The sequence below is a fragment of the Desulfosporosinus hippei DSM 8344 genome, from assembly GCF_900100785.1.
GTDB lineage: Bacteria > Bacillota > Desulfitobacteriia > Desulfitobacteriales > Desulfitobacteriaceae > Desulfosporosinus > Desulfosporosinus hippei.
In genome coordinates this window covers 115,343-173,013 of sequence record NZ_FNCP01000002.1, presented here as the reverse complement: position 1 = coordinate 173,013, position 57,671 = coordinate 115,343, and the positions used below count along the sequence as shown (strand labels likewise).

57 protein-coding genes and 2 riboswitches are annotated in these 57,671 nt (G+C 41.8%); of the genes, 18 read left to right on the top strand and 39 right to left on the bottom strand.

The genetic code is table 11. The features are described 5' to 3' along the window. Positions 1 to 16: 16 nt before the first annotated feature. From BLS16_RS02725 to BLS16_RS02715, 3 genes are all read right to left on the bottom strand, one after another. A complete protein-coding gene (locus BLS16_RS02725) occupies positions 17 to 1,168 on the bottom strand; it encodes an NAD(P)/FAD-dependent oxidoreductase (protein ID WP_092329521.1) in 1,152 nt (383 codons plus the stop codon). A gap of 164 nt (positions 1,169 to 1,332) precedes the next feature. Continuing rightward, entirely contained in the window at positions 1,333 to 2,805 is a 1,473-nt protein-coding gene (locus BLS16_RS02720; protein ID WP_207649719.1) for an IS1182 family transposase, read from the bottom strand. Between the two features lie 121 nt (positions 2,806 to 2,926). Continuing rightward, positions 2,927 to 3,136, bottom strand: coding sequence for a hypothetical protein (locus tag BLS16_RS02715; RefSeq protein ID WP_092329518.1), 210 nt, complete (start codon positions 3,134 to 3,136; stop codon positions 2,927 to 2,929). A 395-nt stretch (positions 3,137 to 3,531) separates the two neighbouring features. On the opposite strand from BLS16_RS02715, the gene BLS16_RS02710 reads away from it, so the two are divergent. From BLS16_RS02710 to BLS16_RS02700, 3 genes are all read left to right on the top strand, one after another. After that, positions 3,532 to 4,251: a lysophospholipid acyltransferase family protein gene (locus BLS16_RS02710; protein ID WP_092329516.1), complete on the top strand. Its 720-nt coding sequence runs from the start codon at positions 3,532 to 3,534 to the stop codon at positions 4,249 to 4,251. A gap of 137 nt (positions 4,252 to 4,388) precedes the next feature. Then, positions 4,389 to 4,522: riboswitch (cyclic di-AMP (ydaO/yuaA leader) on the top strand. A gap of 3 nt (positions 4,523 to 4,525) precedes the next feature. Next, positions 4,526 to 5,959, top strand: a complete 1,434-nt coding sequence (locus tag BLS16_RS02705) for a C40 family peptidase (protein WP_092329513.1) — start codon at positions 4,526 to 4,528, stop codon at positions 5,957 to 5,959. Between the two features lie 109 nt (positions 5,960 to 6,068). Next, positions 6,069 to 6,746, top strand: a complete 678-nt coding sequence (locus tag BLS16_RS02700; RefSeq protein ID WP_092329510.1) for an ADP-ribosyltransferase — start codon at positions 6,069 to 6,071, stop codon at positions 6,744 to 6,746. Positions 6,747 to 6,878: 132 nt separating this feature from the next. On the opposite strand, the gene BLS16_RS02695 is transcribed toward BLS16_RS02700, so the two are convergent. From BLS16_RS02695 to BLS16_RS02675, 5 genes are all read right to left on the bottom strand, one after another. Next, entirely contained in the window at positions 6,879 to 8,663 is a 1,785-nt protein-coding gene (locus BLS16_RS02695; protein WP_092329508.1) for a methyl-accepting chemotaxis protein, read from the bottom strand. 506 nt (positions 8,664 to 9,169) lie between these two features. Beyond that, the gene (locus BLS16_RS02690; protein ID WP_092329505.1) at positions 9,170 to 10,384 is read right to left on the bottom strand and encodes an FAD-dependent oxidoreductase; all 1,215 of its coding nucleotides are present in this window, start codon (positions 10,382 to 10,384) and stop codon (positions 9,170 to 9,172) included. Between the two features lie 29 nt (positions 10,385 to 10,413). Beyond that, positions 10,414 to 10,740, bottom strand: a complete 327-nt coding sequence (locus tag BLS16_RS02685; protein ID WP_092329503.1) for a thioredoxin family protein — start codon at positions 10,738 to 10,740, stop codon at positions 10,414 to 10,416. A 206-nt stretch (positions 10,741 to 10,946) separates the two neighbouring features. Beyond that, positions 10,947 to 12,995 carry an alkaline phosphatase family protein gene (locus BLS16_RS02680; protein ID WP_092329500.1) on the bottom strand — a complete coding sequence of 683 codons (2,049 nt, stop codon included), beginning with the start codon at positions 12,993 to 12,995 and terminating at the stop codon, positions 10,947 to 10,949. A 414-nt stretch (positions 12,996 to 13,409) separates the two neighbouring features. Next, on the bottom strand, positions 13,410 to 14,975 hold the full coding sequence (locus BLS16_RS02675; protein ID WP_092329497.1) for a BCCT family transporter: 1,566 nt from the start codon (positions 14,973 to 14,975) through the stop codon (positions 13,410 to 13,412). A gap of 465 nt (positions 14,976 to 15,440) precedes the next feature. Between BLS16_RS02675 and BLS16_RS02670 the strand changes: the two genes are divergently transcribed. The 3 genes from BLS16_RS02670 to BLS16_RS02660 all read left to right on the top strand — a co-directional run bounded on the left by BLS16_RS02670 (position 15,441) and on the right by BLS16_RS02660 (position 17,931). Further along, positions 15,441 to 16,346, top strand: coding sequence for a LysR family transcriptional regulator (locus BLS16_RS02670; protein WP_092329495.1), 906 nt, complete (start codon positions 15,441 to 15,443; stop codon positions 16,344 to 16,346). Positions 16,347 to 16,655: 309 nt separating this feature from the next. After that, the gene (locus BLS16_RS02665; RefSeq protein ID WP_242876164.1) at positions 16,656 to 17,540 is read left to right on the top strand and encodes a DMT family transporter; all 885 of its coding nucleotides are present in this window, start codon (positions 16,656 to 16,658) and stop codon (positions 17,538 to 17,540) included. Positions 17,541 to 17,661: 121 nt separating this feature from the next. Next, positions 17,662 to 17,931 (top strand): hypothetical protein, encoded by a 270-nt coding sequence (locus BLS16_RS02660; RefSeq protein WP_092329492.1) that lies wholly within the window; start codon positions 17,662 to 17,664, stop codon positions 17,929 to 17,931. 178 nt (positions 17,932 to 18,109) lie between these two features. Here BLS16_RS02660 and BLS16_RS02655 read toward each other — a convergent pair whose 3' ends face one another. Together BLS16_RS02655 and BLS16_RS02650 are read right to left on the bottom strand one after the other, a co-directional pair. Next, positions 18,110 to 19,237: a two-component system sensor histidine kinase NtrB gene (locus tag BLS16_RS02655; RefSeq protein WP_092329491.1), complete on the bottom strand. Its 1,128-nt coding sequence runs from the start codon at positions 19,235 to 19,237 to the stop codon at positions 18,110 to 18,112. Positions 19,238 to 19,248: 11 nt separating this feature from the next. After that, on the bottom strand, positions 19,249 to 20,604 hold the full coding sequence (locus BLS16_RS02650) for a sigma-54-dependent transcriptional regulator (RefSeq protein ID WP_092329488.1): 1,356 nt from the start codon (positions 20,602 to 20,604) through the stop codon (positions 19,249 to 19,251). Between the two features lie 325 nt (positions 20,605 to 20,929). On the opposite strand from BLS16_RS02650, the gene BLS16_RS02645 reads away from it, so the two are divergent. The 8 genes from BLS16_RS02645 to BLS16_RS02610 all read left to right on the top strand — a co-directional run bounded on the left by BLS16_RS02645 (position 20,930) and on the right by BLS16_RS02610 (position 29,076). Continuing rightward, positions 20,930 to 21,580 carry a COG1361 family protein gene (locus BLS16_RS02645; RefSeq protein ID WP_092329486.1) on the top strand — a complete coding sequence of 217 codons (651 nt, stop codon included), beginning with the start codon at positions 20,930 to 20,932 and terminating at the stop codon, positions 21,578 to 21,580. Positions 21,581 to 21,584: 4 nt separating this feature from the next. After that, positions 21,585 to 22,952 (top strand): 4Fe-4S binding protein, encoded by a 1,368-nt coding sequence (locus tag BLS16_RS02640; protein ID WP_092329483.1) that lies wholly within the window; start codon positions 21,585 to 21,587, stop codon positions 22,950 to 22,952. A 13-nt stretch (positions 22,953 to 22,965) separates the two neighbouring features. Further along, positions 22,966 to 23,550 carry a DUF2318 domain-containing protein gene (locus BLS16_RS02635; RefSeq protein WP_092329481.1) on the top strand — a complete coding sequence of 195 codons (585 nt, stop codon included), beginning with the start codon at positions 22,966 to 22,968 and terminating at the stop codon, positions 23,548 to 23,550. A 290-nt stretch (positions 23,551 to 23,840) separates the two neighbouring features. Continuing rightward, on the top strand, positions 23,841 to 24,515 hold the full coding sequence (locus BLS16_RS02630; RefSeq protein ID WP_092329478.1) for an ABC transporter ATP-binding protein: 675 nt from the start codon (positions 23,841 to 23,843) through the stop codon (positions 24,513 to 24,515). A 20-nt stretch (positions 24,516 to 24,535) separates the two neighbouring features. Next, complete coding sequence (locus tag BLS16_RS02625) at positions 24,536 to 25,699, top strand: ABC transporter permease (RefSeq protein WP_092329476.1); 1,164 nt, start codon at positions 24,536 to 24,538, stop codon at positions 25,697 to 25,699. 96 nt (positions 25,700 to 25,795) lie between these two features. Continuing rightward, positions 25,796 to 26,932, top strand: coding sequence for an ABC transporter permease (locus tag BLS16_RS02620; RefSeq protein WP_092329473.1), 1,137 nt, complete (start codon positions 25,796 to 25,798; stop codon positions 26,930 to 26,932). Positions 26,933 to 26,990: 58 nt separating this feature from the next. Further along, on the top strand, positions 26,991 to 27,683 hold the full coding sequence (locus tag BLS16_RS02615; RefSeq protein WP_092329471.1) for a response regulator transcription factor: 693 nt from the start codon (positions 26,991 to 26,993) through the stop codon (positions 27,681 to 27,683). Between the two features lies 1 nt (position 27,684). Next, complete coding sequence (locus BLS16_RS02610; RefSeq protein WP_092329468.1) at positions 27,685 to 29,076, top strand: sensor histidine kinase; 1,392 nt, start codon at positions 27,685 to 27,687, stop codon at positions 29,074 to 29,076. A gap of 43 nt (positions 29,077 to 29,119) precedes the next feature. Here the strand turns inward: BLS16_RS02610 and BLS16_RS02605 are convergent, their stop codons facing one another. From BLS16_RS02605 to BLS16_RS02570, 8 genes are all read right to left on the bottom strand, one after another. Further along, on the bottom strand, positions 29,120 to 29,404 hold the full coding sequence (locus tag BLS16_RS02605) for an SHOCT domain-containing protein (RefSeq protein WP_014901588.1): 285 nt from the start codon (positions 29,402 to 29,404) through the stop codon (positions 29,120 to 29,122). Positions 29,405 to 29,479: 75 nt separating this feature from the next. Then, on the bottom strand, positions 29,480 to 29,704 hold the full coding sequence (locus BLS16_RS02600) for an SHOCT domain-containing protein (protein ID WP_092329465.1): 225 nt from the start codon (positions 29,702 to 29,704) through the stop codon (positions 29,480 to 29,482). A gap of 15 nt (positions 29,705 to 29,719) precedes the next feature. Continuing rightward, entirely contained in the window at positions 29,720 to 30,136 is a 417-nt protein-coding gene (locus BLS16_RS02595) for a hypothetical protein (RefSeq protein ID WP_092329463.1), read from the bottom strand. A gap of 238 nt (positions 30,137 to 30,374) precedes the next feature. Further along, complete coding sequence (locus tag BLS16_RS02590) at positions 30,375 to 30,680, bottom strand: 4Fe-4S dicluster domain-containing protein (protein WP_092329460.1); 306 nt, start codon at positions 30,678 to 30,680, stop codon at positions 30,375 to 30,377. A gap of 17 nt (positions 30,681 to 30,697) precedes the next feature. Then, complete coding sequence (locus BLS16_RS02585) at positions 30,698 to 32,458, bottom strand: adenylyl-sulfate reductase subunit alpha (protein WP_092329458.1); 1,761 nt, start codon at positions 32,456 to 32,458, stop codon at positions 30,698 to 30,700. 21 nt (positions 32,459 to 32,479) lie between these two features. After that, positions 32,480 to 33,973, bottom strand: a complete 1,494-nt coding sequence (locus tag BLS16_RS02580; protein WP_092329455.1) for an SLC13 family permease — start codon at positions 33,971 to 33,973, stop codon at positions 32,480 to 32,482. Positions 33,974 to 34,212: 239 nt separating this feature from the next. Next, complete coding sequence (locus BLS16_RS02575; RefSeq protein WP_345788507.1) at positions 34,213 to 34,869, bottom strand: Crp/Fnr family transcriptional regulator; 657 nt, start codon at positions 34,867 to 34,869, stop codon at positions 34,213 to 34,215. Between the two features lie 121 nt (positions 34,870 to 34,990). Continuing rightward, positions 34,991 to 35,569 (bottom strand): RsbRD N-terminal domain-containing protein, encoded by a 579-nt coding sequence (locus BLS16_RS02570; protein ID WP_092329450.1) that lies wholly within the window; start codon positions 35,567 to 35,569, stop codon positions 34,991 to 34,993. Positions 35,570 to 35,803: 234 nt separating this feature from the next. On the opposite strand from BLS16_RS02570, the gene BLS16_RS02565 reads away from it, so the two are divergent. After that, positions 35,804 to 36,283, top strand: a complete 480-nt coding sequence (locus tag BLS16_RS02565) for a hypothetical protein (RefSeq protein ID WP_092329447.1) — start codon at positions 35,804 to 35,806, stop codon at positions 36,281 to 36,283. A gap of 187 nt (positions 36,284 to 36,470) precedes the next feature. On the opposite strand, the gene BLS16_RS02560 is transcribed toward BLS16_RS02565, so the two are convergent. From BLS16_RS02560 to BLS16_RS02500, 13 genes are all read right to left on the bottom strand, one after another. After that, positions 36,471 to 37,121, bottom strand: coding sequence for an amino acid ABC transporter permease (locus BLS16_RS02560; protein ID WP_092329445.1), 651 nt, complete (start codon positions 37,119 to 37,121; stop codon positions 36,471 to 36,473). Next, entirely contained in the window at positions 37,118 to 37,789 is a 672-nt protein-coding gene (locus BLS16_RS02555) for an amino acid ABC transporter permease (RefSeq protein ID WP_092329442.1), read from the bottom strand. Before BLS16_RS02555 ends, BLS16_RS02560 begins: the two co-directional genes overlap by 4 nt. Then, the gene (locus BLS16_RS02550; RefSeq protein ID WP_092329439.1) at positions 37,789 to 38,598 is read right to left on the bottom strand and encodes a transporter substrate-binding domain-containing protein; all 810 of its coding nucleotides are present in this window, start codon (positions 38,596 to 38,598) and stop codon (positions 37,789 to 37,791) included. Before BLS16_RS02550 ends, BLS16_RS02555 begins: the two co-directional genes overlap by 1 nt. Positions 38,599 to 38,685: 87 nt before the next feature. Then, positions 38,686 to 39,411, bottom strand: a complete 726-nt coding sequence (locus BLS16_RS02545; RefSeq protein WP_092329437.1) for an amino acid ABC transporter ATP-binding protein — start codon at positions 39,409 to 39,411, stop codon at positions 38,686 to 38,688. Positions 39,412 to 39,846: 435 nt separating this feature from the next. Continuing rightward, positions 39,847 to 40,197: a type II toxin-antitoxin system PemK/MazF family toxin gene (locus tag BLS16_RS02540; RefSeq protein ID WP_092329434.1), complete on the bottom strand. Its 351-nt coding sequence runs from the start codon at positions 40,195 to 40,197 to the stop codon at positions 39,847 to 39,849. Further along, positions 40,194 to 40,472 carry a CopG family ribbon-helix-helix protein gene (locus BLS16_RS02535; protein ID WP_014183054.1) on the bottom strand — a complete coding sequence of 93 codons (279 nt, stop codon included), beginning with the start codon at positions 40,470 to 40,472 and terminating at the stop codon, positions 40,194 to 40,196. Before BLS16_RS02535 ends, BLS16_RS02540 begins: the two co-directional genes overlap by 4 nt. Before the next feature lie 250 nt (positions 40,473 to 40,722). After that, positions 40,723 to 41,475 carry a type 1 glutamine amidotransferase gene (locus BLS16_RS02530; RefSeq protein WP_092329432.1) on the bottom strand — a complete coding sequence of 251 codons (753 nt, stop codon included), beginning with the start codon at positions 41,473 to 41,475 and terminating at the stop codon, positions 40,723 to 40,725. Beyond that, positions 41,472 to 42,875 (bottom strand): Mur ligase family protein, encoded by a 1,404-nt coding sequence (locus BLS16_RS02525; protein WP_092329430.1) that lies wholly within the window; start codon positions 42,873 to 42,875, stop codon positions 41,472 to 41,474. The genes BLS16_RS02530 and BLS16_RS02525 overlap by 4 nt, the downstream gene beginning before the upstream one ends. 486 nt (positions 42,876 to 43,361) lie before the next feature. Continuing rightward, a complete protein-coding gene (locus BLS16_RS02520; RefSeq protein ID WP_092329428.1) occupies positions 43,362 to 43,619 on the bottom strand; it encodes a hypothetical protein in 258 nt (85 codons plus the stop codon). Positions 43,620 to 43,769: 150 nt separating this feature from the next. Further along, on the bottom strand, positions 43,770 to 44,882 hold the full coding sequence (alr, locus tag BLS16_RS02515) for an alanine racemase (RefSeq protein WP_176786045.1): 1,113 nt from the start codon (positions 44,880 to 44,882) through the stop codon (positions 43,770 to 43,772). A 5-nt stretch (positions 44,883 to 44,887) separates the two neighbouring features. Next, positions 44,888 to 46,474, bottom strand: a complete 1,587-nt coding sequence (locus tag BLS16_RS02510; RefSeq protein ID WP_092329422.1) for an NAD(P)H-hydrate dehydratase — start codon at positions 46,472 to 46,474, stop codon at positions 44,888 to 44,890. A gap of 24 nt (positions 46,475 to 46,498) precedes the next feature. After that, positions 46,499 to 46,855, bottom strand: a complete 357-nt coding sequence (gene acpS / locus BLS16_RS02505; RefSeq protein WP_092329420.1) for a holo-ACP synthase — start codon at positions 46,853 to 46,855, stop codon at positions 46,499 to 46,501. A gap of 21 nt (positions 46,856 to 46,876) precedes the next feature. Then, complete coding sequence (locus BLS16_RS02500) at positions 46,877 to 47,476, bottom strand: GntR family transcriptional regulator (RefSeq protein ID WP_092329417.1); 600 nt, start codon at positions 47,474 to 47,476, stop codon at positions 46,877 to 46,879. A 138-nt stretch (positions 47,477 to 47,614) separates the two neighbouring features. Beyond that, positions 47,615 to 47,745: riboswitch (cyclic di-AMP (ydaO/yuaA leader) on the top strand. 151 nt (positions 47,746 to 47,896) lie between these two features. On the opposite strand from BLS16_RS02500, the gene eam reads away from it, so the two are divergent. Together eam and BLS16_RS02490 are read left to right on the top strand one after the other, a co-directional pair. Then, positions 47,897 to 49,147 carry a glutamate 2,3-aminomutase gene (gene eam, locus BLS16_RS02495; RefSeq protein WP_092329414.1) on the top strand — a complete coding sequence of 417 codons (1,251 nt, stop codon included), beginning with the start codon at positions 47,897 to 47,899 and terminating at the stop codon, positions 49,145 to 49,147. 25 nt (positions 49,148 to 49,172) lie between these two features. Further along, positions 49,173 to 49,355, top strand: coding sequence for a hypothetical protein (locus tag BLS16_RS02490; RefSeq protein WP_092329412.1), 183 nt, complete (start codon positions 49,173 to 49,175; stop codon positions 49,353 to 49,355). A 36-nt stretch (positions 49,356 to 49,391) separates the two neighbouring features. Here the strand turns inward: BLS16_RS02490 and mnmL are convergent, their stop codons facing one another. Further along, a complete protein-coding gene (gene mnmL, locus BLS16_RS02485; RefSeq protein ID WP_092329913.1) occupies positions 49,392 to 50,333 on the bottom strand; it encodes a tRNA modification radical SAM protein MnmL/YtqA in 942 nt (313 codons plus the stop codon). A gap of 110 nt (positions 50,334 to 50,443) precedes the next feature. Further along, complete coding sequence (locus BLS16_RS02480) at positions 50,444 to 51,028, bottom strand: Uma2 family endonuclease (protein ID WP_092329409.1); 585 nt, start codon at positions 51,026 to 51,028, stop codon at positions 50,444 to 50,446. A gap of 226 nt (positions 51,029 to 51,254) precedes the next feature. On the opposite strand from BLS16_RS02480, the gene BLS16_RS02475 reads away from it, so the two are divergent. After that, complete coding sequence (locus tag BLS16_RS02475) at positions 51,255 to 52,250, top strand: D-cysteine desulfhydrase family protein (RefSeq protein WP_092329407.1); 996 nt, start codon at positions 51,255 to 51,257, stop codon at positions 52,248 to 52,250. On the opposite strand, the gene BLS16_RS02470 is transcribed toward BLS16_RS02475, so the two are convergent. The 6 genes from BLS16_RS02470 to BLS16_RS02445 form a co-directional block, all read right to left on the bottom strand. Further along, positions 52,241 to 52,621 carry a VOC family protein gene (locus tag BLS16_RS02470; protein ID WP_092329404.1) on the bottom strand — a complete coding sequence of 127 codons (381 nt, stop codon included), beginning with the start codon at positions 52,619 to 52,621 and terminating at the stop codon, positions 52,241 to 52,243. The two genes, BLS16_RS02475 and BLS16_RS02470, sit on opposite strands and share 10 nt — an antisense overlap. Positions 52,622 to 52,754: 133 nt before the next feature. Continuing rightward, positions 52,755 to 53,969 carry a DVU0298 family protein gene (locus BLS16_RS02465; RefSeq protein WP_092329402.1) on the bottom strand — a complete coding sequence of 405 codons (1,215 nt, stop codon included), beginning with the start codon at positions 53,967 to 53,969 and terminating at the stop codon, positions 52,755 to 52,757. Positions 53,970 to 54,180: 211 nt separating this feature from the next. Then, positions 54,181 to 54,396, bottom strand: coding sequence for a tautomerase family protein (locus BLS16_RS02460; RefSeq protein WP_014901563.1), 216 nt, complete (start codon positions 54,394 to 54,396; stop codon positions 54,181 to 54,183). Positions 54,397 to 54,673: 277 nt separating this feature from the next. Continuing rightward, positions 54,674 to 55,429, bottom strand: a complete 756-nt coding sequence (locus BLS16_RS02455) for an energy-coupling factor ABC transporter ATP-binding protein (RefSeq protein WP_092329399.1) — start codon at positions 55,427 to 55,429, stop codon at positions 54,674 to 54,676. Beyond that, positions 55,426 to 56,235, bottom strand: a complete 810-nt coding sequence (gene cbiQ / locus BLS16_RS02450; RefSeq protein ID WP_092329397.1) for a cobalt ECF transporter T component CbiQ — start codon at positions 56,233 to 56,235, stop codon at positions 55,426 to 55,428. Before cbiQ ends, BLS16_RS02455 begins: the two co-directional genes overlap by 4 nt. Positions 56,236 to 56,326: 91 nt before the next feature. Then, on the bottom strand, positions 56,327 to 57,379 hold the full coding sequence (locus tag BLS16_RS02445; RefSeq protein WP_092329394.1) for an energy-coupling factor ABC transporter permease: 1,053 nt from the start codon (positions 57,377 to 57,379) through the stop codon (positions 56,327 to 56,329). Positions 57,380 to 57,671: the final 292 nt, after the last annotated feature.

Below are 57,671 nucleotides of genomic sequence, written 5' to 3'. Positions count from 1 at the left end.
GTACCAGAAAATTTACTTATGGATTATCTTTAAGAAATCGGTCTGGATGGAGTAAACAAGCATCGATCTGGTCTGTACTACCCTTTAAAATCAGATCTGCTGCGATCCGCCCGATGGCTGGTGCATGCATAAAGCCATGTCCACTGAACCCATTAGCGAAAAATATCCCCTTTAATCCTGATGCTTCGCCAACAATCGGATGAAAATCAGGGGTTAGTTCACAAAGTCCCGTATAAGTTCGCAGCCACTTTATATCAATCGTAGAAGGTATTATTTCCAAGGTTGTCATAAAAAAGTCTTCTGCTACGGATTTGTCTACTGTTTCTTGCAATCCCGGCCAAGTGTACTTATCTGTTCCCCCTAATAACACTGTTTTCCCACTAGCTTCCTGATGCAGATAAAAGCCAGAGGATAAATCCATGATTGTAGGAGAAGCTTTGGGAACATCTTTAGGGTTTGTACAGACGTAAACTTGACGACGGTAAGGCTGGATTTTAAGAGTAAGGCCAGACATTTCAGCTAATTGTCCAGCATGAGGGCCAGCAGCATTCACGACGAGGGGACTTTGAAATACTCCCTGTCTAGTTTCAACACCTTTAATTGTATCGCCATCAATGATAATTCTCCTTACTTCATGTTCAAAATATACCTCGACACCTTTACGGCGCACCGCTGAGTACAGGGCTGCCAAAACAGCATAGGGGTCGGCATAGGCATCCCATGAACAAAAAGCCCCTCCTAAGAACCGGTCTCTGTGCAAATATGGGAACTCCCTTTGCAATTCTTCTTGATTCATTAGGTTCATGGGGATGTTATCAGCGTCGGCTTGAACTGAGATCGATTGAAGATCCCTCAATAAACCTTCGTTATCCGCTAATAATAAATGCCCCTTCTCCCAATACCAACTCGGAGTATCAAAAATAGCATCAAAATTCAGAAAGAAATCTCTGCTGAGCAGACTCAAGTTACGCTGAAGGGGGCTGTTTAATTGATAGCTGATACTTCCTGTACATTTTCCAGTGGAACCTATTCCCAATAATTTCTCCTTTTCCAAAAGAGTTATTGAAAGTTTCGGGTCTATTTCCAACAGGTTGTAAGCGATACTTAGTCCAATGATTCCTGCACCGATAATTATTATATCCGGCTTATTATTACTCCTAATGTACATTAATCTTTCCCTCCCTAAAGAGAAGTTTAGTACAGCAACATTCCTTTTAAGATTTCAACATGTTTCCAAATACTCCTTCAAAAATATTTTTTCTCAATCCACCTAGTGCACAATAAGAAGCACCCATAGAAATGGGTGCTTCAGACCGTAGACAAAAAGGTGCCTTATGCAAATTGCATGGCACCTTTTTGTCTCTTAATAATGAATTGAGAATCTGAGAGAGCTATGTTCTGAATAAGATGCGAAAAAAATGAGCGGAGCATACCCTTTCTCCGTTTCCACGTCGCCAGTTTCTTTAAATTCATGCATGCAAAAGTAAGCGTCACCTGCATCTTAAGTTTTTGCAGACCACGCAATTGAGTATAACGCATCGCATGCTTCTCTTTTGCATCAGCAAACACACGCTCAATGGTTTCGCTTCTTAATTTGTAAATATCTCTGTATTCAGGTGTATGGCGGTAATCTTCTGCAAGTTCCATATAAGGTTCCCAGACATGGCGGAGTACAACCTTTTGACAGGATTTACTCTCGGTACACTGAGAACGCATGGAGCATGTTTTACATAGTTTAGGATCACTTTTGTACTCCCGATATCCATCACGGTTGGTTGTAGAATACGTTAAAACCTGATTGTTGGGACAGAGAATGCAATCATGGTATTCATCGTAAACGTATTCATACTTTTTGAAGAAACCATCCTTTGTCATTGGACGTTTGTACGGAACCGCCGGTATCCTCTGGGTATCTATGATCTGCTTCATAATCCAAGGGGTTTTGTAGCCTGAATCAAGCGCAACCACATTAACTTCCGAAAACTTTGAAAGAACCTTTTTATATAAGCCGTCGAACATCACACTGTCATGAATATTTCCTGCTCCCAACTCAAAATCCAGAACGAAATTATGCCGATCACAGGCTGTATTGGCAACGTAGGCAAAGCATTTTTCATGCTCTCCTTTATGAAAGACTCCACTCTCAGGATCTGTCTTGCTTTGCTTAATTGTTTTCATCTCGGGAGCAGGGGGTGTAGGTTCATCATCGTCGTGATCTTTGCTCTTTAATGGTTTTTTACCATGTTCGGCTCTATCTTTTGCAATCTCTTCTTCTAACTGTTTTTGATAGTTCTTGGCCTGTTTCTCGATCACTGCCTCTGTAGCCTTACGTTTATTCGCACTTGCCTTAATATGAGTTCCATCGATGAATACAGCACTAGCATCTATAAATCCACAATTAACTGCTTCTTGCAAGATTTGTTCAAAGATCCTCTGGAAGACATCGGTATCCTTAAAACGCCGACTGTAGTTCTTTCCAAAGGTTGAAAAGTGGGGGATTGGTTCTCCGATATCGTACCCAATGAACCAACGGTAAGCCATATTGACTTCGATTTCTTTAATAGTTTGACGCATGCTCCGAATACCAAATAAACTTTGAATAAAGACTATTTTAAAGAGGGAGACTGGATCAATGCCAGGTTTCCCCCACTCGATTTCTGAGTACAGACCCCTAACTTCGTCATAGATGAAGCTAAAATCAATAGCTTTATCGATATCTCGTAAAATATGTTCTTGAGGAACTAAATCCTCTATACTTACGAATTTAATTTGTTTTTGCGGTTCCCGATCTTTTTTTACATACATTGATAAAAAACACCCCTATCCTCTAGTATTATTATACCATTTGGACAAGGGTGTTTCCTCTTTTGTCTACAAGCTGAAGCACCCATAGAAATGGGTGCTTCTTAAAAAATTCAAAGATTATTTAGATTCTCAAAAGATCATCTGGATCGTATGCGAATTCTTGCGGTATTTCATCTAATCGAGCAACAATGTATTCTCCAACTTCATCACGATCAACCCGAACCACAGTTCCTACATAATGATTACTAGTCTTAACACGATCTCCTACATGAAATAGTTGTCGCTGGCGAAGAGCTACAGTAGTTTTTGGTTTGCGATTACGTAATAGCATACAAATCCCCCTCTCATACCTTTTGCAAAATCCAGTAAATTATTACACTAGATTGCATATTGATTCTTTGACAGTTTATATATTTTAAATATACTTACTTTCAAGTAATTCTAATATAAATATCAGAAAATAACAAATTTAATTTAGTTAGGGGGGGCATAGGTATGCGTTATACGAAATATCAAACTTCACCAAAATTAGGAGTACTATATTTCGAGAAGATTCTAAGCCCCCAAATAGATCAGTGATCAAGAGAAACTTGACCGATACTTAAGACGATAAATTTGGAGAAAGAAATTAATCACTTTATGGTCTAGCATATATATTATGGGTGTATTTCCAGTCTGTAAGTGTTTTTGCTATAATGTTTTTAAAACAAAATAAGGAGAATCCCTATGTTTCGAACAGTCCTTTGGTTTGCATATTTTTGGGCGTATCTTTTATCCATACAACCAACGCTTTTAAAAGTTAATCGATTAGAAAGAATGGATAGAACCCTTGAACATGACAGACTTACAAATCAAACTGCAAAAAAATGGGCCCATTCACTTGTTAAGCTTGCAGGTGTTACTGTTGAGATCCAAGGCGAAGAGAACATCCCGGCTAATGGCTCGGTTCTCTTTGTAAGTAATCACCAAGGTAATTTCGATATTCCAATTCTCCTCGGTTATCTCGATAAACCAAAGGCATTTATAGCAAAAATTGAGCTCCTTAAATTGCCTTTGATTAGAAGCTGGATGACCCATTTAAAATGCGTTTTTATGGATCGTTCAGACATTCGGCAATCCCTTAGAGTAATTAATCAAGCTGCGGAACAACTCAAAGCAGGTTACTCGATGGTTATTTTCCCTGAAGGCACTCGAAGCAAAGGTGATATGATTGGAGAATTTAAGCCTGGCAGCTTAAAGTTAGCCTTAAAGGCTGGCGTCTCAATTGTTCCGATAGCGATTTGCGGCTCCTATAAGATAATGGAACAAAACGGCTTTAAGATTAAACCCGCCCATGTTAAAGTAACTATTTTTAAGCCAATCCTAACCACTGATCTCACCAAAGAAGAAGTTGCTGAATTACCAGGAAAAGTACGAGATATTATTACCCAAGGTCTGTCCCATTAATCCTTCTGAAACAAATTTATAAGCCTATTTTTGACGAGAAGGTATCCAAACTCACAATTTATTCATCAATTGCCATGTATTTCTTTATAAAAATAAAAGGAGATTTAAGTATAATGTCGAATATATAACGTTGATAAAAAGTATGAAGGCTTAATCTAGTCACCTAGAGCGGGGGATTTTTTTTTGGGGTGAAACGCATACCTTATGCGTAGGGCTTACACCTTATGCCCGAATCCGTCAGCTAACCTCGTAAGCCGAGAAAGGTGAAAACAACATGCATTTGCCTCCTAGTTTGAATGAGAAACGAAAGCTAATTCAACAATTTTGCGGCACTACTCTGCGAAAAGTCTCATGGAAATCTCCACGTGTTATCAGCGGTTTATCTATTGCGGTTATTCTAACCGGAGGACTTACCTATTATCTTTCAACCACAACTTCTGCAGCTGCTGTCATGGTTAACGGTCAGCAGATTGGTTTAGTAAGAAGTGTTGATTACGGTAAAGACCTTGTGGAGACCATTCTCAAACAACAGGGTGAGCCTTTCGGAGTAGTTGCTAAAACTCACGACCAAATAACCTATGAATCCCTCAGGGTAAAGCCCACGGTTTATCTGACATCCACTTTGAATGAAGAGACGTTAGAGGACAACTTAAGTATTTATGTTGATGGTTATAAGTTAGAAGCCGATGGCTCAGTGATCGCATTTTTGCCCACTAAAGAGGATTCCGACAAACTCCTTAAAGAATATGAAGACTATTATGTTAAACCCAGTGAGGAGAACAAGGTTACTTCTGTTAGTTTTGCCGAGAAGGTTAGTGTAGAAGAGTCAGAAGTTCTACCGGAACAGCTAACCTCCCCTGACCAAGCTTTTAAAGTATTGACTGATGGTAAAATATCTACTAAAGATTATACCGTCCAACCTAACGACTCTTGGTGGCTTATTGCCCGTAAAAATGATATGTTGACTGATGAAGTATTAGCAGGTAACCCGGGAGTAACCAAGGACTCTAAATTGCAACCCGGGCAAGTAATCAAGCTTGTTTCTTCAACACCCTTTCTTACCGTCGTAAGTCAAGGAACATATTCCGGTCCGGAAACAATTCCTTATGATGTTGTCACAAAGACCGACAGTAGTTTGAGGGTCGGACAAACTAAAGTACTTGAACAGGGTAGTAATGGTTCAAAAATCGTTACATATTCTTATGTACAGAAAAACGGCATTGACGTTACCAAGCAAGTATTAGAAGAAAAAGTAACTCAAAATCCGGTTAACCGTGTTGTTGCCCAAGGCCCCAGTAATCGGCCTGTCATGGTCGCTTCTGCAGTATCTCGAGGAAGTGGCGGTTCCTCGACAGTAGTAGACCGGGCAGTCAGCTTGCAGGGTACCCCTTATGTCTTTGGCGGAACCACCACAAAAGGCTTTGACTGTTCAGGTTTTACCAAATACGTGTATGCTAGTTCCGGGATTTCTCTCCCGCGAACATCTTATGCCCAATTCGCCTCAGGAACTCCGGTTAACAAGAGCAACCTCCAAGCAGGTGATTTAGTATTTTTCTCAACCTATGCTAAGGGTGCCTCACATGTTGGCATCTATATCGGGGGTGGACGTTTTGTCCATGCCAGTAATCCCAATAGCGATGTTAAAATATCAAGTCTTGGGGACAGCTTTTACTCCTCTCGTTATCTTGGGGCTAGAAGCTACGATTAAGTTGGAACGATAAAAGACTAAGAGCAACCACAAATGTTGTTGCTCTTAGTCTTTTTTTGGTGTAAACCTAGTAAATATCAAACATAACTACCTTTCTGCAAAGGAGGTTATGTCTATATTTATTAAGATTAAAGAAATATGGCAATCGTTCTTCGAAGAAGAACCTGAATCTCTTCGTAATGACCATGAATTTTACGATGCGTTACAGGAGATCTTAAATTACCTCAAACGCCTCAAAAATAATAGTTCCTATCAAGTATTTGAGTGTAGAGACGCTATTCGACAATGGAGTAATCATTACTACAGTACATGGGAAGAACAATTAACCTCCGAAGAGGTCCAGAACATTAAACTATATACCTCATGTTCTTTCAAATATAACGAGCATTTTCGACATTGTAAATATCCTAGGTATGAAAAAAAGACCCGCCATATAGATTCAGCCTTAGAAAAAGCATTCACTCCAGAAGACGTCATTGCTTTCCGCTGGATAGATTTAGAAGGACTTCAAGGGCTGGCTAGTTCATCAACCCTCTACGATGGAAAGAAATTACTTGAAAAAGGCTTTTCCAGTACTACTTTATTTTTCAACGGAAATACAGAATACTCTGCAGATGTACTATTTATTCTAAAGGTTCCAAAGGATTTTAATGGAGCGTGTTTAAAAAACATCAGCAACATTCAAACAGAAGATGAGCTTCTGTTAAAAAGAAATGCAATCTATACCGTTGAAAGGACTATTTATTCTACCACTACTCATGCTATCTTACTATGCAATGTCCAATGAACAGTCCTATCCATATACCTCTTTAGAAAATAAGGCTAGCAGCAAAAATGCTCCTAGCCGGTTTTCAAAATCTTATTTTTTAAAACTTATTTTTTCCTCTGGAATAACTCTTCTCTTGATTAACTGTTTGACTTATAATCGAAACTTTGCTAAAGTCAGCTCCACTTCTTGAGCCATTTTCGAGAGCACTTGGCTAGCAGCAGCAATCTCTTCAATGGAAGCAGATTGCTCTTCAGTTGCTGCCGAAACTGTTTGAGTCTGAACTGCTATTGATTTGCTGACTTGATTAATCTCGGTAACTGCCTCTGCAACTTGATTACTTCCCTCGGCAGTATGTTGGATTTTTAAAGTAATTTCTCGAACTTGGTTTAACACCGTTGTGACCAAATCATTGATGTCCTTAAAAGCATCATCCGCAGTGTTTACAACTTTAGTTCCAATTGAGACTTCCAGAGTTCCTTTATTCATAGCAGCAACTGCCTTTTGAGTATCTTCTTGGATTTCGAGAATAAGGGCAGAGATTTGTTTTGCGGCTTCACTTGATTGTTCTGCAAGCTTACGTACCTCGTCTGCAACCACCGCAAAGCCACGCCCCTGTTCTCCTGCACGAGCAGCTTCAATTGCAGCATTAAGAGCTAAGAGATTGGTTTGTTGAGCGATTCCAGAGATCGCATCGATAATTTGACTTATCTCTTTGGACCTTTCTCCTAAGTTGTTAATGACCTGTGCAGAGGTGTTCACGGTTCTTTCGATGTTACTCATTTGATCCATGGTTTTGTCAATAGCCTTCATACCATCTAGTGCAGATTGCGCAGCTCTTTCTGATGTATCGGCAACTACTTTAGAACTGTCGAGAATCTGATTAATACCAACCAGCATTTGGTTCACGATTTTAGTTGTGTTGTTAACAACGTTTAATTGGGTTTCAGTGCCAGAAGAGACTTCTGAAATAGCAGTGGCAATTTGATTGGAAGCTTGAGCTGACTGTTCTGCTCCAGAAGTTAGTTCCTGGGAAGTTGAAGCAACCAATCCAGAAGTTTGCGAGACTTTTTCCACTAACTCACGCAGATTATTAGTCATATCGTTAAAGGCTTTTCCTAGGAGCCCTATATCGTCATCTGATGTCACACTAATCTCACGAATATCTAAATTCCCTCCTGCTACTTGCAGAGCCGATTCTGCGATAGGTGCAATCTTCTGAGAAATCCTGCGATTGATCAGTAAGGCAAACCCAATTGAAATGGCAATAGCCCCTAGCATTCCTAATCCTGAGTAAGCAATATTTTGCCACATTTCTTCATCGGCTGTGGCTTGTCGATCAGCGATGACTTTATTAATATCGTCAATATAGTTACCCGTTCCGATAACCCATTTCCATGGTTTGAATTCTAGGGCATATCCTCGCTTGGGGTATTCTTGCTTATCGTTAGGATCGGCCTTTGGAAACCAATAATCCACATACCCTCCATTGTTCTGTCCAACTTTTAGGATCTCCTGCATAAATAGGAATCCTTTAGAATCGGCTGCATTATTGCGGTCTGTACCCGGCGCCTTAGGGTTTGTGCCATGAAAGACACATATTCCATCCGTAGTATCTCCCCAGTAATATCCGGTACCATCGTCACCATATCTCATTTTAGTCATTATTTCTTTTGCTTGTTCCTTGGCCTGAACCTCTGTCAGTACGCCTTGCTGTTGCAGTTGATAAATGCCATCTAAGGTGCTGATTGCTTGCTGAGTCACAAGGCGAAGGTTTTGGTCGTAATTGGCATTTAAGGTCGTTGAATATAAATCCATGTTTGTTTTGGCAGTACGAACGATATTCATGATATTAAAGGTTCCAATCCCGACTGCTACGGCAATTAAAAGAATTACTAAAGCTAAAATACTTTGATTCATCTTTTTCTTCTTGGCCATTACTCAATCAATCCTTTCACTGCTGTTATGTTTGGCTAACTTAATTATTTAGGAGACCGAAGCCACCAAAACACAGGAGCCCTACGATATTGTAGGTTAAAAGCCAATATGTAATGATTAGAAATGCAATCCGATTCGTGATAATTATCACAATTGTCTTGAGACTCTATCACCAATGCAATTGGTAAGATTGGTTCCACTAATAATTAATAGCTTTTAGAGTAATTTTCAAACGCTAAAATAAACAGGTATACTTAATAGTAGTTTTCAGATCTTCTAGTAATATCTTACCATAATCATTATCATTCACCAAATTAAAACAATTATTGAGTTGCATGTTGAGTTAATATCAAGTATATGATATCAACATTAAATTATCATTAAGTAATAGTAATCATTATGTTAACTCTTCTCGAATTTAACAAAAAACGACCAACAAGGAAGTTTGCCTTGCGGTCGTTTAATTTTTAAATTATATTTTATTTCATAACTACTTGAATTGAATCCTAAAATAATTGAGATTGTAGTTTCTCTTTATCCATGCAACAATCAAGTCGTTTGATTTCTACCCCTTTGTCCAATACGACTACAGTGGGTGCTTTTTCTATTCCATATTTGCCTGCCAGGCTTTTCTTAGTTGCTAAATCAACTTTCACCAATTTATATTCGTCACCATTTTCACCGATGAGTCCTTCTAATAAGGTGCTAAATTCCAAGCTTTCATTCACCAAGGCATTAAAGAATAATAACAGTGTCTTTTTGTCATTTTGGAGGATATTGGCATTAAAATGATGCAATTCTTCGATATATCTTTCGGCAGCCACAGCTGCAGTCGCACCATCACCTACAGCAGACGCAACTTGTCTCAGATATTTTACTCGATTGTCACCAATGGCATAGATCCCTTCTAGGTTGGTCTCCATACTCTCATTAACCGGAATATATCCTCTGTTGTCCATTTCGAGTCCGCTGTCCTTTAGAAAACGAGTTGACGGAATCATTCCAACAAAGAAAAATACCCCTTGACAGGTAAGTTCGGATGAAGTGCCAGTTTTAAGATTCTTTATTTTTACTCCTTCAACATTATCTTCTCCGAGAACTTCCTCGATGGTCGAATTCCAAATGAACTCCATTTTTTCGTTGTTAAATGCTCTCTCCGCACTTATTTTATTACAATCGAGGATTCCTTCATCATGTAGTACAATTACAGTTACTTTACGTGCATACTTGGTGATGAACATGCCTTCTTCAATAGCCTGGTCACCACTTCCAATAACAACAACATCCTCCCCTTCAAAAAACTCTGCGTCACAGGTTGCACAGTATGCAACTCCACTCCCCCGCAGGGATTTTTCACCAGGGATATTTAACATTCTCGGCTCACTGCCACACCCAACAATTACAGCTTTGGCAGAGAGCTCCTTACCTTTTTTAGTTTTAATGATTTTATCTTCTCCGGAAAAATCTACGCTAGTGACTTCTTCTTTTAAGAATTCAACATTAAAATGCTCTGCATGTTTCTTGAAATCCTTCATGAGATCCGGTCCACTAACCTGGATATATCCGGGATAATTAACTATTTCTCTAGTTGTATCTACTAAACCACCGATCGTCCCTTTATACATAACTAGGGTCTTCAGCTTAGCCCTACCGCCATAAATAGCAGCAGAAAGTCCAGCGGGGCCTCCCCCTATAATGATCAAATCATAGCTATTATCCACGACTTTAACATCCCCTTATAATTTGATAACTAGGCTCCAAGGACTTCTGCGATTTTCTCTTCAATAGCTTCCTCTTCAACCTTACCTGCAAGTTTACCTTGATACTCTCCGTCATTGAAAAAGAGGACTTGAGGAACCCCTTTCAATGAAAACCGTTGAAATAAATTTTTATCCTCTTCAACATCCACATAATAGAAGCCAAATTTTCCTTCATATTGAGGTTTCATTTCTTCCAACATTGGAGCAACTTGTTTGCATACATGACAATCTTTTCTTGAAAACATCACCAAGCAGGCCTCAGCATTGTCATAAATGATCTCTTCGAACTGATTTGAGTTTAATTGTTGCAAAGACATATTTCTCCACTCCTTATAACATCATTATAGTTAACCGCGCTAAATTGCATTGTCAGGTTCAAGCTCTTTTGGCTCTAATTCTAATATTTAATATATCCCATTTTTCAGGGTTATCTTCATGCATGTCTGTAGATCTATTTAAAAGGCAGCTATCAGAAAGGCAGCTATCAGCTGCTCTCTGATAGCTGCACACATTCAATAAATTATTAAACTTCTTCGGAGAAGATTTGATAGATCGGTGCTCCCTCACATTGGGCGGGGAAACGAAGACCGAGTAATACTGAAACTGAAGGAGCCACATCAACTTGTCGGATCGTACGCTCTGTTGTAAATCCAGACTTAATACCCGAACCTGCGGCTACGAAAATCGGGGAAACTGAGGTTTCGAAATATCCTTCTGAAGTTGAGATGCTATCTCCGTGCAGTCTATTGTATCCTTCTTCAACTGAGAAGAAAATATCGCCGCATTCAGGTCCGTTAGCACCGATAAGCACAGCATCTTTGTTTCTCAGGCAAATACCGATAACCCGTTTGCCGGTTCTATCATCTCTGTAATTGTATAGATCCGAAATAATTTGTTCTTCTAGATCATATTTATCTTTAGGATCCACAATGCCAAACTTGTCACGGCCTTTAAGGTTGATATAAATATAGTTACTGCGGATTTGAACAGCTCTTGTCTTTTCCCAATCAACTTCTCTGATGGAATTGCCGTTTTCGTCCTTTTTCATGACTGTATAGCCCAGTTCTTCCATGACTTTTGTATTAAGACCACCATATTCTCCGATAATCGGAGGTACGTTTTCCCCTACAATCAGACCATGGTCACTGAGAAGGAATACAGTCCAACCTTCATCTAACAAATGCATGAATTCGCCGAGATAATCATCTGTTTGCACATAGAACTTCTCAATGAACCCTTGATAGGTTTTTTCATCTGTGTGATCCCAAGGAGCAAGTGTCTTACCCAGGTGCCATAATTGATGACCTGCACAGTCAATATTGTGGAGATGAGAGAATACTACTTCATAGCCCTTCTCTTTGATGCAATAATTCATGCAGTCAGCTTGCCATTTATTGTATTTTACCCATGAAGGTTCGAAAATTTCGCCAACCAATTCAGCGTCTTCACCACCGATTAAGCTAACAGGTGGAACTACGCCAACATTTTCGATGACTTCATTAAAGAGTGTTTTAGGATGCCATAGTTGGTCATTGGCAATATCAAGTGCGTTGCTAATCCAAAGTCTAACTTTGTTACCGGCTGGATCAAGTTCTAAGATTTTCATAGAACGGCAAGCAGGCTTAGTGACTTCTTTCTTGGTAACGTCATCAATAATTCCTGTTTCCATTACATCTCGAACTAGAGTAACAATCGGCTCTTCGGCTTTCTTATTCTTATAAATGGCGACTCGATCATATTCGCCAGCTTCATTCTTCAGAATTAAGGCAGGTCGTCTCATAACTCCACCGGAAGTTAGGATAGTGAACTCTTTAGCACCTTCTGGAGCATTTGCCCAACCTGTAGCATCTTTGAGAGGAGAGTTAACGATATCATAAGCTACCTTACTACCAATAACGACTTCTGTATCTTCATCGTCCATGACATAGGTGCGAATTTCGCCACCTTGACGAGCAGTATCCCCCCACCAAAGCTCCATCATTTCATCGTCAACATCTGCATCTAAAGAATCTTCCAAATCGGTAATGATACAGCCAACTCCAGCTGGCTTATCTACTCTAGGTGCATAGCGTACATCTGTGATGTCAGGTGTAGCAACGATAACTTTTTCCCAGTCTAGTTGAGCGACACCCATATTGACAGATCCTGGTTGAGTTCCATCTACAACACTTAAATTTTCACTGTGAGAGGTCGGAGGCCAAGAACTCCCTGGCCAGTGCCAGACGAGGGTTTTCATTCCAGCTTCGGATGTAATATTCCAGATTTGTTCAGCAGTGCAATTACGGGAATCCATGTTGTATACAACAGCGTCAAGGCTTTCTGGCGATTGTCTCCAATAGCAAGTGATGCCATGAGTTCCCGGGTAAGCACCGGTAGCAAGGGTTGTCCAACAGGGTGGTGTGATTGTCGGAATTGCTCCGAGAAGCTTTAGATCTTCGCGAGCTGATCCACGTTCAATAAATTTTTTCAAATTAGGCATTTTTCCTTCAGCCAAGAACTTCTGAGTAATTCTAGGATCCATACCATCAACACCTAGAACCAATAATTTGGGGGTAAGTGCAGTTCTTTTCATAATACTTGTCACTCCTTATGAATTAATGCTAAGTTATTTGCAATTCTCCAACAAAGTGGGGAAAAGTTTGCTACTTAATGGCCAAAACACCCAGTTGCTAATACTTGTAACTTCATTCACTTTCAACACGAATTATATTCAATTCATGTTTATGTGTAAAATACCGACTAATTATGCCCCGTATAGTTAAGTTAACTAGGGCTTATTAGGATTTTTAATAGTTAATGTTGCGTGAGAAGTCTCTTTATCGTGATAACAACACTGCCTAAAGAAGGATGGTCGTGATCAGTTATCCTCTTTTGGATACTTTACATATTCAACCTCATTAGACATTTGACGGCAAAAGGCGGCTTCTGGCTGAAGCCGCCTTTTGCTATTTTCTGGGCTGGGCTTACCGCGACAGCCCTATTATGATTAGTCTTCTTCCGGATAATCGACAACTTGCACTTTATCTTCTGCGCCGAAATCCTCCTTGAGCCACTTGAGTAGGGACAGCGATAAGATGACGATAATTGCTATAATGGGTATACTTGTGGCAACGGATGAAAGCTGAACAACCGATAATCCGCCCACCATCATGATAGCCACCCCGATCACTGCAAGGAGTACACACCAGAAAAGTCTCGTCCAGAGGGGAGATTCCTGATCATTTCTAACCTCTTTGCAAGAAATCATGGAAATAATAAAGGCATTGGAATCAATGGTAGTAGCTTGGAAAATAAGCATTACAAATAGGAAATAAGGAATCACAATTTGGGTTAAGGGTAGGGTATGCAAGACTGCGGAAATCATTCCCGCGGGACCGGCGTCCTTCATAATCTGATCAAGGGCCATCCCTTGATTAATCTGAAGATCTACTGTATAGCCGCCGAACACTAAGAAGAACAGTGAACAGCCGATGGAGGTTACAACCATCATATTTATAACAACGTTTTTGATCGTTCTCCCCTTGGAAATCCTGGCAACAAATAAGCCGAAATACATAGCCCATGCTGCCCACCAGGCCCAGTAAAATACAGTCCAGTCTTGAGGAAAACCGGATTTGGTAATGGGATCTGTATATAAACTCATCCGTAAAAAGTTAGTAGCTAAAACCCCTAGGTTGTCAACATAAAGGGATAACATAAATAGGGTTGGGCCAACAAGCATGACAAAAGCTAATAATCCCATACATAACCAACTATTTAATTCCGATAACTTTTTGATTCCGCTATTTAAGCCGGATAAAGCACTATAGGTAAATGTTGCTGCAATCACCAGGGTGACCACAATTTTTACCGTCATAGTATCTTCAATACCCAGATAACCGGCGCTAACTGCCGACATCATAGGTACAACTGTTCCTAAGGTTGTTCCTAATCCGCCTACCAGACCGAGCACAACAAAGATATCGATAGCTTTGCCAACCCATCCATCTACCAGATCCCCCAATAATCCCCGGCAAGCATAGCTTGGGTAGAAGTAGGGTTTTTTTCTAACGTAAATCATGTAGGCAAAGGCGATGGCCCCTGGGACAAAGATAGCCCAAGCCGAAAGACCCCAGTGAAATATTCCATAAGCAAGAGCGAATTGCCCAGCTTGTGCTGAAAATGGTTCAGCCCAGTAAGGAGGAAACTTAAGATAATACAGAGGCTCAGCCATGGTCCAGTAAACTAAACCTGCTCCAACACCGCCTGTGAACATCATCGATATCCAGCTGAAGTCTGAGAATTCAGGTTTATCATCTTTTCCGCCTAATTTTACATTGCCATATCTGCCAAACGCCAACCAAAGTGAAAACACAACACAACCCAAAGCAAATAATAACCATAACCAGTCCATATTATAGGTTATAGCTTTTAATATGACTGCTACATAGGGTTGCAGCTCTGTACCAAAAATAAGCATTGGGGCATATAACAGAACACATAAAATAGCACTGCCCCAGAAAACAACAGGATTAATACGAGCATATAGACCTTTTGACTTCTCTTGTGACAAGTTATTCACCCTTTCTTGTGATTTAATCTGGGAACCGGGTTTTTAGATTGAAACGTTAATCAATTTTAATTTAGTCTGTTCGAGGGCTTGGGGTCATATTATGGCACCCCACTTATAAAAATTCATAAACGAAATAAGACCGTTAACTTTCCCCCTTCATAATTGTGTTTTAATTGTGGTTTAATTGTGATTTCCATCACTTATGTTGCAGATTATACGGTAAAATGCATTTCCATGTAAAATACTTAGTGATTATACCCCCTATAGTTAATATTGTGGCGAGCTATTAGGAATTTTAATAAGAAAAATACCCATATACATAGCTTCTACCAATAAAAGGTTATTTATTGCGCCTTTCTTTCTTTTGTTATATTGAATCACTCATAGTATAATGATATATAATGCTAAGTTTATAGCTTCAATTTTTTCAATATAGCAAATACACTTTCAAGGATGGTTAGAAATATGCGCTTAGAACAATTATCCTATTTAATTGCTGTCCATGAATCTAAATCGATTTCTCTTGCTGCCGAACGTTCCCACATTTCACAACCTGCGCTTAGCTCTGCCATCAGTAAACTGGAGGACGAACTAGGTGTTGTTCTGCTAAAAAGGACTAATGCAGGAGCCCAACTTACTGAAATGGGCGAACAAATTATTGTCATAGCTAAGGACGTTCTTAATAAAGTGGATGAAATCAAATCCATTGCTCATGGGGATTCAATTGAGTTACATGGTAATATTTCAATGGCGGTTGACCCAAGCATAAATATAACTGTAATGCCTGAAATATTGACAACCTTTAAACATGACCATCCTAAAGTGGATACTATTTTGAAAGTCGGAGAGTCGAATAATATACTACGGGATGTTCAATCAGGTAAAGCTGATTTTGGGATGATCTTAAAAACCGATGCTTTTTCCAAGTCAAAAGATATTAACTTCAAAGAATTGTTTTCAGATGAGTTAGTCATCATTTCCGGGAATAACTGTGAGATGACTATGGACTCCGCCACTATGACTCTTAAGAACGCCCTCACTTTGCCTATTCTTTTATACAACACTGAATACATCACTGATTGTGGCGTATCAAGTGTATTGCAAAGATATGGTGATATTAATGTCTCTTATCGAGTTGACAACCTAGAGATGATGGAAAAGATTCTATCTCAAGGTAAAACAATTGCCTTCGTCCCTCAGTTCATGGCTGACGAATACGTAAAATCCAATAAGATAAAAAAAATCACCCTCAGTGATGCCCATTTAGAGGTTACTATCCTTTTAATATGGCTGAATCGCCATCATCTCTCCTTAGTCGAAAAAGAATTTATTAAGGTCATCAAAACCGTCTGCTCCAAAAGGTATAAGTAAAACTTGCGAGCTGCAGCCTCAGGCCCTACTCTCTGACATTTATGTCCAGATAATGAAATAGCACATTTAAGTCGAGATAAATTTTCGTTATCTCGACTTTTCTATTTATTGTCATAAATGAAATAGGTTGTCATCTTTAATTGATTATAGGGGGCATATTCAGTATGTATTTTACTTATAGGCAAATCTAATCTTATAATACGATCATTCAGTAATTTAAACTTTAGTTCTATGTCAAGTCTTGTTAAATATTTCTCATAGTCGGCTACCCTTAGAAAAATATTATTTTAAGGAGTTATACAAAGCACTATGGATGCACAAACGCAATCATTATTACTAGAAAAAGACCTCGCCTTTGCAAAAAAAGGTATCAGAAGTGGCTTATTGGCAGGCGCTTGTTGGGGTTTAAACGGTGTTTTAATGGGTATGGTACTCGCTTTAGGGCCATTCACAAACAATATGAGTATCTTTGCTGCACCTTTAGTGGGAGCCTGTATCCACGATGGATTCGCCGCACTATGGCTATTTATTCATAATGTGATTAAAGGGAAATGGCGTGATTACGCACGAACCCTAAAAACCCGCCCAGCTAAGATGATCATGCTAGCCTCTATCCTAGGAGGGCCCATTGGGATGTCCGGCAATTTGCTGGGGATTTATTTTGCAGGTGCTTCCTACACGGCCGCCATCACTGCTGCTTACCCAGCCATAGGCGCAATTTTAGGAGCAATCTTTCTCAAAGAAAAACTTTCACCTCGTGTTTGGGGTGGGATAACCTTAGCTATTGTTGGCTCATTCGTAGTTGGAATGGTTCCACCGGAAGGATCAAACTATCCCTACTTTTATCTGGGCATAGGACTAGCTGCGGTTGCTGCCATCGGCTGGGCAGTTGAAGGTGTTATCTCAACTTATGGAATGGATTTAGTGGATCCAGAAATAGCAATAGGTATACGGGAAGCCACATCCTTTTTCGTCTATATCTTTGCCATTCTTCCTTTGATAGGAGGAGTAACCTACCAAATTCTTTTCAATAGTTTCACGACACCGGCTGGGTGGTATATTGCTGTTATTGCTATGATAGGCGCTACCTCCTTTTTGTCTTGGTATCGAGCAATGAATATGACAGGAGTAGGGCGCGCTATGGGCCTGAACGTTACTTTGCTTTATGGTCAGTCTTCTTTGGATGGCTGCTAAATGATTTGCAATTAACCCCTAACCTGATTATCGGAGTCATAATAATTTGCCTTGGCACTATCCTTACTATTGGCAATCCTAAAGATCTCGTCAATCTAAGAAATCGATAAGGAGGCTTACCATGGGACAGCTACCTGTGAAATTTAGAGTAGTAGATATGATCTTCCATAACGAAGGTCTCTCAAATCGGGAAATTACAAAAATGTTAAAAAAAGAGTACCCGCTTGATAGAAATGTTAATGATAAAAGTATCGACAATTATCTGCTTTCCCTAAAAGCCGTCGGCCTTATCGCCCTGACAAACGTCACCTCAGATGGCCATGGCCAGCTTAATCAATGTTATAAAATCACAGATTACGGTTCAAGCCGCATGAAATATATCAGCAATTAAACTCGTTCAGCAAAGCTTAACATCGAGACTTGGGTGGGGGGACTCTCTTCCCACCCAAGCTACATAAGGAACACCCACTTCTATAAGTGGGTGTCTTGCAATCGATAAACGGGCCTTTCCAGGAAACGATTCTTATAGTACAAAAAGCGCACTAAAAGGATCGTTTTTATCTATTTACTTAAACCAAAGGCAACAGTACCTCAACCCGCGCTCCCCGTTCATCATGATTTGAAATAGTCACTTTTCCTCCATGTTGATCCAGAATACGGTGTACAACAGATAACCCTAATCCCGTCCCCTTATCCTTAGTTGTAAAAAAGGGGTCATAGAGATAGGGCATGACCTCCTGGGTAATACCCGGTCCCTGATCACTGACCGCAAAACCTACATATCCTTCTTCCTCAACGACCTGCAAATGAATAACCCCTCCTATTCCCTGGGCTTCAATAGCATTCAGCAAGATGTTTAAAATCACTTGCTTGATCTGATCCGGATCCACCTCAACCTCCTTCTGATCCAGCAGCTCACTACGCACTCGTTCCAACTCAATGAAGTTTTGCTGTAAAGCAGGTTGGATCAAGCATATCCCTTCGTCTAAAAGTTCCTCTAACGCAATCTTCTCTCTTACCAGTTCTTTAGGGCGGGCAAAGGACAAGAACTCGCTTAATAAGCGATTTAGCCTTTCACATTCTTCTAAAAGTATTCGACAATACTCCGAAACCACTCCATCGCCACACTTTTCTTGGGCCAGCATTTGGATACTCACTTTCATTATCCCTAAAGGATTACGAATTTCATGAGCTAAGCCGGCACTCATATGTCCCAGTGCTGTTACTCGTTCAGTTTGCCGGATCTCACCTTCTAATCGTTCCCGTTCCTGCCCTTCTCGCTTTAACTTTTCCACCAATTCTTTTTGAACTATTAGGGCGAGTTTATATTTACGCTTTGCTATTCGTTCTTCTTCTGTCAAAAAGCCTGTTAACCAACCAATGACGTTAATTAAGCCGACTTCCACCCATTGGGTATATTTAGCCGCCGGTGTCAGACTACTCTGTATATGAGTCATCAGAGGTATGAAAAGCAAGGTTATAATGAAGCTGGAAATAATTCCTCCAGCCGGCCCAAAGCGCATTGCCGCGTAAATAACCGGAAGATAATAGGCAAATTGCAAGAGTATATGATAATCCACTTCATAATGATAGTTAGTATAATGAATAGTGGTTAAGATCACTATTACAAGCCCAATTATAATGAGATCAAAGAGAGCTCGAGAACGATTATGTTCCGGAGCTTCATGGTTTTGCATAGAATTCCCCCCTAAATCCCCCAATGAGGATCTATTCCGTATTTTTCTAAGCGGTATAGAAAAGCGTGCCTAGAAAGGCCCAACCGCTTGGCAGCCTGACTTTGGTTCCCCCCCGTTTGTTCCATCGCCTGCTGGAGAAAAGACTTTTCTAATTGTTCTAGCGAAACCCCCTGGGGAGGCAAAACAAAGAGATCAGGTTCCTTTACTTTCAGTGAGTTGTTAAAAATGGGCAACCCCTCATCTTCGATTACCGGCCCTTGAGAAATAATCACCATTCGTTCCACCACGTTTTCTAATTCGCGGACGTTACCCGGCCAGTCATACTCCATAAGCCGCTTAAGAGCTCCGGGGCTAAAAGCTTTTGCTTGCCCGTAAGTCCTTAGTTTCTTTAAAAAGTGGTTCACTAGCAAAGGAATGTCTTCCCGACGTTCTTTTAAGGGCGGAATAAAAATCGGAAAGACACTGAGTCGATAGTAGAGGTCTTCCCGAAAACGTCCTTCTTGAGACTCTTTCAGTAAATCACGATTTGTCGCAGCAATAATCCGCACGTCAACCTTGATTGTCTTCTCTCCACCGACCCTCTCGAAAGTACGTTCTTGCAAAACCCTTAAGAGTTTTGCTTGGACATTAAAGGACAGTTCCCCAATCTCATCGAGAAAAAGTGTCCCTCCATCGGCTAATTCAAAACGTCCGCTCTTGCGAGCGTGGGCTCCTGTAAAAGCTCCTTTTTCATGTCCAAACAGCTCACTTTCCAACAGAGTTTCAGTCAAAGCAGCGCAGTTTACTCGGATGAAAGGTCCATTAACGCGAGGACTTAAGGTATGTATAGCGTGGGCAACCAATTCCTTACCGGTTCCTGACTCCCCCTGAATTAGTACCGTAGCTGGTGTAAGGGCCACTCGCTCTACTAAGTGTTTGACCCCATTCATTGTTTCACTATTCCCCACAAGCTGCCATCCCCCGCTGCGAACTTCTCCTTTTAAATAATCCACCTGTTCACGTAAACTTTCTACTTCAAAAGCTTTAGCAACGGTTATGAGTAACTCATCAATATCAAAAGGTTTCAGCAAATAGTCATGAGCTCCGGCCTTCATAGCTCCAACCGCTGTTGCAGTACTTCCATGGGCAGTCATCATGATTATCATTAAGTCTGGGTAATGCTCTTTCAAGGTCTTTAGAACCGTTAACCCATCAACCTTTGGCATTTTCAAGTCTAACAGAACTAGATTTGGCCGCTCTGCTACGGCCCTATCTAAGGCAAGTTGACCGTCCTCGACAACTTCCACCTCATAGCCTTCCCTACTTAATGCCCTTTCCAACACCCAACGCATATTCGCTTCATCATCTGCGATTAGAATCCTTCGCATTATAATTCTCCTCATTTGTGGGATTTCCAACATCACAGTGTGGGAAATCCCACAGTTTTTTAATTAATCCTGTCTTCCACTACCAACTCTTGCTTAACTTCAGAACAGTAGCCATTAAAGAATCTATCTTATATTCAATATATGATCACAAGCCACAAGTATTTATTCTCAAAAAACAAGACCTTTTTACTCATTTGCCTTCGCTAAACGAGTTTTACGATTATATTTAGAATTTCCATTTCAAAAAAACAATGTCGAACCTGCCAACTTGGCACACCTTTTGCATATATTCTAAATCAAAATCTACTTTATAGGAGTGTGCTTCATGACTAAGAACTTTAAATCATCACTTATATTATTGGCTTTAGCTTCAAACTTACTATTTGCACTTCCAATGATGGCCGACACCAAATCAGCTCCAACTAGCACCATGACCGATCAAAATATGTCAGGCCATTCTTCTTCTGAAGCTGCACACGGTGAATCCCAAGCAACAGAAATCACAGTCGCTAAGGATGAAGAGTTCGAAGTGAGTGTACAAACTGACCCTGAGAAACCTACCCCGAACAAACCTGTCACCATTATGATTTCCGTAAAAAATCAATCTACCCAAGAACCTGTTCTGGATGCCTCCGTGAATGTAAGTATGATGCTCATGGACAGTGGTTCACACAGCAACATGTCTGGAATGAGTATGGACTCTGACACTACTATCAAAGGACAAGCAACCCTTGACAACATGGAACCCGGAATGTATGCGGTTACTCTCACACCAACAAAACAAGGGGAATGGAGCCAGGACATTCAGATCAGCTCTCCTACTCATGGGGAAACCACCCTTACGGTGCCACTTACTGTTTCCAAAACCGGTCCTAACTGGCTCCTCATCGGAAGTGTTGGAGGTATAGTAGTACTAGCAGGTATTATTGCCCAATTCCTCAAACGAAAGCAGTCTACTGTCAAGGAGGTTCAGTAATATAATGAGTCAAAAAACACAACCTAACTCCTCTCAAACTAAAAACTTTCTTAAGTTTAAACCGCTAAAAAGATTTTTGCAAAGTTCACTGTATCCCGGAATTTTTCAATGGCTGGCTGTGATTATTTTCGCAGTTATTATGGTAGAAACCCTAGCAGGGCCTACCAATGCCCACGATAACTTCGGCACTGCCGCAACTTGGGTTCTCTGGTGGCCTCTCCTGCCTCTCTTCTTCTTTCTATTTGGCCGCTTCTGGTGTGCCGTCTGCCCCTTTGCCTGGGTGAGTGATTTGACACAGCGGTTTTTGGGAGCTAATCGTAAAGTTCCAAACTTTTTAAGAAAATATGGTCTCTGGATCATTGATATCACCTTTATCTTCATCACTTGGTCTGACCACATTTGGGGAGTTGTTGAATCTCCAAGGGGCTCCGGAACTCTCCTTCTGCTCATCCTTGGCGGTGTTATGGTCACAGCTATGCTCTTCGAACGACGTACCTGGTGCCGATATCTATGCTTTCTAGGCAGCTTATCAGGAAACTACTCTCGTACCGGCATGCTGGAATTACGAGCTGACAAAGAAATCTGTAAAACTTGCACGACTAGAGATTGTTACAAAGGTAACTCTAAAGCAGCCGGCTGTCCTATGTTCGAATTTCCTATGGCTATGGAAAACAACGCTAATTGTAATCTTTGCGGCAACTGTATTAAAAGCTGCCCCCATGATTCAATTCGCTTAACCCCCCGCAAGCCAACCAGCGAGTTTTGGGGGATGACCCGAGCACGTTTCGAAGAATCTTTCTTAGCAATTGTTATCGTTGGAATTGTCTTTGTTCAAAATATTACCATGCTGGAGTTTTACCCGACCTACTTGAAGTGGGCAGAACTTTCTCTGGGAATTGCTAACAGGGATATCGCCTTTACAATTCTCTTTGTCATCGCAATGACGACTCCGGTACTATTATTATTTTTAGCAACTGCAATATCCCAGCGATTCACTGGCGAAACACTGCGGACTGCCTTCGCTCGCTTTGGCTACGCAGTCATTCCGCTTGATCTGGCCGCCCATATGGCCCACAATTTGTTCCACCTTCTGGCAGAAGGGAAATCCATTTACTACACCTTCATGGGCCTTTTCGGAAAACACATTGAGGGACCAACTTCCTTTGTTTCCGACCCAACGATCCAAATCATGCAATACACCCTGGTTATTTCTGGAACATTTGGATCTCTATATACTGCCTATAGGATTGCCAAAAAGAACTATGGAACTAAGAAAGCTCTATCTGTCGCGATGCCCTATTTAGTTGTCATCTTGATCTTCGGTGTGCTGAACTTTCTAACCTTCGTGGTTAGAATGGATATGAGAATGTAAAGGAGGACTAGAGATGAATAACAACCTTACCGAAAAAAAACAAAAATTCACCCAGCCTCAGAAGAATAATACCTTGCTTTACACTATTGTAGGTATCTTAACTGTTGTTATTATGATAGGAACCTATTTCTTTGTGGCGAACAGCAACAAACCTAATCCTTCAGTTACTGCAGCTGCAGATATTGGACAAACAATAAGTTATAGCCCTAGCGAAAAACTTGAGCAGACGAAAGCAGAAAGCAAAATCGAAAACGGAAAGGCCATTGTTACCACCCTCAGTGCAGTGAAGGAGAAGAAATTTATTTGGACAGAATATAAAGAAGACGGAAAACGGATTCCCTTAACAGCTTTTGTCCAACCCGACGGAAAAGTGATGGTAGCAGTCAGCTTTTGCGAACCCTGTAGAGGCGAAACTTTCCACATCATAGGAAATCAAATAGTTTGCAATGTCTGTGGGACTACCTGGGATCTTCAGACACTTAAGGGGTTAAGCGGTGGTTGTCAAGACTATCCCCCCGAAGCACTCACTTACTCTTTAAATGGCGACAATCTTGAAATCCCTCAAGCAGTACTTGATGCTTGGGAACCCAGGGTTTAAGAAGTCTTTCTTAACGCACTCGTTTTACGGGTGCGTTCACTCTAACCAGAGACGCTAGTTAACTTAACTTTATCCAATGACTACCAGCCGTAAGACTCCCATCTTCTATCTTCTATAAGCACGAAAGCATCCAGTGACGAAACCCGGGTGAGGGTTTCGCGGTGAGGATGAGATAACGGCTGCTACGTCCCTGGATAAGTTCTTCTAAGCTTCAGATGGAGTAGTATTCCTTTTAGGCAAACTCTATCTGAAGCTTAGAATCACTTGATGCAACTTAGGAGGAAACCTAAATGTCTTTAATTAAAGTGTGCGAGGTTAGCAAATCCTATGGGGGTGGAGACAAAATCGTCGAAGCCTTAAGCAATATCAATCTGGAGATTAACCAAGGGGAATTTTTAGCTTTGATGGGCCCTTCAGGTTCCGGCAAAAGTACTTTATTAAGTATTATTGGAGGGTTGACCCCCCCAACCTCCGGCACACTCAAGATCGATGATATTGATGTCTATGCTTTAGACTTGGAACGATTAGCAGATTTCCGTCATGAATACGTCGGATTTGTTTTTCAGCAATATCAATTAATTCCTTACCTGACTGCCTTAGAGAATGTAATGCTCCCGCTGGCCATAACCTCCCGCCCCGGAAAAGAACAACGTGAGATGGCCTTAACTGTTTTAGACAAAGTTGGTCTCCGCTCTAAATCTCATCGTCTCCCCAATCAATTATCCGGCGGGGAACAAAACCGAGTGGCTATTGCTCGAGCCATTGTCAACCGTCCGGCAATTATTTTTGCGGATGAACCCACAGGAAGTTTGGACTCAAAAACAGCAAAAGAACTCTTAGAATTGTTCCAAGCCCTTAACAAGGATGGTTTAACCATTATTATGGTAACCCATAATGAGGAAAATCTGACCTGGGTCACCCGCGCTATTTATATCCGTGATGGAGTTTTGGCTCAAATCCCTTAAAGCATTATGGAGGACTTGAAATGCGTCTTACTAACATAGCGTTACAAAATATTCGCCGCCGTAAAACACGCTCAGCACTATTAATACTCAGCGTCATTATCGGAGTGGCTTCGATAATCTTTCTCTATACAACGACCCAAGCTATGAAAGAAGATATCGCCAACAAGCTTGACCAGTTTGGTTCTAATATCCTCATTCTCCCTGAAACAGGTCAATCATTAACCTTTGGCGGCATTACTGTGGAAGCCCCCTCACAAATCAAAGAGTTGGATATGTCCTACATCTCCCTTATGCAAACCATCAAAAATAAAGAGACCCTGGCAACCATTGCTCCAAAACTTTTGGTAACTACTAACCTCAAGGGGCGAGATATTTTGTTGTTAGGCGTAGATTTCCCTCAGGAATTGCGGCTGAAGAAATGGTGGAAAGTAGATGGTCTGGAGAAAAAGCAAATTCCAAATTCCGGTGAGGTGTTATTGGGGAGGGATCTGGCCCTTTCTCTCGGGCTTTCCTCGAATCAAACTATAACAATCCTGGGGCAGGCCTTTAAAATAGCCGGTGTTATCCAGCCCACAGGTTCTATCGAGAATGATCAAGCAGTATTTATGGATTTAGCAGTACTGCAAAAATTAGCTGAACGCCCTAATTTGATTAGTCTCATTGAAGCAGCTGCCTTATGTTATACCTGTCCGATCGAAGAGGTTACTCAACAATTAAGTGATAAACTGCCTGGCACTAAGGTCACTGCTTTAATGTCCAGCTTAGAATCTCGAGAAGATACCTTTAACAAGTTTAACGTCTTTGCCCAGAGTGTCGCTGTGATTATTGTCCTAGCCAGCAGTTTAGTAATTACAATGACCATGAAAGCTTCTGTCGAAGAACGAACCAGAGAAATCGGCATCTTTCGAGCAATTGGCTTTAGGAAACGTCATATTATAAAAATCATCCTCACCGAGGCAGGCTCTTTGAGCTTTCTGGGTGGATTAATAGGTTATAGTCTTGGTATGAGCATGGCCGTAAATTTTGGTGCAGAGCTCATGAAATCTCAAGTCCCTATTTCCTGGCAACCAGATTTACTGCTCTATACCCTTTGCTCTTCACTTCTAATTGGTCTGCTCGCCGGCCTGCACCCCGCTTGGAGAGCTGCCAAGCTTGACCCAACTGAATCATTGCGCTATCTGTAAAGAGTGTAAAGGGGACGGTCCTTTTAACACACTTCAGCATATTTCTCATTCAAACTTCACTCTTAATTCGATAAACTTTCAATTTCGGAGGAAACCATGACTTTAACAGATATTGCGATCCAAAATTTACGCCGTCGGAAGGGAAAAACTCTTTTCTTACTGCTTACGTTTATTTTAGTAGTGGCTATTTCTGTTACATTGAATTCATTAGCTAAGAACATGCAAGCGGATTTACAAAAAAGCTTGACTCAATATGGTGCCAACGTCGTTATAACTCCCAAGTCTGAACAATTTACCCTTAGCTACGGAGGGCTCTCGGTTCCCGGAGTTAATTACGAAGTTAAGCATTTAAGCGCCGAAACCTTAACCCTATTAAAAAGTTATCCTGACCTAATGTTAAATAGCATTGCCCCCAAAATTATTGGCTCGGCCTCCAGCACTAAGAATCGCTATCTAATTATTGGTGTTGATTTTCCCAGTGAAGTAAAAATGAAACCCTGGTGGCATATTGATGGCCGATTTCCCAGTGAGCAGGAAGTTCTTATTGGCTATGGTCTGGCTAAACAAGAACACTTAGCAATCGGGGATACTCTGGAACTCAACCGTCAGATCTATTCCATTGTGGGGATCATGCAGTCAACAGGCGGCTCAGAAGACAATGGAGTATTCACCGATTTCAGTACCGCTCGATGGATTACCGGAATCGATTCTTGGTCTATGATCGAACTCAATACTGCTCAACCGGCTAATACTGCTGCTCTCCTAAGTAAAGTTCTCCCGGAGGCTAAGGTTTCAGAAATCTCTCAGTTAGTCCAGGGAACCCAAGAAAATATTGATCGGTTTACAAGCTTTTCCTTGCTTAGTTCTCTCATATTAGGGCTTATCGCTATTTTGATTATATTCGCTACTACTACTGGTAATATCAACGATCGTATTACTGAAATTGGTATCTTTCGAGCTATCGGTTTCCGGCGTCAACACATCTTGGCCATTTTTATTCGTGAAATACTTTTGATAAGTCTTGCCGGAGGAATTATTGGATATCTTCTCGGAATCTTGACCTCTGCTCTGATTGCCCCCATGGTTTTACAAAAATCTATGAGTTTTGCCTTCCATCCTTTCATTGCTTTGACCGCAATCGGCGCTTCTGTCATAATAGGAATAGTTTCAATTCTTTTCCCAGCTTGGCTGGCCATTAATATCGACCCTGTAGAAGCGTTATCTTCGATTTAAAAGTTCATCTTAGCGATAAATCTGTCTAACCCAATTTCGCAAAAGGAGTCAGTCAGCAATGAGGATTTTACTAGTTGATGATGAGAAAAAAATAACAACTGTGCTCAAAGCCTACCTCCAACAAGAAGGGTACCAAGTCAGCACTGCTATTAATGGCCTTGTCGCACTGACGATGTTTAAAGAAAATCCTTTTGACTTGCTCCTTCTGGATTTAATGCTGCCCGGCATGTCCGGAACAGAAATTTGCCGGGAAATTCGAAAAATATCTTCCGTACCAATCATTATGCTCACAGCAAAAGTTGAAGAAGAAGACCGTATCCAAGGACTAAGTATGGGGGCAGATGATTATATTACGAAACCTTTCAGCCCTCGGGAAGTGGTGGCCCGTGTACGAGCTGTATTACGCCGTTCCAGTAATGAAACTGCTCCTCTGGCAGACATAATTTCTTATGACAATGGTCTAACCATTAATAACCTACAGTATGAGGTCAGGTTGGATGATCAAGAAATCTCTTTAACTCCTACTGAATTTAAAATTCTGGGTGCCTTAGCCAAGCATCCCGGCCGGGTATTATCTCGAGGTCAGTTGGTCGAAATTGTTCAAGGGCATGACTTTGGGGGGGATGACCGGGTCATCGATGCCCATATTAAGAAAATTCGTCAAAAGATCGAAACCACTCCGAGTAACCCCCAAATAGTTCTCACTGTATATGGCATCGGCTATAAATTCAATCCGAATGCGAGGGAATAGAATGCGTACCAAATTGTTTCTTTCCACTCTCATCGTTGCGCTTATTACCTTAGCATTCAGCATTATTTCAGTAAATTACGTCTTTAAACAACAGTTTAGCGATTACTTAACACAGTTAAATGAAGCCGCTTTAGAACAATTGCCCACTCGCCTAAGCGAACTGTATCAAGCTAAAGGCTTATGGGACTCAACGGCTCTGTCTGAATTAAGTCATTCTCTCCCGACAGGTGCCGTTGTTACTCTGACTGATCCCAATGGCAAATTAATTGCCACCTTAAACAACCCCATGGAAACTATGATGCACGGCCAAAGGGGAATGGGCATGGAAATGCATATGTCCACCTCTTCCACTATGCGGTGGAAAACAATGACCCTAACAGTGTCAGGACCTTTGGGGACATTAGCCACTGCTGAGGTACGCTACCCAGCAACAGCCCAAATTCTTAATTCTCAAGATGTCCAATTCCAATCCGCAGTCTTTCGTTCATTGCTTTTCGCTGGAGGATTAGCTCTGCTCTTTGGCATTCTCCTTAGTTACTTTACAAGTCGTCAACTCGTCGCTCCCCTCAAACGGTTAATTAAAGCCGCAGACCGCATTGGCCATGGTTACCTAAGTGAACGGGTTTCAGTCAGCTCCCGGGACGAGGTAGGACAACTGGCTAAAGCATTTAATTCAATGGCCGATAATTTAGATCGTCAAGAGACCCTGCGCAAGCAATTTACAGCAGATATTGCTCATGAATTGCGAACTCCTTTAACCTCAATTAAAAGTTATATTGAAGCCTTTCAAGATGGAGTCCTGCTCGCTGATCAGGAAAACTTATGTTCTATTCATGAGGAAATTAACCGGCTTGTTGACTTGTCAAGTGATCTTAAAGATTTAAATGTTGCTGAGATAGGTGGAATACATCTCAATCTGAAATCTGTAGATCTAAATCACCTTATTCAGAAAATAATTTATGGCCTTTATCCCCTTATCCGGGAAAAGAAATTAGCTCTCAATTGGCAGCCTCCAAATGAAAGCTTAGGGATATTAGGTGATGAGCGCCTTCTTACCAGGCTCTTCTACAATATAATTCACAATGCCTACAGATATTCAGACCCGGGTGGACAAATAGACCTTACTCTTACTCAGACTTTAGACTCTGTAGAAATCAAAATCAGCAATACAGGTATGGGCATTTCGGAAGAGGATCTTCCCTTAATCTTCGAACGCTTTTATCGTGGGGATAAATCCAGAACCCGCGAAACAGGAGGGACGGGTATCGGGCTAGCGTTGGTTCGGCAGATCACTCAGCTTCATCATGGAACGATAGCTGTTCAGAGTAAAATCGGCTGTTCAACGGAATTCATTATTAAACTTCCAAAAAAACTAACAGTGGCTGAGGAGTAATTCCCAGCCACTGTTTGTCTTTGAACTCATTTCCTCTTCAAATTCATTTAGCCTCTAAATCACGTTTTCTACTTTGAAACTCTTCAGAATCAATCTCCCCACGGGCATACCGTTCACGAAGGATGTCTATCGCAGTAGGCTTCCCAATTGCAAGGTTATACCCCTGTAAGGCATTGCGACGACGAAATAGATAGATTCCTAGGATAATTATCCCAACCCAAAAGATAAAGTGCAATCCCATACCGGCCATACCCATCATTCCATAGCCCCCGCTTCCGTAACCACCATGTCCCCAGCCACCCATCATATTACCCCAACCGCCCATCATACTAATTCCTCCTTCAGACTTTTTTTAGAAAATTACTTTTAGATATTCCCTTTGTGGATAGAGTACAAACATTATTTAACCCTTTTTTATGGATATGGGCTGCTTTTGTATATAGAGCTCTTGTTTCCTTGCAAGGTAATCCTCTCGTTGGATTTCACCCCGGGCATATCGTTCATTTAATATTTCCAGCGAAGTATTCAAACCAAATTGATGGTCAATGCAGCTTGAACCTCGGGAATTCGCTGAACTGTTCCAACAATACAAAATAACAACTAACAGAATGAAACCGAGCATCATCATTTAAGTTCGCCCCCTTTAATTATGTGCACTCCCATTCATCATCGAACCATAAGAGCCTCCCATTGCCCTTTGGCTATTCATCATGCTTGCTCCATAATTGTTCATAATCTCATTCATTCTATCTAAATTCTCCCCCATATGAGCTCTAGCTGTTGGATCTGAATTCATAAGCTCTTCCATTTTCTCAATATCTCCAGTTTGCATTGCACTCTGCATGCCCTCTGAATTATGAAGATTTTGCATTTCCGGGGAATTCATCAGCGTTTGGTGTTGTTCAGATGAAAAAGTTTTCTGCATATATCCATGCATTTTTCCAAACCATGAGTTTTCCGGTTGGTTAGCTGTTTCAGCTAAGGCCGGCAAGGTCAAGAGCCCTAGGGCTAAGGCTGTTGTTCCTAGTATTGCTGTAATTCTTGTACTGATTCTTTTCATGGAAAATTCCTCCTCAATCAATTCTGATTTGTGTTTGCTCCGTTCTTCTATGTCCTTAGTCTAACTCTCTGATACGATTTACTCATGAAAAAGTTGTGAATTTCTCATGAATAAGGGAACCCGATTAATAATTTAAATATCCCAAAAAAATAATCCTTGGAGATGCCAGTTTTTTGGCCTCCAAGGATTATTAAGTCATGCTAGATATTTGTTATATTTGACGTCGTTCTGTTATGGGTTATTTATTGTGGGTTTTTACCAAAAATTTATCTACCTTGCCATTAATATCGATGCAAGTCCACTCAATTTCCTTTTCCCTAACCTTAGGAATAAGCCTAGCTGGATAGTACCCTAATTGATAGGGGATCCGCGTTTCAAGCGCTTCGAATCGGCAGGCTTTTATACAGGCCATGCAATCCCAGCAATCCCTTTTTGCCCGACAAAAAGCCTTCTTGTCCTCATTTAGTTCCATTAAATCCCCCGGACAGATCTCTTCACATTTTCCGCATCCTTGACATTTATCTTGATAAACTACTGGCGGCATCTCTTCACCCTCCTATCTTAAGCTTTTAAACGATCACCCGAGATAATTTGTTCATAGGGGCGAGTAAACATTTCCACTTCTTTGGTTTCAGGATTATAACGAGAGTTTACAAAGCAATCATATTTTTGGTCATTCTTTTCCGGAAAATCTGCTCGGGACTGCCACCCTGGCCATCTGGTCTCTTCACGGAACATTAGGTGGTGTACCAAAACCTGAGCTACGTCTAATCTGTCAATAACTTCATGAGCATCCATCAACTCATGAAGATCTGAGGCAATCAGATATTTGACCTGATCCTTCAAAATCTTGAGATTGCGCAGAGCATATTCCAAACCTTCCTTATTCATTCTAAAAAATTGATGCACGCCTCCAGCATATTCATCCATCAGGCGCTGTAGTCTCTCTTCCATTTCTCGAGGCTTAACTCCATCCCCCACGGAAATATGCCGTAAACCGGGAGCAAAAATTCGCTCCTTCTCTATGAGAATTTGTTCCTCATTTATGATCCCCTGTTCGATACCGGCTACATATTCAACGGCAGCTCGGGCGGATAAGATTCCCTCAGCAGCACAACCACCCACAAATTTGTTGGGTGTTCCACCTGCCACATCACCACAAGCATACAATCCGGGCAAAGTTGTTGCTCTTTTTACATCGACCCAGTATCCGCTGGCTGTGTGTCCACCCACAATATAGGGGTCAGACCCATAAATTTCGATGGGTTCCTTATTTAAATCTTGAGCTCGGCTGGCCAGGAATAAGACATAACTGGGACGCTCGTTTAGATAATCGTATTTCATATCATGGATTTGCTCGGGAGTCATGTGGGTAGTATCTACATAGCAGGGACCACGACCTTCGCGCCACTCATCCATCGGCAGGTTAGCCCGAATATAACGGGGAGCTGCATCCCCGCCCAGATGGGCATACCGGGTTTTCAGTATTTGCTCTCCCTTGCAATTAATCATTGGGGTTTTATATCCCACTGAGATAGTATCGATAGGGCCATTAAAATCTTTAGTACGAGTGGCGCACCAGCGCATCTCAAAAGTGGTCATTTCGGCACCCTGACGAATACCGATGGCAAAACCAGTACCTACATTAAATGGAGCATACCAGAGCTGATGGTGACTGTCGTTGCCGTCGTTTTGATAAGGCTTATACAAACCTGCCGCACCACCTGTTGCTATAATGGTTGCCTTGGCTCGTATGATATACACTTTACCGTCCCTTACCCCAAAACCAATAGCACCGATTACTTTATTACCCTCCATTAGGTAATTGGTTGCTACCACTCTGTTAATAATTTCGCAACCCGTTTCACGGGTTTTTTCGGCTAAAATAACTTTCATCTCAGAACCACTGATCGTGATATCCCATTTACCTCTAGTTTTGTATTCATCCCCGTCTGCTTCATACTTAATGGGCATACCCCACTCTTCCCATTCTTCGATGGGCTTGTTTAAAACCTCTGCCATGGAAATCGTCAAATCTTCCCGGAGCAGGCCGCCCGCCTGAGAACGACTCCAGCGCACGAAATCTTCGATGGTACGATCCTTTTTAATGTAGGTATTAATCGCATCCATACCACCAGCTAGGCAACCACTGCGATCAATGTGGGCTTTCTCCATTAAAGTTACTTGCAAATCAGGGTTGAGGCGCTTAGCCTCAATAGCAGCGAAACAACCGGCATTTCCCGCTCCGATAATCAGAATATCGGTATCAATGCGAACCTCTTCAATTTTCTCAAGGGAACTGGGCATTTTTGCTCTTGACATCATATTTTCCTCCTTTAAAAGTTATGGAGTGGGCACCCAGATAGGGTAACCAGTGAAGGCATACCAGGGCACCATGATAAAGACCATATAGAGAATTACCATTAATGTTAAGGGTGCACCAACTTTAACGAATTCACCAAAGGTAAATTCCTCAGTTCCATAGGCGATGAGACAGGCTGTTACCGAGATAGGCAATACAAACGCGTAACTATCTACATTCAATACCATCATAGTAAAGGCTACCGTATTCAGCTCAAGCATAGGAGCCATTGCTGCAACAATGGGCGCCAGCAGAGTTACAGCTGCAACATTGCTTACAATACCCAAGCGGCTGATTTGTACTACAACACAGATAAAAATGCTAACCCCAATCCAACCCCAAGCTGGTGCTAAACCAACCAAGTGAGAAGCAATCCATTTGTCTACACCTGTTTTTTCAAAAGCGGATACCAAGGACAGGGAACCGCAGAGCAACAACCAAGTACCAAAGATCGTGTTAGATTGCACCTTTTTCCAGGAAAAGTCAGCAAGCCCCGGAATGAATAGTACCATCACGGCTATCAGAGCAACCAAGGCCATTTGGTAACCGTGTATTTGTTCAGTTGCCCATAAAGAGATTGCAATTCCAAAGGTGACCAAAACAATCCACTCTGTACTAGTCATTTTACCCATGGCTTCTTTTTGACGGCTGATTTCTGTGATACCCCCGGGAACTTCAATATTTTTAGTTTTCATAATCCAATTGACCCAGTAATACATGATTACCAAAATGCCAAGTAATGGCCAATTCATCCAACCCCAGGTTCCCCAATTGATCACGTCTTTTTCCATTGCCTGATTGATAGTTTGAGCTACAATAACATTGGACATATGGCTATGCATCAGAATAGTTCCGCTTGCCAATGAGGCGAAGCCGATACCCACCATTGTAAAGACCTTACGTGCTCTGGCACCTTCGCCATTTTTATCAAACAGACTGTTTAAACCTTGAATAATCGGCAGGAAGAGTGCTCCCCTGGCATTCGTGGCCGGAACCAGTACAGCAGTTACTAAGTGAGCTCCAATTATACCTTTTAGAACACTCCCAACTGTGGGTTTAACCCTGGAAACTATACTGAGAGCAATCCTCTTGTCTAAGCCAGTGGTCTGCATAACAGCAGCTAAAATAAAACAACCAAGAATCAAGAACGTAACATTACTGGTAAAGCCACTAAAGGCATCTGGGAGTTTCTTAGCTGCACCAGTTAGCGATAATAAGACCGGAATCATCAGTCCTGAAACTGCTAAAGGCAATCCATCACTCAACCAGATGACTGTGGCCCAGCCCATCACAGCCAAGGCTGCCCGGCCGCCTACTGTAAGACTCTCAGAAGTTGGAATGAATAGTAGAATTGCGGCAAAAACTAACCAAGAAATAATGAAACCCAGTAAGGCATTCTTACTTTTGCCCGTTTTATTCGAAATCACCTTAGTACCTGAATTCTGTGTTTTGGGCTGTAAAACATGATCCGACATTGGTACCCCCCATTTCTTCATATGTTAAATAGACAATCGCTCTTTGAACAGTTAAGTCACCCCTCCGTCCTATTCTTGTGTATGTGAAGATTTTAACAACACAAATTGATTGTTAAAACCAGACTTAAGACATTTTTGTGTCATTTTAACGACAAAGAAATCCAGCCGACAAAATAAAGGTCGTTCGAGCGACCTTTATTTTGTCGGCTGGATTACATTCTTTCTAATGGGCTATTTTACTATTCTTGAATCCAGGTTTTTAGCTTATTGGGATTTACACCAACAATCTCTCTACCTTCATATTGGATGCTTCCATCTTCCTTAAACAAGTTGAGCAGGGAGGAAATTGTTTGTCGTGCTGAACCTATCACACAGGCCAGTTCTTCCTGAGTAACCCTCAAGTGCACACGTATAATACCGTCTGCACCTTTATCCCCGGAACGTTCAGCCATAGCTAACAAAAAGATCGCCAGCCTCCCTTGGATGGGGTTCATGATAAAATCATAAATAGTATTTTGAGCTTCCCTCAACCTATCACTCATCAATCTGACTATTTTCTCGGAAAATATTGGCATCTCGGCCATCATCTTTTTAAAACCATCTTTCCATATAATCTGAATAGCGACATTGTCCATGGCTTCAGCACTATATTCTCTCTCACTGATATTGCTAAGTACTTCAGCCAGACCAATGAAGTCCCCGGGATAACGAAGTGCCACAGACACCTGACGACCGTCCGAGGTGGTGCGATATATCTTCACTAAACCAGATTTAATATAATAAACTTCGTTGGCTTTTTGGCTGGTGGAAAAAATTATCTGCCCTTTGGGATATTTGATTTCTGAAGCTATTTGATTTAAATACTCCAGTTCTTCTTCGTCTATCTCAAACATCATCTTCCCCCTCTTACGTTGACAATTAATATTGAAAAAGCCGGAATATTTCCGACTTTAAATCTCTTACCCATTATATCATTTTTAACCGCCAGCTAATAAAGTTCTTTCTCATTTGTGGCTATTACTCTTTTGTCTTGTCGGAAACATTATTAGGGTTGATAGGGGGACTATCTCCGAATTCTTCCATGGGGAGCTCAGACATTAAATTTGCCTTCTTAAGCAGAGTAAATGTCATCCTTTTTAGTTCATCGGTCCTAAGTTCGTAAAGCTGTTCCCTGCATCTTACATAGATATTGAAAGCATTAAGAGCAAGCCTATCAATTTCTGTTTCAAACTTCATGAGCTCACCATATATTTGATGCTTTTTTATATCCTGTTCTAGTTCTTTACGAACCACTCCTTTAAGAGAAAAAACAAAGCTCAAGGCTTTGGCCGGGGTGAAATCTTGGATAGCCCTAACTCTTATTATATCATCAATGAAGGGCAGCTCCTCCTCGAGTCCCTCTCCGGCAATTAATGCTTCCAGAATTTTGTCCATTCCCTCAGTAAACGTATGTCCAACCGGATTTCTAAACCTATCTTTCTGATCCTTCAAAAAGCCCGAGGTATCTGTGGGATATGTCGCCATGATTGCATCAAACCACTGCTGCAAGATAGCTGGTTTCTTTTCTTCAATGAGGTCTTTTATCATCATATCCATTTATTTACGCTCCTTATTTGAAAACATGCAGCTTTATTCCCGTGCCCCTTTATACCTTTTTGATTCCCCGATCTAATTAAGGCCTTAGGATATTATTTGTGGATTTAGTATAATTATGTAATCATATTTGCAAACCGAGATTTGCTAGAAATATAAGAACCCTTGAAGTATAAAAAAAAACAAGCAGCAAAGAATAATCAAAACAAAATAGACCAATAATCTGGAGGACGATATATGAGAAGACAAACTAAAAGATGGGTTGTGTTTACTACTGCTTGGTATGTATTAATGTTTCTGTTGATTCATCCCAAAAGAATAAAAAAGGCTGTTGCTTTTGGATTATCCTTAGGTTTAGTCCCTGCAATCTTTTTAAATTGGATTACGGTTAAAACTTATAGACTATGGAGATTACCCGGGGACATTCTATTAAATGGGGTTCCTATTCTGGCTTGTGTTTCTTGGATTCCTCCTGCTGCGATTTTCGCTAATTATTTCCCGTACAGAAAAAACCTTACTTGGAAAACTAGTTATATACTATTGTTTTCTTTAGGAACTACAATAGTACAATTAGTGCAACAAACAATAGGTATGTGGGAAAATAAAAAGTGGAAAACTCCGTATACTCTTCCTCTTGCTATCTTAACACATACTTCAATGGCTTTTCTTCTACCACTCTTTAAATTGAACAAAATCAGGATAAACGATCAATATTAACGAATAATGTTATGCTCTTAAACAACGACAAGACTTTCAGTCTTGTACTAGTTTGTAGGGCCCCTCTTATTAAGGGGCCTCATTCGCATTCAACGCTATATTGAGCACATAAAAATATTAGCAATAAGTACTCTCATACGGGTAATAAAAAGGCGACCCCATTAATAGGGTCGCGACTAGTTACAAATTAATAGCTTTGATGAATCATTTTTAATTGTTGCCGACGAGCAATAATTGAAAGTGAATAATTCAAAACGAAGTACGTTGAAGCAATCATTCCAAATACTGTAAAGACTTGACCTGTTGTTCCATATTGGCCCAAAATAATCATGCCCTTGCCAGTAAGGTCTTCTACACCTACAACCCATACGAAAGATGTATCCTTAATAACAGTTATAAACTGAGATACTAAAGGCGGTATCATCTTGTGCATGGCTTGCGGTAGTATAATATACATCAAGGTTTGGCGATAGGAAAAGCCCTGAGATTTGGCAGCTTCCCACTGCCCTTTATCAATGGAGGCTAACCCTCCTCGAACTATCTCTGCAATGATCGCCGATGTGAAGACCGCAATTGCCACAATTCCCGAATTAATCGGCTTCATCGTAGTCATAAAGCGAAAAACTAAAATAAATAGCAGCATGGGAATGTTTCGAACACATTCAATATACAAGGCAGCGATTCTGCCCAGAATAGGCTGTTTAGAATAACGAGCAATTCCCAGCAGGGTTCCAAAGACAAAACTGATCAGTATTGCCATGACAGCAATATACAAGGTCGTCATAAGTCCTTGACCGAGAAAGCGAATTAGTTCTGGTTTAAATACTTCTTGAATCATGCAGATACCCCCGTTTTACCTTCGAAGCGGCGTGTCAGCGTTGCTAAAGGTAAACAAAGCAGGAGATAGAGCAGCCCTACTACAACATACGCGGGCCCGTAATAGAGATTATCACTTGACCATGAGTCCGCACGATACATCAGATCTCCACCGGCTACCATAGCCATTACCGATGTGTTTTTAATCAAGTTAACCGCTTGATTAGTGAGGGGTGGTATAACTACTCGAGAAGCTTGCGGCAAGATAACATGCCGCATTGCTCCCCAAAAACTAAACCCCTGAGATAAGGCAGCTTCCATCTGCCCCTTGTGAATCGAGTTGATTCCAGCCCTGACCACTTCGGCAATATAGGCCCCATGATAAACCCCGACACCTAGAACCCCCACAGTAAACACAGGCAGCATAACGCCCATATGCGGCAGCCCATGATAAAGGAAGAAAACCTGGATAACCAGAGGCGTGTTTTGAATAAATTCCACATAGACGCGACTTACTAGCTTTGCTAGTGTCCACTGAGAAGTACCTAACACCCCAAACACTATCCCCAGTATCAATGCTAATGCAAGGGAAAGGATGGCTACCATGATTGTAGTTTTAAACCCCTCAGCAAGTACCGTCCAATCACGGAAAAGCGCTTCCCATTTAAACCAAGCAAAAGGACCAACCACTATTTAAGCCCCCACTTTTGAATCATTTTATCGAGTTCACCGGATGCTTTCAGCTCAGCAATGGTATCATTAACCGTTTTTGCTAAGCCGTCATTTCCTTTCTTGGAAGCAACACCATAGTCTTGAGGACTAAAACTATCGTCCAAGATAACCGTTGAGTCATCTAAATATCCAAATAAGATAGAACCATCTACTGAGAAACAATCAACCCGGCCGGAATCCAAGGCAGTCTTAATTTCCGGATAGGTGCTGAACTCTAAGAAGGTGATTTTTGCTCCAAGTTTGTCTGCTGCCTCTTGGATAGCTTTCTTACTGGTTGCACTTTGGGCTACACCAATCTTTTTGCCATTTAAATCTTTGAGACTTTTAATCCCGGAATCCTTTTTAACCATTAATTTTACACCATCTGTAAAATACGAATCAGAGAAGTTATAGCTCTTTTTGCGCTCTTCGGTAACTGTAAATGTGGCAATAACCAGATCCACATCTCCGCTATCTACTAATGGCCCACGTGTCTTTGCTGTTACTGCAGTGGTTTCGATTTTCTCAGTTCCCAATATTTTTTTAGAGATAGCTTTGGCTAAATCAATCTCATAGCCATCAACTACGTCAGACTTAGGATCCTTATAGCCAAATTTAGGAACATCAACTTTTACCCCTACTTTAAGAACGCCCCTGTCTTTAATAGCCTGAACATCTGCCGGCAGTCCGCTGCCGCTTTTCTCAGGAGCCGCTGGAGTTGATCCACATCCTGTTACCAAACCGGCAACTAATAATAGACTCGTCAAAACCATACCAAATTTTTTCATGTTTTATCCCCCTCTTTAACTTTCTTCGGCTCAAGATACGCGTATCTTGGCACTAACTTCAGTACACCTATAGCACCGAATTTCAAACTAGCGCAAAATTCGGCTTAGGAACGATTTAGTTCGTTCGTGGGTAGGGTTTTCAAAAAAGCATTTAGGAGTATTTTCTTCTACAATCTGTCCGTCATCCATGAAAATAACGCGATCAGCCACGGTTTTAGCAAAACCCATTTCATGGGTAACTACGACCATAGTAATTCCCTCGTGGGCTAAATCAACCATAACGTCAAGAACTTCCTGGATCATCTCAGGATCTAAGGCTGATGTTGGCTCATCAAAGAGCATGATTTTTGGACGCATTGCCAAAGCTCTGGCAATCGCCACACGTTGCTGCTGTCCCCCAGAAAGTTGGGAGGGATAGACATTAGCCTTTTCTTTTAGCCCTACGCGTTCAAGATAGGCTAAACCAGCCTCCGCAGCCTCAGCCTGGGACACTTTTTTGATAAGTATTGGGGCAAGAGTTAAATTTTCTAATACCGTTTTGTGCGGATAGAGATTAAATTGTTGAAAGACCATCGCAACCGATTGACGAACCTTAGCCACTAATGCCTTGTGAGCAGTAATTTCAACACCATCCACCGTAACCTTACCAGAACTCGGCTTCTCTAAAAGGTTCATACATCGAATTAGTGTACTCTTGCCTGATCCGCTGGGGCCAATGACCACCAATTTTTCTCCCGATTTCACTGTTAAATCGATATTTTTTAAGACGTGCAAATGACCAAAATGTTTGTTTACCCCTTCTAATTGAATCAAGCGGTTTCTCCTTCCAATTATTCTATTTTTTACCATTTTAAGAACTCAAAATTTATTATTCCATATCCATTATTCGTCGAAATACACAAAAATTCCTCTTTTATGTAATAAAGAATAATGTATACACATTGCTAGGTTGACAAAAAGTTACACTTGCTCTAAACTAAAGGCGAGCTGACATTGAGTTCGCGCAAATGAGCGCGACTAAATCGGAATACCATCTGCTATGGAACTTCATATTACAAAGATATTTATCTTTGCTGACATGTCGTGCAGGTGAGCCCGTACAGAGAAGGGACAACAATAGTTGTCTCTTTTTTGTTGTCAGATAAGTATATCAGTGGACACAACTTTATGTATAAAAAATATATTATAGCAAACAAGAACAGCGTCGGTATTTTTCTTCTCCGATACGCTGCCTCTTCGCAAATTATATCAAATATCCGCTAGCCCCAGACTAATTTCGATGGCCTGATCTACCCTTAACATAACCTCTTCATCCAATACGGCCACTTTCTCCTTAAGCCGACTTTTATCAACGGTTCGAATTTGTTCTGTAAGAATGACTGAATCCCGCTCTAATCCACTTCGTTTAGCTCTTACTTCCACATGAGTAGGTAATTTGGCCTTGGCAATTTGTGAAGTGATCGCTGCGATAATTGTTGTGGGGCTAAATTGATTTCCTATGTCGTTTTGGATCACGAGGACGGGACGAGTTCCTCCCTGTTCTGAGCCAACAACGGGGTTAAGCTCAGCGTAATAGATTTCCCCGCGTTTTATCATCATCTCTGATATGCCACCATCGTTTCTTCATAATACTCTAAAACCTCTTGCTCTGTTGAAAACAATTCCCTAGCTATGGATAAATTCAGTTGCGCCATCTCTTGGTAGCCCTTACGCATTTGCTCATGGATACCCTTTTTCCGGCGCTCGTGAAGGATGCTATTCAATGCTTCTCGAATAAATTCGCTGCGATTACGCTTTTCAACTGTGACGATCCCATCAACCTCCGCAAGCAAACTTTCCGGCAAACTTATCATAATTCGCTTACTTTCTGCCACATTAGCACCCCCAAGTCATTTAGCTAAAGCTATACTCTATTATAGACAGTAACCTAAAAAAGTGTCAACGAATTCGAATGGCAAATAAACCAAAACCCTGGTAAAACAAGGTCTTTTCGCCATGTAAATTATGGTAAGGGGCCAGCATCTTAAAAGAACTTAAATAGCGGAATTGTTTAATAATGATAGTATATCAGTATATCACTCATGATATACTGATTTTTGCTCATAAACAAACAGAGCTTTGAAACTAGGCTTGCTTCAACAATCTTTTGACCATAACCTTATGGGCCAGTTCTTCCAAGCGATCATCCAGATTCATTAAAAGAGTATCTATTCCTCGTCTTTTAAGGGCTAATTCCAACAATAAATCAGCCAGATGAGGGTTCTTGGGCAGCAGCGGCCCATGCAGATAAGTACCAAAGACATTCAGGTACCGAACCCCTTCCCCACTGTCCTCTCCATTGTTTCCATTCCCAAAGATGACTTTCCCTAAAGGGCTGACTTCTTCGCCTAAATGAGTTTTGCCAGAGTGATTCTCAAACCCCACTAATGTTTTGAGCCTTTGCGAATCTACCCCTAAAATTGTCGGATTAAGTTCTACAACCACATTCCCAATCAAACGCTTTGTGCCGGCAATTGTCCAGACATCGAGAATTCCCAGCCCATCAATTCTTTCTCCGTTAGCCATTTGATAGTATTTCCCCAGCATTTGATAACCGCCACAAATGGCAAGCACTACCAGACCATTCTCGATAGCTTTTCTGAGTTCATCTTCCCGCCGCATCAGATCCTGAACCAATAAACCTTGTTCCCGGTCGGAACCGCCGCCAATGAATAGAATATCCATACTCATGAAATCTAAGTCTTCGCCTAAGGAGGCTTGTTGAATATCCGGCTCAATCCCCCGCCAACGACAGCGGGAAGCCAGAGTCAAAATGTTTCCCCGATCACCGTAAAGATCCAGCAAATCCGGATAAAGATGGCAAATTTTTAAGTTCATGCTCTGGCCTCCTTTCCACCCTTAGCTTCCGATTTAGTTAATCCGGCGCTATTTTGGAGATTTTCTAAGATGCCTCGGAAGGGAAAGAGTAGTGTATAGGTCGGTAAGACAAACCAGGCCTCGTCCTCGGCCCGAGTTTTTTTCAAGTGATCCAAGGCTCCCTCTAAACTGTGTTCCAAAATGAGCTTTTCAACAGATACACCGGCATATTTAAGCCGTAAGGCAATGTCTTCTGCTCGCAGACCTGTACAAACAACCTTTTTAATTCTTCTGTCCTGCTCGCCTAATCGTTCAAAATTCACATCCCAAAGCCAGGAAATATCTCTGCCATCTGCTGCCAGATCATTAATTCCAATCAATATCCCCAGAGATTTATTAACCCCGATCATTGTCTGAATTACTTGATCAAAACCGGTCGGATTTTTAACGAGAGTTAAGGTGGCCTCCCCTTCTGACAAATAAAACCGTTCCATACGTCCCGCTTGAGGGATGAAGACTCGCAATCCTCTTGCGATTGTTTCATCTTCGCAGCCTAACTCACGAGCTGCTGTAAATGCCGCTAGGGCATTGTATAAATTATAGTATCCTTGCAAAGCGATTTGATAGGTAACTTCATTAACTTGAAATAGCAAAGCTCCTTCATTTTGATGAATATCTTGGGCAAGTATCTTCGGCTCTGGACGATGAAACCCGCAGCCCGAACATTTAAAAACCCCTAATTGCCCATAGTGAAACAGAGAATATTCCAAGGCTGTCCCACAACTAGGGCAAAATCTGGCTTCCCGGGTCTCTTGACTCTCTTCACGACTATCCGGAGTACGTTCCACCCCATAATAGATAGCTTTAGTAAGATTCGTTCCAAACTGAGCGACTAAGGGATCGTCTGCATTTAAGATTAGAATGGTTTCCTTCGGCAATGATTCTTTAACCATGCGAACTGTTGTATCTAATTCTCCATAGCGATCAAGTTGATCGCGGAAAAAGTTTGTTACAATCGCCAAATTAGGAGTCACCTGCTTACAAAACTTTGGCACAGTTGCTTCATCAACTTCTAACAATGCCAACCTGGCTCTCGCCGTGCCTCTCCAACTTGTATTTTGGATCAATGCCCCTGTAATACCGGTAACTAAGTTTGCTCCTGCTTGATTAAAGGCGAAGTCTTTTCCGGCCTCTCCCAAAATACTTGCCAAAAGATTGGCAGTTGTTGTCTTTCCATTGGTTCCGGTAACCATTATAATCCCATCTGTATAGGATTCACTTAAATGTTTCATGATCTGGGGATCAAACCAATTTGAAATCTTTCCAGGGAGGGTTGTCCCCTTTTTCCCCGTTGCTAACAAACCCGTTGTAATTATTTTACCCGCCCATAGGGCAAGCCAAAAACGCCATGTTCGCTTCATGTCTACTCCTTCAAACCTTATCTCATCTATTTTAGCACTTATATGTATTATCAACCAAAATCCGTTCAAAACAAACCTATCTTTATACCCCTTCTGAAGAGTTAGATTCTTAGGGCTTTATTATTTTCATACACCTATCTTACCACGAGTAACTAAGATTTTTATACTATCAATCTCGCAGTTATTGGTTATCAATTAACAGTTATCCTCAAATTTATTTAATCCTTTGACAAAATAAAAAAAACAGTTCATAAAGTGTTAACCCAGCACGAAACATATTACTCTATTTCTTTCTATGTCTTACCGTCCTAATTGAAGCTTTCGAGTAAAATTTGACAACCCCCTTCAGGAAAGCTGAAGGGGGCCTTAAATTCTTAGCACTATCATATATAACATCAAACTACCATTGTTGTATAAAGCGGTGAACATAATCCATTAGAAAGAAAATATATCGGTCTTAGGAGTACCACTTTAAAAGATCATATCTTAAAAAGCTTTAAATCCGTTGATACTTTTATTAACAACTAAATCAAGGATGGGCCCTACAGCAAAGCTTAAGAAAAGACGGAACCCTTCTGCTAAGACTAAAGCTACACCTATTCTAAGGAGAAGGCGACCCCAACGGGATGTGGAACGACGCAATATACCCTCATAATCCAAGGCCCCGGCAGCGCCCCAACCGAGCACCAGGCAAATTATAAAAAAGGCATAACTTAATCCCGTCGTTAAATCAAATATGGCCATGGCACTCCCCCCTTGCCACAATTTATGAGACAGCAAAGGGTTTTATTCTTTAAGCAGCATAATCTTTTACAGAAAACCTGAATGGTTCATGACCGTAAAGGTAGTCACCAAAACTCTTTAGATTACAGAATGTTGGAGAATACACCGTCCCTAGGCCTCTTTATAAAGGCGCGGAACTCTTTTGGAAACTCCACAAACCACTTCATAGCTAATAGTGCTCATCCAATCTGCCATTTCAGTCGCTGTTAAGTGTTCATTACCATCTTTACCAAGAATGGTCACCACATCTCCCACCTGAACATTTGGGATTTTTGTCACATCCAGCATAGTTTGATCCATACAGATCCGCCCTATTATCGTCGACCGTCTTCCCCGAATCAGCATTTCACCCTGATTGGACAGGGCTCTACGCAGCCCATCCGCATAACCCACCGGAACAGTAGCGACACGAGTAGGATAAGCCGCTTGAAAAGTGCGCCCATAGCTTACAGTTTCGCCAGTTTCAATGGTTTTCACATGGGATACTTTTGCTTTCCAGGACAAAACCGGCTGCAGACCGATGTTTTCACTGATCTGAGCAGATGGCTGAAGCCCATATAAACTAATCCCCAGGCGGACTACCTCAAAATGCGAATCCGGAAATTGGATAATCCCGGCACTATTTGCGGTATGGCGAATCGGAATAGTAAGTCCGGCGGCCTTAAGTTGATCATAAACTGTTTGAAAAGATTTTAGCTGTTTTTTAGCAAATGACAAATCCTTCTGATCTGCAGTAGCAAAATGGGTGAAAATTCCTTCTATAATAAGATTGGGCAATTCAGCGATCTTTAGAATCTCAGCAATCTCTGTCTCGCGAAATCCGATTCGTCCCATTCCTGTATCTACTTTTATATGCAATCTAACACTCCGCTTGAGTCTCACAGCTGCCTCGGAGAGTGCTTGAGCCTGATTCAATTGAAAAATCGTAGGGATAATATCTTCATTAATAAGAGTTTCTGAATCATTTTCCTCAGTTGCACCAATGACCATAACCGTCACCTCAGGAAATACGGCTTTGATTTCCAGAGCCTCTTCTAAGAGGGCAACACCAAAGCGCTTAGCACCACAGGCAATAAGAGTCTTCACCACGGGAAGCGCGCCATGGCCGTAAGCATCTGCTTTTACAATCGGCATTATTTCACTTTTTGTATATGACTGAAGCTTAAAGTAATTATCTTTAAGCGCTTGCAAGTCTACCTCAGCCCAAACCTGTCTCCCTCCCATAATCTTTATCCTCTCTTTCCCTCTAAACCCTTAAGTTCTAAAGCACGTCGAACTTTTGGGAGTTGATTTGCTACTTCGGAGGCCGTAAATCCTGACCAGCCAAATTCCGTAGCTAAGGCATCTGCCGCCTTTCCGTGTAAATACACTCCCAGACAAGCTGCCTCAAGGGGCGGAACCCCCTGAGCTAACCAAGCAAGAATACTCCCGGTAAGGACATCTCCTGTCCCACCGGTACCAAGTCCGGGATTCCCGGTTGGGTTAAAAAATGCACGCCCATCGGGGGAAGCTATAATGGTTACTGATCCCTTTAAAACCACTACAGCTTCCCACTCGACTGCTTTAGCGACAGCAATTTCCAGCCGGTTTCGCTCAATATCTTCGATGCTGCACTGACAAAGTCGTGCCATTTCACCCGGATGTGGCGTAAGTATTAACTCTCCTCGACCACTCCGCAAAGCTAACAAACTCGAATCCAATCCTATAAGATTGAGAGCATCGGCATCCAAGACTACCGGGCAGCTAATATTTTTTAGTATTTCTTCCAATACAGAAACAAAGTCAATGTTCTGAGAAAGCCCCGGGCCTACAGCTAGGGCTTTAGCCTTCTCAGCTTGTTTTAAGACCACGGGCCAAGCTTCTTCATTAAGAGAATCAGCGCCGGGTGCTGACCAGACCGTTGCCTCTGTGATACCGGCATCTACTTCTCTGGCTATTCCTAGAGGAGTAACGACTTGCAACAGCCCTATGCCGCTCCGTAAGGCACCTTGTCCTGCCAGCACCGCCGCCCCGCTCATCCCTTTAGAACCTGCCACTAGAATACCCTTGCCATGAGTTCCCTTATGCCCTTTAAGCTGCCGAATAGGAATTATATCACATACATCTGCATCCATTAGCACAAAGGTTGAAATCCCTTCTTCCATTAAGTAGGATTCCGGGATGGAAATAGGATCCACAACAACTCGACCACAATATTCGGGGCCTTCACCGAGAAAAAGCCCCCATTTTGGGAGTCCGAAGGTAACTGTCGTCTGAGCTCGGACTGCAGTTCGATATACTTTACCGGTATTAGCCTCAACACCACTAGGAATATCAATGGAAACCACCCACCCGGGAGAACAGTTTACTTCATCCACATATTCCTCAATCAAACTTGGCAAAGCTCCCCGCATTCCAATTCCAAACAAGGCATCTATAACGACATCGGCCTGGGCTAAAGCTAAGCGTGTCAAACGCCGTTGCTTCTCCCCTTCGACGACAAATAGTTTCCCGGTGGTACCTTGAAAAAGACGCAAATTTAACGCTGCATCTCCTCTAAATTCCTTTTGAGCAGCAAATAATAAGACAGTAACATCCATCCCTTGAAAAACCAAGTGCCGGGCAACCGCTAAACCATCCCCACCGTTATTTCCTTTTCCAACCAGGACTACCGCTTTTCGGCGGTTTAGACCTTCTTTGCCATTGGGGATATTGCGCCGAATTTCTTCGACCACTGCCCAGGCCGCATTTTCCATAAGGAGCAAACTTGGAATACCATAATGATAAATGGCTTTCTCTTCAATCTGCCGCATCTGTTCTGCATTGACCACACGCATTTTCCCCACCCCAATTTCTCTAAATCAGCTCAAGATTGCGAAGGCCATAGCCTGAGTACGATTATGTGATAGGCTTACTCGCACTTGAGATCCTCCTCTGGCACTTACGTGATTCATGGCTTTTGGACTAAGATATACTATTGGCTCTCCTTCTGGATTACTTATAATTTCTACATCATGCCAGGACAATCCCTGCAAGCCCGTGCCTAAAGTCTTTAAAACTGCCTCTTTTCCTGCAAAACGAGCTGCATAGCTTTGAATCCCTTTGCCCTGTAAGAACTCTTTTTCCCGGTTTGTGAAAAGGCGCTCAAATAACTTTGGTTGACGTTTCAAAGCTTGTGCTACTCGTTCAATTTCAATAATATCAATTCCAGGATACATATAAAAACTACTCCATCCAAATTATAGAATTGACCTTAATTTCTGTTGTCCTTCAGCTGAGCCTGCAGCCAATAAGACATCCTCTCCTCGAAGGACAAAACTAGCGTCAGGAGAAAACTGTTCCACCCCGTCGCGAACCACCGCAACAATCGTAGCCCCCGTTCGCTCTCGAATTTTCAATTCCTGTAGAGTCTTGCCGATAGCAGGAGATTCCTTCCCGATTTCGATTTCTCCAACATCTAACCACCGCGACATTAGGCGATCGGTATAACCCAGGAATTTATTTAAATGGCTTTCAATTTTAACATCAATTTCACGCCTTTGATCCATAAGCTTCTTAAGATCTTCAACAAAGACTTGAATTTCTCCTTTTTGATCAAAAGACTTAACAAACTTTTCAGCCAGAGCCTTTGAAGTTACAGTTATTCCCACACCCTGACTGACCACAACCACCCCAACATTTTGTAAAACTGCTATGGCCCGGCGTATGGTTTCCGGCGAAACATTATACCGCCCTGCTAATGTTGAACGGCCGTGAATTTTTACTCCCTCATGATATTCTCCCATCATGATTGCGTGAGCTATATCAATGGCAATTTCCTGATACCGAGCCTTTTCCAATCTATTCAACCCCTTACTCATTGGGCTATCAACCCTATAAATATCTTCCTATTATAACATAGCCAAATCTTGGTGACATCATGCTCTTGACAGGTAACAACCCTTATGGTAAGATAAGGTTGTTAGTTAAATAAATAATTAATCCAGTTGCTGAATTTCCAAAAGGAAAACGGGGGAACCAATTCTTGGGGTGAATCGCCTAATGGCGTAGAGCAGTTTTTCAGCTCGAACCCGACAGCTAACCTCGTAAGCGTTGAAAGACACGATATTCGTGATATTTGCGTTTATTTCTTTTGGGAGCCGACAAATTTGATTGGTTCTCTTTTTGTTTTCATCACACTTCTTAATGACTCTCGCACTAATGAAAGAACAGAAGGATACGCAGCATAATTCAGAAAACAAATAGAGGAGGGATATCTCATGGCTGTCGAACTCCAAGAACGTTCAGGTACCTTTCGACAATATGCGCTTAAGCGTGCGGATGAGCTCAAACAAATGATACTTCCATTTATAAATAATTCCCCAAAATTACCTACGGGATTTTTACTTTCAGACGCCTACGAATCCCGCCGGGCAAATATTTTAAGCTATTTCAACGCCACACTTGAAGACTGGAAAAATTGGCACTGGCAGATGGCTCACAGAATCACTGAGGCTCATGTCTTGAGCGGTCTTCTTCCCGGATTAACTATGGATCAATGTGAGGAAATTGAGCGGGTGGGAAAAACTTACCGTTGGGCAGTATCTCCTTATTATCTTAGTTTAATGAGTGATACTGATCCCCTAGATCCAATTAGGCTGCAAGGATTGCCCACTCTGCCTGAACTAGCCGAAGACTTTGGGGAAGATGATCCCATGGGCGAAGGAATTACCTCCCCCGCTCCCTGTATCACCAGACGTTATCCGGATCGTTTAATTATAAACGTCACTAATATGTGTGCTATGTACTGCAGACATTGCCAGCGCAGACGTAATATTGGCGAAAACGATACACATTCTCCTCGAACCCAACTTAAAGCAGCCCTGGATTATATACGTGCCAATCCCGAGATTCGTGATGTCCTAGTAACCGGCGGAGACGCCTTACTGCTTAACGACCTCACCCTGGACTGGCTGCTGGGAGAGCTCCATGCTATTCCTCACGTAGAGATCAAGCGCCTAGGCACAAGAGCACCCGTGACCTTGCCAATGCGCATAACGAATGAACTATGTTCAATACTCGCTAAATACCCACCCCTTTATATAAACACTCAGTTTAATCACCCCAAGGAAGTTACGAAAGACGCTAAAAAAGCGGCTGATAAACTAATTTCAGCCGGGGTAGTCTTAGGTAACCAGGCAGTATTACTCAAAGGGATTAATCACGAACCAGAGGTTATGAAAAAACTCAACCACGAATTACTCAAAATTAGGGTTCGTCCTTACTATATTTTCCACGCCAAAAATGTCAAGGGGACTCGTCACTTCGTTCCTCGAATTCAAGACGGGCTCAAGGTTATGGAACAGCTACGAGGATACACCTCAGGACTTGCAGTCCCAACTTATATTATAAATGCCCCTAAGGGCGGTGGCAAGACACCCATATTACCACAATACCTGGTATCCCTTGATGAACAGCACGCTGTTTTACGAACTTGGGAAGGAAAACTCGTCCATTACGAGACACCATAATTACAGTGAAAGGGGTGAGTGCAATATGGAACGTCTTAATAACGACCAAATAGCACAAAAGATTCTCGATGCAAATTCAGATATCAAACGCTACTTGAATTTAGCGCCTGGTGTTAAACTAACGCCGCCCCACCCGAAACCGGTAAACTCTTGCTATAATAACCCTATGTCTCAGGCCATGTTTCCACGGCCCAAACTTAAACCTTAAAATTGTTTAATCTTTCTCCTTCTCCATTAGCGACCTTTATGGGTCGCTATTTTCTTTTACCTCCTGCTCGGCTTTCTTCCCTTGCCAGGTATCCCGCCGCAATAACTCAGCATCAATGGCGTTGAGAACTTCCCATTTTTTACGACTCCAGAGTGGTCCAATGAGATCTTCTGGAGGGCCATCTCCGGTCAAACGGTGAATTACCATCTCAGAAGGCAAGATTTCCAGAATATCAACGACCAAGGTAACGTAGTCCTCTTTAGTCATCAGTTCAAAAGGCTCTCTTTGATAAATATCAGCTAAAGGAGTTCCTTTTAAGACATGTAAAAGATGGATTTTTATCCCTTGAATAGGCAAGCTGGCAACTGCTCGGGCAGTTTCCAGCATTTCAGTCCTTGATTCGCCAGGCAACCCTAAAATAATATGTGCGCAAACCGGTATTCCTCGTTGGCGTAATTCCTTAACTCCCTGTAGGAATTGCTCATAATTGTGTCCCCGACCGATCCATTTCATTGTGCGATCATGACTACTTTGCAAGCCTAGTTCTACCCATAAATAAGTACGCTGATTTAATTCTGCCAGGTAATCCAGCACATCTTCCGGTAAACAATCCGGCCTGGTAGAAATAGAAAGTCCCAGAACATTCTCTTCCGCCAAGGCTTCCTCATAGACCTCCCGTAATCGTTCAAGAGAGGCATAGGTATTAGTATAGGCTTGAAAATAGGCTATGTATTTTGCATTGGGCCATTTCTTCCTCATCCGTTCTCGTACTTCAATAAATTGTTCATGCAACGTCAACCTCTGATCTCCGGCAAAATCTCCGGAGCCGCGCTCGCTGCAATAGACGCACCCATTCCGACCTAGGGTTCCATCTCGGTTTGGGCAGGTAAATCCGGCATCTAAGGAAACCTTAAAGATCTTCTCTTGGAAACGATTACGTAAGTGCTCATTAAAAGTGTGGTACCTTTTTTTCTGCATTGTCATTCAGGCTTCAAGACCTCATCTTCTATAATAAAGGGTCAACTTTGTAAGATTCTGTTGATATAACCCATTTAAGTACATTTCTCTTTTGAGAGAATACCTTTGCTTCATAAATCAATTCTGTCGAATATAGGTTTTAGATTGATGAATAGATCAGGGAAAATCGATACTTTAACTTTATCGTCCTCTGTATATACATCCGGTCTGCCATACCTTTTATCTTCTTGCAATATAAATACATTGACAAGTTTTCCTTCTGGCTCTACAATCCAGTATTCTTTAACTCCTACCTTTTCATATTTATTAAATTTTATTAATCTGTCCATTTTAATTGATGAAGGAGATATTATTTCTACAATCATATCCGGAACTCCATTGTATCCCTTGTCATCAATTTTGGATCGATCGCAGACTATAGTAATATCTGGTTCAACTACATTTTTTATTTCCTCATTTGTCTTAACAGCATCCGTAATTAGTTTTACGCAAAACGGCGCATGGTAAACTTTACATGACTTATCTAAAAGATAACTGTAAAATTGGGCAAAAAGGCCTCCAGATATTTCTTGGTGAACTGGAGATGGGGCAGATTGCATATAGGCTATGCCATCTATGATCTCCCATCTCTCATCTTCTGACCAAGTTAAATAATCGGCAAAGGAATAATCCCCTTTTTCGTTTGGTAGCGGCATGTCATCGCCTCCCACTTTACCAGTCTTCTAGACTTCCACCCAATGTAAAGGTATTACTGCTACTTTGCTTCAGGTAGAAGTGCATCAATTCATCGTATCTCTAGGATAATATTACCACATGGATTGTTCTTTGCAAGATTGATTCCCTCTAAATAAGTATCTTAGAAGGGATTCCCTAACTTTTATAGAAGGATATAGCAGAAATGATAGCCCTAGGAGGTGCCCTATGAATAAATTGCAATTAGAAAAATTGCCTCTTCCAGCTCGAATCTCTTTAATGAATTCTCCTACCCCCCTTCAAAAAAGTCGCCTTACCTGGGGCAAGGATACCTTACATTGGAAGCGGGATGACCTGACACCCTTCGGCCTAGGAGGAAACAAACTGCGCAAATTAGAATTTTTATTGGCCGATGCTTTAAATCACAAGGCAGATCTCATTATCACATCCGGAGCACCGCAGTCCAATCACGCCCGACTCACTGCTGTGATTTCAGCAATGCTAAACCTCTCGTCCATAATAGTTATCTCAGGGGAGATGCCCTCCGAATGGGGCGGCAACCTCCTCTTAGATCGCTTAGCCGGCGCTGAAATCATCGCCTGCGGCGAGGAACCTCTTGCTGAAGCAGTAGAACGTATTTCTTCCGAAAGGAGCTCCCAAGGCCGCCATCCTTATATAATTCCCCTCGGTGGCTCAAATGCACTTGGATCCATGGGGTATTTCCTTGCTTTCTTCGAGCTTATGGAGCAAGCGAAAGAACAAGGCTGGACTCCAAAGACTCTTGTCTGCTCAGTTGGCAGTGCAGGGACTCTAGCAGGGTTAGTCGCCGCCAATGCCCTTTTTCCTCAACCTCTTCATCTCATAGGAGTCAACGTCATAGAGATTTCAGATCAATTATATTCTCGGGTCGAACAGCTGGCCTCTGAAATCTTGGATCTGCTCCAAACCCCTTGTTCTCTACCGCCTTTTGAGATTACATCCGACTTTATTGGAGCGGGGTATGGCTTACCCACTCCCCCGTCTTCTGAGGTCATAATTGAGTGTTTCCGAACTGATGGTATCCTCTTTGATCCCGTATATACTTCCAAAGGTGTAGCAGCAGTCAAAAACCTCATGCAGCAGAAAAGCAGAGAACTTCCGGAGGAGATTGTTTTTTGGCATACTGGAGGCGGGCCAGCCATCTTTGATCAACATTATTACACCGAACTTCTTAACTATACCTGATACAGCTCTAGTCTCTCTCCACTCGGCCCCCTGAAGAAGAAATTATATCGCCCTTCCCCTATCGGCGTGGGTTCAAAAGCATCCATTTCTACCTGATGATCTTTTAAGTGTTCAATTGCCTTGAATATGTCGGATACTTGAATAGCTAAGTGATTGACAACCCCGTCCTCAAATCGATAGCTCTCAATGACTTCCACAAGTTCTATTACTGTCCCCTCTAATTCTAAGAAAACCAATTGAACTTGGCCCGGTTTAATCCGTCTTAAGTATTTAAAGCCAAGCACCTCTTGGTAAAAATTAACGGCCTTCTCCAGATCCAAGGCCTTAATTCCTATGTGTTCTACCCCGGTAAAAAGAGATTCTTTTTCCATACTGCTCACCAACCTTTTCAATTTTGAAATACAAGTTGCCTCAACGATCTTCTTTGTCTAATCTCAGAGATTCGGCCTAATTTATTTTGCCCAAAATTATTGTTCTGTTCAACTCAGAAGTGGGCACTTAGTGCTAAGCATCTGCCGATTCTTCCTTATGGCCTGGATCTGTGGCCCCTTCCAGTTCCAAAAGCTTAGCTTTGACATTCAATCCCCCTGCATATCCTGTCAAACTTCCGTTCTTACCAATCACTCGATGACAGGGAACCACAATTCCAAGGGGATTTTGATTATTGGCCATGCCCACTGCCCTTGAACCTTTTGGGTTACCCACCTTTGCAGCTATATCTCCATAGCTGCGTGTCTCTCCATAGGGTATCCGCGACAGCTCTTCCCATACCTGAAGTTGAAAGGGGGTTCCTATCTGATGAAGGGGGATTGTAAACTCCTGCCTCTGTCCAGAGAAATACTCAGACAACTGACGAAAAACTACCGCATTAGGTTCTCGTTTCCTGATTAGAAACCCTTTCGGGAATCGGCGTGATGCCCAGACCCGTAAAGACTCTTCCTCTTTAGCAATCGGCTCGATTCCTAACCAACATAGTCCCTTAGCACTGGAAGCAGCTGTTATTTCAACCTCCAGGTCACTGATTGTCACCTTTTCTGACCAATAAGCAAGGGTTGGAACCTGCCAAAGTTCCTGAACGGAATAACTGGCAAATTTGCCGTCTTGATAGATTTCCAGCCTAGCTTGATCGTTTTTTAGACGTTGATCCAGTTCATCAGAAACCCTCCATTGCGGGCCCTGCTCACGATAAAGGGCAAAGTCATCATGAGGTTTCCTCAGTAATGAATAAATCAGCGCAGCCAACCCCCTAACGAAAGGTTCTTCATCCTCCAATAAGGGGCTTATGCGTTCCTCCAGAGGATCAACCAAGTGTGGCGCAGTTTGCGCTAATTGAACCAATCCCCATAAGGCCCCATCCTTTAAACTCTCATCAACCAGTAAACCGGAAAGCATCCAATTAAAATGCCCGCAAGTCTTCGGATTATAGGCTAAGAGGCTTCCAATGGCCTCCGATGCATTCCAAGCTGTCCCCCCTGATTCATCATTAAGCATCCAAAAATATCTCCTAACAAGCTCCACAGCAAAGGCGGGTTTAATCTTTTCGATTTCACGAACTAAAAATCCCAGCCCTTCTACAGCTCTCCAAAAGATAAGCCCATCTTTAACATAGATTCGGGTCATCAGCTGACGATAGACATTTCTATGTTCCCTAGCCCAAAGCTTAAGTGTATCCCAATCCCGGTTCTCTAAAACCTGTTCTACTTCTTTTTTGGTAGGCATTAGATACCCCTTCTCTCTTTATAATATTTCCTCTTTTATATCCCTTATTTTTATTAATTCTTTATTAAGAATAATCTTATCACAATTTCAGGAAAGTGTATATTAAAAAAAGCATTATTAGACTACTTATGAGGTAATAGTTATTTTCTAAAAAGAGTCTAGAAATCATATAAGCGGCCTCAAAAGGCCGCCTGCTTAAAATAAACTATGATTAGTCTCTAATTTCTTTGTACTTATCCCAATAAGCGGTTTCGGTTAACACTTCCCCACCAATACCCATATTACTGTATTCATGTTCATCCAGAGTTACAGTAAAAGCTGCCATTGGAATTCCTAAAGCTTGAGAAGCAGCCTGACTCATTCCATGAATAAGACTTCGTTTCTGATCAATAGTAAGAACCGGTCCATCAAAATTAATCATTGGCATATAACAAAGCACCTCCACAAATTTCATTTTTACTCTTGTATAAATTTCCCGATTAAGTTTAAAAAAATGTAAACCAGGGTTTATTAACAAAGGATTTATATTACCTTATTTGGTATAAATATCCTTTTATTTTATAATAGCATCTGGGGAATTAGCTCTCATCTATGGGCTTAATATTATAATTGGATGAGGGGTCTAAATCAAAGGGAAAAGGGACAGTCCTTTTAAAGCACATATAATGTGTTAAAAGGACCGTCCCCACAACACTACCACAACACTATTTCTTTGATCCGCAAACGGGACAGTTTTGCAGAGCTAATGGTACCTCAAGTCCACAGGCATCCATCAATTCGGCATTCACCAGAATTTCTGAAGTAACTCCATCAGCGGCAATCTCCCCATTTTTGATGACAATGGTTCTGTCACACATCTCGTAAATCATGTCCAGATCATGGCTGGTGACAATTTTTGTGTGCTTGAAGCTTCTCAGCAGCTCCATCACCCTCCGTCTGGATTTGGGATCCAGGGCCGCAGTCGGTTCATCCATCACTAAAATATCAGGCTGCATGGAAAGGACTGAAGCTATAGCGGCAGCTCGCTTTTCTCCGCCGGATAATTTAAAAGGCGCTCGATCCTTCAAGTGAAGTATCCCAACTACCTCTAAAGCATTAAGGACACGCTTCTCGACTTCCTTTTCGTTAAGCTTATAGTTCCGTGGTCCAAAAGCTACATCATCGTAGACGGTGTTCATAAACAGCTGGTCATCCGGATCCTGAAAGACCATTCCCAGCCTTTGCCGAATCATCGGCAAGGTCTTTTTGGTAACCTGAACATCTCCCACACAAACCTCACCCTGGTTTGGAAAGAGAACCCCCATAAGCAACATTAAAAGTGTCGATTTTCCTGCTCCATTGGCTCCTATGATTCCCACAGACTCGCCGTGATGAATGCTGAAGGACATTCCCTTAACGGCATTATGACCATCTGGATAATTGAAATGCAGATTCTTGGCCTCAAGTTTATGATGACTCATCTAATCACTCCTGTAAGCAATGAACCTATTAATAGGGGGATGTTATACATTCTCGCCAGCACAAAGAACGCAACCCAACCCCCTAAATAAGCCCAATCCCATCCACTAATTTTATTGATTTCCCCACTATGGTACTCCCCGGCAAAACCCCTTAAACACATGGCTTCGTAAATACGCTGTGCTCTGTCAAAGGTGCGCAAAAGCAGCTGACCGGCCAGGGAACCCCAAGCACTCCTATGTACACCTTTTTGTTTCGGTGCCCGCAGTGAGTAGGCTCTTAAGGTGCGAGCCACCTCCTCCATCAGCACGGAGATATAACGATAAGTTAAAAGAAGTTGGAGTACAAATATACGAGGTACTTTCAGAATTCTTAAGGCCCCGGCAAGTCGATCCATACCGGTAGTGGCAATGAGCAGCAACGCAGCTGTTACTGTTAGACCACTTTTTAACAAAATAGAAAGAAACGTAACCCATCCCCTGGAAAACTCTTTTCCAGCCAGCTCAAAGGTCTGCTGGTCAAAGACGGGGTTTAGTATTCCTATCCCAATAATAAAGGGAGAAACCAGCAAGATCCTTAACAGAATAGGCTTAAGGGGTAGTTCAGCTAAAGCCAAAACCATCACCGGGTAAAAGAACAAGGGCAGCAAGCCGGCAACCTCATACCGGCCAAAGGAGACAACCACAGTTAAATAACTAACTGTGGTTAACAATTTCACCAAAGGATGAAGCTTGTGGATCAAGGTTTCCTGCCGAGCCAGATCATCAAGCAAGCGCATGTTGTAGATTGAATCTGCGATGTTTGCCATATCAACTATCCTATCCTAATCTTATCAATTCTAAGACAACTACTTCTATACGTGGGTGTGCCTTAACTATGCTTAAGTGTGGAGGAGACTCTTATGAGTTTATTCTATACTTTCTACGTTTCATTAAACTAATGCCTCCACCAACAAGAGCAGCTAAAATCAAGGTCAGACTTCCGCCCACTAAGCCGGAAGTGCTGGTTCCTCCGTCAACAGCAGGCCAAGCTTCTTCCCCTTCTCCCCCACTTGGTTCAGGCTCCTCTTCACTGGCCTTAAAAGAATAATCCGGCAGAAATGCTGTTTTAGACTGTAAGTCCGACAATTGCTGATGAAGACCGCCGGTTGCTTCCAGCTCCGCTGTTCCCGCCGTCTTGATCATAGCCCATTCCAAACCATCCGGGTTAGAAGAAGCAAACCAGGATAATCCTGCTCCTGTAACCACAGCAGCCGCTACCAGACCTGCAACAACCTTTTTAATGGAGATGTTGCCAATGGTTTCTCCTGAGGAAGCCTTTTCCATAATTTCCGGCCGGGCGTTCCAAATATAGGTTGCAATTGCTGCTGTGACAAGACCTTCAACTACACCAATTGCCAAATGAATAGGCTGCATTAATAAAACGAAGGTTCCAAAAGGCAGCTCAGTTTTTCCCGAAAAGAGAGTTTCTAAAACAACCCCAAAGGCTCCCAACTGCAGACCGATAACTGCCGTTAGGACCGAGGCCAAAAATATGCGCGTTGTTGAATATTCCTTTTTCATTAAGACTTTATAAATTAGAGGGTAAGCTATAAAACATGAGAAAAAGCCCATATTGAACACATTACACCCATAGGCCAGCAAGCCTCCATCGGCAAAAAACAAGGCTTGTATGGCCAGCACGGAGGCTATAGTCAGAAAACCGGCATAAGGTCCTAATAAGATTGCTAGAATAAGTCCTCCTCCAATATGACCGCTGGAGCCGGTTGCCGGGATGGTGAAATTAATCATCTGAGAAGCAAAAATAAAAGCTCCCATGACCCCCATTAAAGGAATCTTTTTTTCGTCCATCTCGGTTTGTACCTTCTTAATGGAATAAGCGGCAACTCCTGCAGTTGCTGCCCACATGGCTCCACCCACAACCGGTGAAATTAAAGCATCAGCCATATGCATATATATCCCCTCCAATTATTCTAAATCATATCATATTCTTTGTCCTGCGAGTAAATATTTTTAAATAGTTTAATATTTTGAGATAATTTTCTCTCTCACCCTCCCTCAAATAAACAAAAAAACCACAAAGTTGACCCTAATGAGTCAAACCTCCATGGTTTCTGCAAACACCTTCATGGTCTTGCTTAGCGATATAAGTTTTACTGACTATTCTACAATCCTGCTTAATTCTCCTGCCAGGATACTCAGATTTTAGAAATTAATTCTACGCTGATTTTCTGAACTAGAATAG

Excerpts from the sequence above, each read along its gene's own strand:
- BLS16_RS02725 (WP_092329521.1), bottom strand. The coding sequence starts at position 1,168 with ATGTACATTAGGAGTAATAATAAGCCGGATATAATAATTATCGGTGCA.
- BLS16_RS02720 (WP_207649719.1), bottom strand. The coding sequence starts at position 2,805 with ATGTATGTAAAAAAAGATCGGGAACCGCAAAAACAAATTAAATTCGTA.
- BLS16_RS02715 (WP_092329518.1), bottom strand. The coding sequence starts at position 3,136 with ATGCTATTACGTAATCGCAAACCAAAAACTACTGTAGCTCTTCGCCAG.
- BLS16_RS02710 (WP_092329516.1), top strand. The coding sequence starts at position 3,532 with ATGTTTCGAACAGTCCTTTGGTTTGCATATTTTTGGGCGTATCTTTTA.
- BLS16_RS02705 (WP_092329513.1), top strand. The coding sequence starts at position 4,526 with ATGCATTTGCCTCCTAGTTTGAATGAGAAACGAAAGCTAATTCAACAA.
- BLS16_RS02700 (WP_092329510.1), top strand. The coding sequence starts at position 6,069 with ATGTCTATATTTATTAAGATTAAAGAAATATGGCAATCGTTCTTCGAA.
- BLS16_RS02695 (WP_092329508.1), bottom strand. The coding sequence starts at position 8,663 with ATGGCCAAGAAGAAAAAGATGAATCAAAGTATTTTAGCTTTAGTAATT.
- BLS16_RS02685 (WP_092329503.1), bottom strand. The coding sequence starts at position 10,740 with ATGTCTTTGCAACAATTAAACTCAAATCAGTTCGAAGAGATCATTTAT.
- BLS16_RS02680 (WP_092329500.1), bottom strand. The coding sequence starts at position 12,995 with ATGAAAAGAACTGCACTTACCCCCAAATTATTGGTTCTAGGTGTTGAT.
- BLS16_RS02670 (WP_092329495.1), top strand. The coding sequence starts at position 15,441 with ATGCGCTTAGAACAATTATCCTATTTAATTGCTGTCCATGAATCTAAA.
- BLS16_RS02665 (WP_242876164.1), top strand. The coding sequence starts at position 16,656 with ATGGATGCACAAACGCAATCATTATTACTAGAAAAAGACCTCGCCTTT.
- BLS16_RS02660 (WP_092329492.1), top strand. The coding sequence starts at position 17,662 with ATGGGACAGCTACCTGTGAAATTTAGAGTAGTAGATATGATCTTCCAT.
- BLS16_RS02655 (WP_092329491.1), bottom strand. The coding sequence starts at position 19,237 with ATGCAAAACCATGAAGCTCCGGAACATAATCGTTCTCGAGCTCTCTTT.
- BLS16_RS02650 (WP_092329488.1), bottom strand. The coding sequence starts at position 20,604 with ATGCGAAGGATTCTAATCGCAGATGATGAAGCGAATATGCGTTGGGTG.
- BLS16_RS02645 (WP_092329486.1), top strand. The coding sequence starts at position 20,930 with ATGACTAAGAACTTTAAATCATCACTTATATTATTGGCTTTAGCTTCA.
- BLS16_RS02640 (WP_092329483.1), top strand. The coding sequence starts at position 21,585 with ATGAGTCAAAAAACACAACCTAACTCCTCTCAAACTAAAAACTTTCTT.
- BLS16_RS02635 (WP_092329481.1), top strand. The coding sequence starts at position 22,966 with ATGAATAACAACCTTACCGAAAAAAAACAAAAATTCACCCAGCCTCAG.
- BLS16_RS02630 (WP_092329478.1), top strand. The coding sequence starts at position 23,841 with ATGTCTTTAATTAAAGTGTGCGAGGTTAGCAAATCCTATGGGGGTGGA.
- BLS16_RS02625 (WP_092329476.1), top strand. The coding sequence starts at position 24,536 with ATGCGTCTTACTAACATAGCGTTACAAAATATTCGCCGCCGTAAAACA.
- BLS16_RS02620 (WP_092329473.1), top strand. The coding sequence starts at position 25,796 with ATGACTTTAACAGATATTGCGATCCAAAATTTACGCCGTCGGAAGGGA.
- BLS16_RS02615 (WP_092329471.1), top strand. The coding sequence starts at position 26,991 with ATGAGGATTTTACTAGTTGATGATGAGAAAAAAATAACAACTGTGCTC.
- BLS16_RS02610 (WP_092329468.1), top strand. The coding sequence starts at position 27,685 with ATGCGTACCAAATTGTTTCTTTCCACTCTCATCGTTGCGCTTATTACC.
- BLS16_RS02605 (WP_014901588.1), bottom strand. The coding sequence starts at position 29,404 with ATGATGGGCGGTTGGGGTAATATGATGGGTGGCTGGGGACATGGTGGT.
- BLS16_RS02600 (WP_092329465.1), bottom strand. The coding sequence starts at position 29,704 with ATGATGATGCTCGGTTTCATTCTGTTAGTTGTTATTTTGTATTGTTGG.
- BLS16_RS02595 (WP_092329463.1), bottom strand. The coding sequence starts at position 30,136 with ATGAAAAGAATCAGTACAAGAATTACAGCAATACTAGGAACAACAGCC.
- BLS16_RS02590 (WP_092329460.1), bottom strand. The coding sequence starts at position 30,680 with ATGCCGCCAGTAGTTTATCAAGATAAATGTCAAGGATGCGGAAAATGT.
- BLS16_RS02585 (WP_092329458.1), bottom strand. The coding sequence starts at position 32,458 with ATGTCAAGAGCAAAAATGCCCAGTTCCCTTGAGAAAATTGAAGAGGTT.
- BLS16_RS02580 (WP_092329455.1), bottom strand. The coding sequence starts at position 33,973 with ATGTCGGATCATGTTTTACAGCCCAAAACACAGAATTCAGGTACTAAG.
- BLS16_RS02575 (WP_345788507.1), bottom strand. The coding sequence starts at position 34,869 with ATGATGTTTGAGATAGACGAAGAAGAACTGGAGTATTTAAATCAAATA.
- BLS16_RS02570 (WP_092329450.1), bottom strand. The coding sequence starts at position 35,569 with ATGGATATGATGATAAAAGACCTCATTGAAGAAAAGAAACCAGCTATC.
- BLS16_RS02565 (WP_092329447.1), top strand. The coding sequence starts at position 35,804 with ATGAGAAGACAAACTAAAAGATGGGTTGTGTTTACTACTGCTTGGTAT.
- BLS16_RS02560 (WP_092329445.1), bottom strand. The coding sequence starts at position 37,121 with ATGATTCAAGAAGTATTTAAACCAGAACTAATTCGCTTTCTCGGTCAA.
- BLS16_RS02550 (WP_092329439.1), bottom strand. The coding sequence starts at position 38,598 with ATGAAAAAATTTGGTATGGTTTTGACGAGTCTATTATTAGTTGCCGGT.
- BLS16_RS02540 (WP_092329434.1), bottom strand. The coding sequence starts at position 40,197 with ATGATGATAAAACGCGGGGAAATCTATTACGCTGAGCTTAACCCCGTT.
- BLS16_RS02530 (WP_092329432.1), bottom strand. The coding sequence starts at position 41,475 with ATGAACTTAAAAATTTGCCATCTTTATCCGGATTTGCTGGATCTTTAC.
- BLS16_RS02525 (WP_092329430.1), bottom strand. The coding sequence starts at position 42,875 with ATGAAGCGAACATGGCGTTTTTGGCTTGCCCTATGGGCGGGTAAAATA.
- BLS16_RS02520 (WP_092329428.1), bottom strand. The coding sequence starts at position 43,619 with ATGGCCATATTTGATTTAACGACGGGATTAAGTTATGCCTTTTTTATA.
- alr (WP_176786045.1), bottom strand. The coding sequence starts at position 44,882 with ATGGGAGGGAGACAGGTTTGGGCTGAGGTAGACTTGCAAGCGCTTAAA.
- BLS16_RS02510 (WP_092329422.1), bottom strand. The coding sequence starts at position 46,474 with ATGCGTGTGGTCAATGCAGAACAGATGCGGCAGATTGAAGAGAAAGCC.
- acpS (WP_092329420.1), bottom strand. The coding sequence starts at position 46,855 with ATGTATCCTGGAATTGATATTATTGAAATTGAACGAGTAGCACAAGCT.
- eam (WP_092329414.1), top strand. The coding sequence starts at position 47,897 with ATGGCTGTCGAACTCCAAGAACGTTCAGGTACCTTTCGACAATATGCG.
- BLS16_RS02490 (WP_092329412.1), top strand. The coding sequence starts at position 49,173 with ATGGAACGTCTTAATAACGACCAAATAGCACAAAAGATTCTCGATGCA.
- mnmL (WP_092329913.1), bottom strand. The coding sequence starts at position 50,333 with ATGCAGAAAAAAAGGTACCACACTTTTAATGAGCACTTACGTAATCGT.
- BLS16_RS02480 (WP_092329409.1), bottom strand. The coding sequence starts at position 51,028 with ATGCCGCTACCAAACGAAAAAGGGGATTATTCCTTTGCCGATTATTTA.
- BLS16_RS02475 (WP_092329407.1), top strand. The coding sequence starts at position 51,255 with ATGAATAAATTGCAATTAGAAAAATTGCCTCTTCCAGCTCGAATCTCT.
- BLS16_RS02470 (WP_092329404.1), bottom strand. The coding sequence starts at position 52,621 with ATGGAAAAAGAATCTCTTTTTACCGGGGTAGAACACATAGGAATTAAG.
- BLS16_RS02465 (WP_092329402.1), bottom strand. The coding sequence starts at position 53,969 with ATGCCTACCAAAAAAGAAGTAGAACAGGTTTTAGAGAACCGGGATTGG.
- BLS16_RS02460 (WP_014901563.1), bottom strand. The coding sequence starts at position 54,396 with ATGCCAATGATTAATTTTGATGGACCGGTTCTTACTATTGATCAGAAA.
- BLS16_RS02455 (WP_092329399.1), bottom strand. The coding sequence starts at position 55,429 with ATGAGTCATCATAAACTTGAGGCCAAGAATCTGCATTTCAATTATCCA.
- cbiQ (WP_092329397.1), bottom strand. The coding sequence starts at position 56,235 with ATGGCAAACATCGCAGATTCAATCTACAACATGCGCTTGCTTGATGAT.
- BLS16_RS02445 (WP_092329394.1), bottom strand. The coding sequence starts at position 57,379 with ATGCATATGGCTGATGCTTTAATTTCACCGGTTGTGGGTGGAGCCATG.